A 56,769-nucleotide genomic window follows, 5' to 3' on the forward strand; every position below is an offset into this window, starting at 1 on the left:
ACCGGGTGCGGCTGCCAAGCGACCTCCGCGCCCAATCCACGGTCGACGCTCAGCCGGGCAAGCGCGTGGGTGCGTGCGAAGTCGAGGAGCCCGGACCGCGCCTCGGCATGGTCGCTGACGCCACCGCTGATCAGAACGTCCACGCCGCCATCCGTTGCCGTGAGCCGGACCGAGCAGGCGCCCCTTGGCGCCGTCCTGCGCAGGAGCGCGCGCAACGGATCGAGCAGGGCGAACAGGTCGGGGCGCAGCACGTGACACTCGCGCAGGTCGACGACCGCATGCGACCGGTTCTCCTTGAACCCGAGCAAGAGGTGCCGGCCACCTTGCGCATGCACGGTGGCCACACGCCGCGAGCGCGGCGGCGACAGATGGGTCGGCAGGAGCGGCGGAACCGCGAGGCTCGCTCTCTCCGCTGCACTCTTCACGCGATCGGTGACGAAGGCCGCCAGCGCGTCCTCGTCGCAGTGCTGAAGCTGACACGCGCCGCAACGGCCGAAATGCCTGCACGGTGGGACGGCGCGGTGCGGACCGGGCAGCACCGCACCGTCGGGAGCCACGCGGTCGCCAGGCGCGGCACCGGAGACATGGCGTCCGTCTGCCGTGATGCCGTCACCGCGCGAGGCGAGCCGGACGACCAGCACGGTGACCTCTCCGGTCACGTGAACGCGCGCCAGGCGGCCGAGATGCCGTGGGCGAGTTGCGAGGCGGTGAACGCGAGACCGCACAGCCGTGCGGCCTCCCCGTGCAGCCACACCGCTTCGACAGCCGCCTCCGGCAGCGACCCGCCAGCCGCAGCCCGCCCGGCCACGATGCCGGCCAGCACGTCCCCGCTGCCGGCTGTCGCCAGCCAACTCGGCGCGGGGGGAAAGAACCGCACGCCGTCCGGTGCCGCGACGAGCGTATCCGGCCCCTTCGCCACGACGCAGCACCCCAAGGTGCCGGCAAGAGCGCGCACCCGGCACAGGCGCTCGCCGGCGGGGACGCCGAACACGTCGCACAGCGCCGCGAGCTCACCCGCATGGGGGGTCAGGACCGCACGCACGCCGAGCCGGTCGCGGTCGTCCACCCGCAGCAGCAGCAGCGCATCCGCGTCGAGCACCAGCCGGACGGTGGAAGCAAGAACGCGGTCCAGAAGCTCGCGCGCGCCGCTGTCGCGGCCCAGACCCGGCCCGGCCACGACCACCTGCGTTCGGGGGTCAAGGCCATCCTCCGCGTCCGCAATCGCGGCGGTGACGATGTGCGGCGGCACACCTTCCGGACGACTCCGCGTGAGCAGCTTGACGTAACCGGCCCCGGCACGGGCGGCGCTCTCGCAGGCGAGGATGGCCGCACCCGGCATGGCGCCACCCAGCACGGCCACCAGCCCGCGCGTGTATTTGTGCGCCTCGGCGGGTGGTGCGGCGAGCCGCGGCCGCGGCGCCACCCGATCAGGTGATGCGGCCTGGAGCCCGATCGGGATCAACCGCGTCATGCCCATCCGCGCCCGCGCCGGCATCAGCCAGTGCGCGGGCTTCCACGCGCCGAGCGCCAGCGTGTGCGTGGCACCCGGCAGGCCGTCGAGCAGCACGGCACCGGTGTCGGCGGCGATCATGCTCGGCACGTCTATCGCCACCCGCAGCGGGTGACGGGCATAAAGCGTCATCAGCTCGGCTCTGGCCTCGCCCTCCGGCGGTCGGGCAAGTCCCGTTCCGAAAAGCGCGTCGATCAGCAGCGGAGCGGTCGCTTCGGCCGCGCCGACGACCGAACCGTTGAAGAGATGCCGCGCCCGCACGGCCAGCGCGTCCCGCGGCGGGATCGGACTGACGACCTCCACCGCAACACCGCGCCGGCGCAGCCTTTCGGCGACGAGATAGCCATCGCCTCCGTTGCGACCAGGGCCGCACAGCACCGTCACCCCCCGTCCTGCCGCGAGGCGCCAGATCCACTCGGTGCAGCCTTCCGCCGCCCTCTGCATCAGCGACCATTCATCGATCCCCGACGAGACCAGCGCCGCTTCGGCCGCGCGGACCGCATCGGCCGTGAGTACGGCTGCTTCCGTTTGGTCTGCATCGGACAGGGGGGCTGTCACCGGAGCTGTCCTGCAAGCTGCCACCAGCCGGGGTGCAGGCGCGTCAGACGCTCGTGCGCGGCGTCGCGGGCGGCAGGGCTGCGATAGAGCGCAAAGCAGGTCGCTCCCGAGCCGCTCATCCGCACCAGCCACGGGTCCGTGCCCTCCAGCGCTGCACGCACGTCGGCAATGGCGGGACACAGACCCGTGGCCGGATTTTCCAGATCATTGCGTCCGCCCCGCGCGACCGTCTCCATGTCGCCAGCCGGCAACGGCCCCCGGTCCTGCCCGTCCCAGGCGGCAAAAACGCTGGCCGTTGGCAGTGGCAGCCGCGGATTGACCAGCAGCACGGGCGTGCCGGCCATCGTGTTCCTCACGGGCTGAAGGACGTCGCCGATCCCTGTGGCCAGACAGGGCTCGCTTCGCACGCATGCCGGCACGTCCGCGCCAAGTCCGACCGCGCGGCGATGCCAGTCGCCGGGCAATCCGCCCGCGTCCTCCACGGCGCGGAAGACGGCTCCCGCATCTGCCGAGCCGCCGCCAAGGCCGGCCGCGACCGGGAGCCGCTTGTCGAGCAAGACCGAAAACCGGCCAGCCCGCGGCAAGACGCTCAGCGCGCGCGACACGATGTTGCCCGGATGCCCCGTCAGGGCACTGGCGAACTCGCCGCCGATGCGCAGCGTGTCCTCCTCCGCCGGGGTGAAGACAAGCTCGTCACCCTGATCGACGAAGGCGAACAGCGTCTCGATCTCGTGATACCCGTCGGCGCGCCGCCGCCGGATGTGCAGGGCAAGGTTTATCTTCGCGTAGGCGGTCTGCCGCATGGCCGGCGGCGCGTGGTCACATGTTGGGGTAGTTTGGACCGCCGCCGCCCTCGGGCGTGGTCCACTCGATGTTCTGGTTGGGATCCTTGATGTCGCAGGTCTTGCAATGCACGCAGTTCTGCGCGTTGATGACGAAGCGCGGATCCCCCTCTTCAACACCGACCCACTCGTACACGGCGGCGGGGCAATAACGCGTGGATGGTCCGGCATAGACCTCAAGCTCGCTCGTGCGCTGAAGCTCCGGGTCGCGCAGCTTCAGGTGACACGGCTGATCCTCCTCGTGATTGGTGTTGGACAGGAACACGGAGGACAGCCGGTCGAAGCTGATGACGTTGTCGGGCTTGGGATAGTTGATCGGGCGATGAAGGTCGGCCCGCTGGAGATGGGTATGGTCCGGCCGGTGCTTCATCGCATAGGGCACGCCGATGCGCAGGGTGCGCATCCACATGTCGGCGCCGGCGATGATGGTCCCCAGATCCGCGCCGAACTTCGACACCGCCGGCTGCGCGTTCTGCACCGCCTTCAGCTCGCGGGCGATCCAGCTCGAACGGACCGCCTCGTCGTACTCGTCCAGCTGGGCATGCGCCCGCCCTTTGGCGATGGCCGCGGCGACGCTTTCCGCAGCGAGCATGCCGCTCTTCATCGCGGTGTGGCTGCCCTTAATGCGCGGCACGTTGACGAAGCCGGCCGCGCACCCGATCAGCGCGCCGCCCGGAAAGGCCAGCTTGGGCACCGACTGCCATCCGCCTTCGTTGATCGCCCGCGCGCCATAGGCGACCCGCTTGCCGCCCTCGAGGTAGGCCGCGATTGCGGGATGATGCTTGAAGCGCTGGAACTCCTGGAACGGGGACAGGTACGGGTTCTTGTAGTCGAGCGCGGTGACGAAGCCGATGGCGATCTGGTTGTTGGCCTGATGGTATAGGAAGCCGCCGCCCCAGCTCTCACTTTCCGACAACGGCCAGCCCTGCGTGTGGATGACACGGCCCGGAACATGCTTTGCCGGATCGATGTCCCAGATTTCCTTGATGCCCAATCCGTAGATCTGCGGCTGGCAGTTGGCCTCCAGATCGAACCGCTTCTTCAGCGTCTTGGTCAGATTGCCGCGCACACCTTCGGCGAACAGGGTGTATTTGGCGCGGATTTCCATGCCGGGCTGATAGTCCGGCTTGTGCGAACCGTCCGCCGCGACGCCCATGTCCTGCGTGACGACTCCGCCCACCGAACCGTCATCGTTGAACAGGATCTCGGCGGCGGGGAAGCCGGGGAACACCATCACCCCTGCTTCTTCCGCCCGCTCGCCGAGCCAGCGGGCAAGGTTGGCGAGCGAGCCGGTGTAATTGCCCTTGTTCGACATGAATGGTGGCATGAGCAGATGCGGAAGGCTGTACTGCTTGCGGCGCGTGAGCACCCAATGCCAGTTGTCGGTGACGGGTGTTTGCGCCATGGGACAGTCCATGTCGCGCCAGTCGGGAAACAGCTCGTCGAGCGCCTTGGGATCGACAACCGCCCCGGACAGCACATGCGCGCCGATCTCGGAACCCTTCTCAAGGACCACCACTTCCAGCGCGTCGTTGATCTGCTTGAGCTTGATCGCCGCGGCGAGGCCAGCCACACTGCCGCCGACGATGACGACGTCGCAGTCCATGGATTCCCGTTCAGCCATTCGTCTTGCGCTTTCCTGCCATCACCGTCCGCCCTCTGCATTGGTCACTGCCCGATGACAGGTCAAGGGGTGCGCGCGTGAGCGGCACGGAACCGCAGCGAGGCGCTCCGAGCCGGATTGCCGAGGGCATCCATGACTGGTGGCGCCTTGCCGGAGTCGATCAACTCTACGCCGACGAACCGGCGCCGCTCGCCGCCCCTCCCCGCGACCCGGCGGAAGACGGGTCTGGCGGCGCGAGCGCCACGTCCGCAGCTCACGCGGAGAACCATCAGCCTGTGTCGGCGAGCGGCCCTGCTGCACGCTTCGGCGGCGAGGAAGCCAGCTGGCCGCGGAACCTTGCGGCGTTTCGCCAGTGGTGGCTCGACGAACCGCTGCTCGGGGAGCGCGGCGCCTATCCGCGCATTCCGCCGGCAGGAGAACGCGGCGCGCAGCTCATGATCGTTGTTCCCGAGCCGGAGGCGGAGGATCGCGACGCCCTGCTGTCCGGCCCGCTGGGCCAGACGTGCCGCCACATGCTTCGCGCGATGCAGATTGATCCCGCCTCGGCCTATCTGGCCAGCGCCCTGCCGCGGCACACCCCGCTGGCCGACTTCGCCGCTCTTGCCAAGGAGGGACTGGGCGATATCCTGCGCCTGCACATCACGCTGGCAAGCCCCCGGCAGGTGCTTGTCCTTGGCCGGTCGCTTCATCCGCTGCTGGTGGACGATCCGGCGGTGTTTTGCGGGCCCGGCCTCGAGGAGCTGCGCCGTTCCGCGCTGCGCCGGCGCCGCTTCTGGGCGAGGTGGCTTGAAGAGACGGAGGGATAGGATGCGGGTCGAACGGTTGCTGGGGGCGGTCCTGTGCGCCTGCTCCATGTCCGTCCTGCCGGTCGCAGCCGTGGCGCAGGAGGTCGATCTGTCGCAGCTGCGTCCGCCGCCGGCCGCTCCGGTCCTGAGCGAGCGGGAGGCAATCGACGCGGCCCTGCGCGCCTTCGACCGCGCCGATTGGCCGGCCGTGTCGGCGGCCCTTGCCGGTCAAGCCGACACCGCGCTGAAGGGCTTCATCATGGCGGAGATGCACCTTGCGGCGGGCAGTCCCCGCACCGAGGCGCACGAGATCGCCGCGTGGCTGCAACGCTATCCCGACCTGCCGCAGGCGGAGCAGATGCTGCGGCTGGGACAGCGACGCGGGCTGACCATGCCGGTCACCCTGCCGGGCGCCAACCCGACGAGCCGCGGCGCGCCGATCAGCAAGCGCGTGCGGCCGCGCACCACGGGCGACGGAACCATGCCGCAGGCGGTGGCCGATGCCATTCAGGAGCGCATCCGCACCGACGATCCGGATGGCGCGCGGCTGCTGCTCGACGGGGTGGATGCAACGCTGAGTCCCGAGGCGCGTGCCGAGTGGCGGCAGCGGGTCGCGTGGTCCTACTACATCGAAAACCGCGACAGCGCCGCACTGACCATGGCGCAGACGGTCCGCGACGGGCGAGGCCCTTGGCTCGCGGAAGGAGAATGGACCGTCGGGCTTGCGGCGTGGCGGCTTGGCGACTGTGCCACCGCGTTCGACGGCTTTGCCCGCGCGGCAGGCCTGACCGGTGACACGGAACTTGCCGATGCGGCGCACTTCTGGGCTGCACGAGCGGCCGCGCGCTGCCGGCAGCCTGAACGTGCCCAGCACCATCTGCGTCTCGCCGCGCGAAACGACGAAACGCTCTACGGCATGCTGGCGCGCGAACGGCTCGGGCAGCCTCTGCCTGCGCATACCGTTCACCCGCTCAGCGCGGAGGACCGGCGGATCATCGCCCGCTCGCGCAATGCGCAGCTCGCGACCCAGCTGGCGGAACGTGGCAGGGACGCGTGGGCAAGCCGGGCGTTGCAGCACGAGGTGCTGACCGGCGAACCGCGCCATTTCGGCACCTACGCGCGCCTCGCCCGCGAACTCAATCTCCCCCGCACACAGGTGTGGATGAGCATGAACGTTCCGCGCGGAGCCGTCTCGGACCCGGCGCTGCGTTATCCCACCGTGACCTGGCAACCCACGGAAGGTTGGCGGGTCGATCCGGCGCTTGCCTTCGCCCACGCCCTGCAGGAATCCGATTTCGTCGCCGGCGCGGTCAGTTCGGCCAACGCCATCGGATTGATGCAGGTGCGGCCGATTGCCGCCCGCGATGTCGCAGGCCGCACCAATCTCGACGCGCGTCATGCCGATCTCCGGGATCCCGCCACCAACCTGACTTTCGGTCAGCGGAACCTCGAAAAGCTGAGCGAGGCAAGCGCCACGCAGGGCACGCTGCTCAAGGTGATGGCGGCTTACAATGCCGGGCTCAGCCCGGTGACGCGCTGGAACGCGGAGATCATGGCCGGCGGCGATCCGCTGCTGTGGATGGAGTCGATCCCGTTCTGGGAAACGCGCGGCTATGTCGCCGTCGTTTTGCGCAATTACTGGATGTATCTGCGGCAACGCGACCAGAGCGCGCCGAGCCGCCTGGCCCTTGCCCAGAACGAATGGCCCATGTTCCCGCGTTAGCGCATCGCGTGCGCCTCGTTGCCGATTGCAACGGCGGATCCAGCCCACTGGACGCCTTCCATGTTCCTGCTATGTTCCGTGCATGGAACGATCCGTTCACCGCATCAAGGGACGCGGCGCGCAATCGGGGGGCCTCTCGACCCGGTTCGCCGAGCTCCAGCGCGTCGCGGACGAGGTCTGCGAGGGGTCCCATGCCTCGCCGGCAGAACAGGACCGGCGCACCCAGGTCGAGGTCGAACATGCGCGCGCGGTCCTGACCCGCAACGCCTCGCCCGACATCGGCTTCGACCGCTCGGTCAATCCGTATCGCGGCTGCGAGCACGGGTGCATCTACTGCTACGCCCGCCCGACCCACGCCTATCTGGGGCTGTCTCCCGGCCTCGACTTCGAGCGGCGGATTACCGTCAAGAGCAATGCCGCCACTGTCCTGCGGCAGACCTTTGCCAGCCCGTCCTACCGTCCGGCGCCGCTCGCCTTGGGGACGAGCACCGACGGCTACCAGCCGGTCGAAGCGACATGGCGCGTGACCCGCGCAATCCTGGAGCTGTGTCTCGAATGCCGTCATCCGGTGACCGTCACGACGAAGTCCGACCGGGTGCTGAAAGATCTTGACCTGCTTGCCCGGCTGGCGGCGCAGCGGCTGGTCAGCGTCGCCGTCTCGGTCACCTCGCTTGATCCGGCCTTGTCGCGGAGGCTGGAGCCGCGCGCTGCGTCGCCGGCAAGGCGCATCGCCGCGATGCGGGAACTCGCCGCTGCCGGCATTCCGGTCCACTGCGCCGTCTCGCCGGTCATCCCCGCTCTGACGGACATGCACCTCGAGGCCATTGTCGCGGAGGCCGCACGGGCAGGCGTGGTGTCGGCAGGGTGGATCCCGCTGCGATTGCCGCTGGAGGTCGCCCCCTTGTTCAAGGAGTGGCTCGACACTTTCTATCCCGACCGGGCCAGCAAGGTCATGGGGATCGTCCGCTCGATGCGGAACGGACAGGAGAATGATCCGCGCTTCTTCGAACGCTTCAGGGGCTCGGGACCGTGGGCCGAACTCCTGCAGGCGCGGTTCGCCGTCGCCTGCCGTCGCGCCAATCTTGGCAGGCAGCGCATCACTCTCGACACGAACGCATTCCGCCGCCCGCCGGACACGGATCAGCTTCAACTGCTCTGAACAGGCTCGGTGTTAATCTGATCGAAAGCATGGCGTGCGCAGATCCTGCCTGCGTGACGGGGAAGAACAACGGATGCGGGTGAAGCTTGCGCTGGTGCTCGTTGCGATCGCCGCGGCGGGTTGCGCTCCCGAGGCACGAACACGCGCGCTTGCGGATCTTAATCTGTCCGATCCGCGCGTCGTCGAGGATGTGCTCAGTGACCTCCCCGCCGATGACCGTGGCGCGTTCTCGACCTTTGTCGTGCATCACCTCGCCACCTCCAAAGCGTTCTGCGGCGAGGTGCTCCTCGATGAGCAGGGACGCCAGCCGACCACGGTGGGCGAAGCGATCCGGCTGACCCGTCTGCGGGAGGAACGGCTCAATGCCGTGCCCGAGGTGGTGAATCCGGACCGCCTCGATCCTGACGCCCGGCATCAGTACGAGCTGGCCGCGCTGCTCGAGGCGCATCGCCGCCTTGTCGACAGCCGCGAAACGCTGATGATGGTGAGCGGCGAGAAAGCCCGCGATCGGGTGGCGCAGCTCGACCGCGAGATTGCCGTCGCCGCCGAACGGCTTGAACAGGCCCGCGCGGCCGGCCCTGCCGCCCGTCAGGAGACGTGACCCCGCGGCCTGCGAATTAGCGGCGCCCGAACTGGCGTCCGCAGGATTCCTGCGCCCCGCGGTTCAGGCGAAATCCCTGGAAGAAGCGTGCCAGCTCCACGGACTCTGTTCCGAAGACGTGCTCGATCCGGATCACCGGGCGCGGTGCCGCGCTCGGCATCGTTCCTTCGATCACCGCCCATGATCCCGCTCCCGAGCCGACCTCCATCACGTGGAAATCGGGTCCGGTGAACGCCACCCGCCCCGTCTCTCCAAGCGGAGCGAAACTGGCGCTCTCGGTGACTTCGAAGGCGTGCGGCCCGATCATGCCCGTCAGATTGACGCCCAGACGCCCCTGATCGGCGTCGACAATCATGCCTTGCGACGGGAGAACGAAGGAGCTGCGATCGAGGCAGATTGTGGTTTCACCCTGAACCACCTCGGTCAGACCCGAGCGTGGCACGGTGGCGCAGGCGGACAGCACGGCGAGCGCAGCAATGGCAGACAGCGACCTCATGCGGGCAACCTGTAGTCAGCGTAACGCGCCCGCAGATCCTTCTTGCTGATCTTGCCGGTGGCGGTGTGCGGGATGTCGTCGACCATCTCGATCGCATCGGGAAGCCACCATTTGGCGACCTTGCCATCGAGATAGGCCAGGATCTCGTCCGGCTGAACGGTTTCGCCATCCTTTGGCACGACGAACAGGACCGGCCGCTCGTCCCATTTGGGATGCGGCACGCCGATGGCCGCCGCCTCCGCCACCTTCGGATGGCCGACCGCGGCATTCTCCAGCTCGACCGAGCTGATCCATTCCCCGCCGGACTTGATCACGTCCTTGGTCCTGTCGGTGAGCTGAAGCGTGCCATCCGGATGAAGGATGCCGACATCGCCGGTGTCGAACCATCCATCGGGCGTCAACGCGTCCTCCTCTGCCTTGAAGTAACGCCTGATCACCCACGGACCGCGGATCTGCAGCGCACCGGCGGTCTGGCCGTCGCGCGGCAGCACCGTCCGCATGTCGCCAAGATCCACCGTGCGCAGTTCGACGCCGAAGGGCGCGCGCCCCTGCATCTGCTTGATGCCGACCTGCTGATCAAAGGTCAGCGAGTCCCAGTCCGGCGTCTTCGCTCCGGTGGTGCCGATCGGGCTCGTTTCCGTCATGCCCCAAGCATGGGCAACGTTGACACCCTGCCGCATCAGCCGCTCGATCATGAACCGCGGCGCGGCGGAACCGCCGATGATCGCGTGACGTAAATCCGGCAGCGTGGCGCCGGTTGCATCCATGTGCTGGAACATGCCGAGCCACACGGTCGGTACGCCGGCGGAGTGCGTGACCCTTTCCTCCCGCATCAGGTCGCACAGCACCTTGGGCTCATTGACGGCCGAGAACACGAACTTGATCCCCGCCGCCGCACCGGCCCAGGGTAGGCCCCAGCTCGCCGCGTGGAACATCGGCACCACCGGAAGCATCACCGACTGCGGGTCGGCGTCGAAGATCGCCGGCTGAAGCGCGACAAGAGCATGGATGACCGTCGAGCGGTGCTCGTACAGAACGCCTTTGGGGTGTCCGGTCGTGCCGCTGGTGTAGCACAGCATGCACGGGTCGCGCTCGTCGACCGGCACCCATGCGCCTTCCTCCTCGTCCGCAATCCATTGGTCGAACTCGCCGTCGTCGAGGCAGATGTAGCGCTCGATGCTGGTCCAGCGCGGCTTCATCTTTTCCACCAGAGGCGCGAAGGCGGCATCGTACAGGAGGATACGATCCTCCGCGTGGTTGGCGATGTATTCGAGCTGATCCTCGAACAGCCGCGGATTGATGGTGTGGAGGATGGCGCCAACCCCCGTGACCCCATACCAGCACACAAGGTGGTTGGCGTGGTTCATGGCCAGCGTGGCGACGCGGTCTCCCCTTGCAACTCCCGCACGCTTCAAGGCCCGCACCATCTTGCGCGCATCGGTCCTGGTGGATTGCCAGTCCGTGCGGGTGATCCGCCCGTCGGCCCAGCGGGTGACGATCTCCCGGTTGCCGTGCTCGCGTGCCGCATGGTCGATCAGGTGGGTAACGGAAAAGGTCCAGTCCTGCATGCCGCCAAGCATTCAACTCTCCTCATGTTTTCCGTCGCAGTCTGGCGCGCCGATCGGGACCGGGCAAGCCTCAGCGTTCTTCAAGCGACTAGACGCAGCTTCGCACCGCCGCGGCGCGGGGCAAGCCGCACGTCTTTCACATCCTGCAACCCGCGCACCTGGTCGAGGACATCGCTGTCGAGCGCGAAGCCGGAGCCGAGCCGCACGGTGACGCACCGCCCCGAGGCGGTCTGCAACTCGGCAAGCACCTCACCCTGCCCCGCACTCTCCTGCCGGAGAATGGCGGCAAGGCCGTGCAGGGCCGCCTCGGACGCGACCGACAGGGTGAGACGCATGGGGGTGCGGCCGGAAACCTCGGCCAGCGGGCGCGCGCCCCTGATGGTGCAGCGGGGCGGCTCGTCCGGTCCGGCGCTGTCCAGTTCCACGGTCAGCAGGAGACAGGTCCCGTCAGCGCTCCACTGCGTGAGCGGATCGACAAGCGTCTCTTCGAAACACGCTGCGCTGAACTGGCCGCTGGCATCCGAAAGGTCGCAGCGGACGAACTCGGCCCCGCGCTTGGTGCGACCGCGCCGCACTCCCTCGATCATCGCTGCCATCAGCACCGTGCCCGACTGGCCGCCGCTCAGGACCGCCGCGCTCGACTGCGCACCCTGCGCACGGGCGACGTCGCGGAATGCGTCCACGGGATGGCCCGAGAAGAAGAAGCCGAAGGTCTCCCGTTCGCGGTTCATCCGCTCGGTCCGGCTCCAGCCATCGCTGCCCTGCAGGCGCAGCTGCGCGGCCTGATGCGGCTCGGCCGCGAACAGCCCGGCCTGCCCGCTCTCGCGCTCGCGGAAGGCCGCGTCGGCATAGGAGAGCAGCTGATCGGCGTTGCGCAGCAGCAGCGCCCGGTCACCCTCGATGCTGTCGAAGGCTCCGGCGCAGATCAGCGCCTCGAGCTGACGCGCGTTCAGACTGCCGCGGGGCAGGCGGCGGAAGAAGTCGGCAAGATCACGGAACGGCCCCGCTGCGGTGCGCTCCGCCACGATGGCGTCCATCGCCTTCTCGCCGACATTCCTCAGTCCTGCCAGCGCATAACGGACGGCGAACCCTTCCTCGGTGCCTTCCACCGTGAATTCGGCTTCCGAACGGTTGATGTCCGGTCCGTGGAGCCGGATGCCCAGACGCCGCGCATCGTCGACGAACACGGCGAGCTTCTCGCTCTGGTGCATGTCAAAGCACATGGAGGCGGCAAAGAACTCCTCGGGATAATGCGCCTTCAGCCAGGCCGTCTGATAGGCAAGCAGCGCATAGGCGGCGGCATGGCTCTTGTTGAAGCCGTAGCCGGCGAACTTGTCGATGAGGTCGAACAGGCGGTTGGCCTCGGCCATCTCGATGCCGGAAACCGCGCGGCACCCGTCGACGAAGCGCTGTCGCTGCGCATCCATCTCCGCCTGGATCTTCTTGCCCATCGCGCGTCGCAGCAGGTCCGCGTCACCCAGTGAGTACCCGGCGAGCAACTGGGCGGCCTGCATCACCTGTTCCTGGTACACGAAGATGCCGTAGGTCTCGGACAGGATCGCCTCCAGCTTGGGATGCGGATACTCGATCGGCACCTCGCCGGCCTTGCGCCGGCCGAACAGGGGGATGTTGTCCATCGGACCGGGACGATAGAGCGACACGAGCGCGATGATGTCCTCGAACTTGGTCGGTTTCACCGCGGTCAGGGTCCGCCGCATGCCTTCCGATTCAAGCTGGAAGACGCCCACCGTGTTGCCGCTCTTGAGCAGGTCGAACACCGCCGGATCGTCGAGCGGCAGCCCGTCGAGGCTGACGTCGATCCCCCGTCGTTGCAGCAGATCCTGCGCCTTGCGCAGCACGGACAGCGTCTTCAGCCCGAGGAAGTCGAACTTCACGAGCCCGCTGCTCTCGACATGCTTCATGTCGAACTGGGTCACCGGCATGTCCGAACGCGGATCGCGGTAGAGCGGGACGAGGCGAGCCAGCGGTCGGTCGCCGATCACCACGCCCGCCGCGTGAGTGGATGCGTTTCGCGGGAAGCCTTCGAGCTGAAGCGCGAGATCCACCAGCCGCCTGACATCGTTGTCATTGTCATAGGCGCGGCGGAAGTCGGCCACGCCATTCAGCGTCCGCTTCAGTGTCCACGGGTCGGTGGGATGGTTGGGCACCAGCTTGCACAGCCGGTCCACCTGTCCGTAGCTCATCTGCAGGATCCGGCCGCAGTCGCGCAGCACCGCGCGCGCCTTGAGCTTGCCAAAGGTGATGATCTGCGCCACGTGGTCGTGGCCGTAGCGCTCCTGCACGTAACGGATCACCTCGCCGCGCCGGGTTTCGCAGAAGTCGATGTCGAAGTCGGGCATCGACACGCGTTCGGGGTTGAGAAACCTCTCGAACAGCAGGCCGAGGCGGATCGGGTCGAGGTCCGTGATCGTCAGCGCCCAGGCAACCAGACTGCCCGCGCCCGAGCCGCGTCCGGGTCCAACGGGGATGGACTGGTCCTTGGCCCACTTGATGAAGTCGGCCACGATGAGGAAGTAGCCGGCGAACCCCATCCGCACGATCACGTCGATCTCGAAGTCGAGCCTGTCGTGATACGTCTGCCGCTCCTGCGCGTCGCTGATCCCGGCGTCGGCGAGCCGCCGCTCCAGCCCGGCGCGGGCATCCCGGGCGAGCATCTGCGCTTCGCCCTGCTGATCGCCGGCAAGGCTTGGCAGAATGGGAGCGCGGCTGGGCGGGACGAAGGCGCAACGCTGGGCCACGACGAGCGTGTTGCCGAGCGCCTCGGGAATGTCGGCAAACAAATCCTGCATCATCGGCGCCGACTTGAGCCACGCCTCGCGGTTGGACTGCCGCCGGTCCTCGACGTCGAGATGGGTCGAGGCGGCGATGCAGAGCATGGCATCGTGCGCGCCGTGAAGATGCGGCTCGGCGAAGCTGGCCGGGTTGGTCGCCACCAGCGGGAGCGCGTGACGGTCCGCCAATGTCAGCAGCATGTCCTCCGCCGCCGCATCGACAGGATCGTTCATGCGGCACAGCTCGACATACAGGCGCCCCGGGAACAGGGCGGCAAGCTCGAGCAGAACGCGCTCCGCCTCCGCATCCTGACCTTCGGCGAGGAGGCGGCTGACAGCTCCCTCGTGCGCGCCGGTCAGCGCGATCAACCCCGCGCTGCGCCCTTCCAGATCCGCGTGGGTGACATGCGGCTCATGCTCGAGCGGCCGCTCGAGATGGGCCCGGCTCACGAGTTCGCTGAGGTTCAGATACCCCTGCTCATCCTGCACCAGCAGGGGCAGGTAGTCGATCACCGGGCCGCTGCGTGCTGCATCGCCCCGCCGCGCCACGCCCAGCAACGCACCCACGAGCGGCTGCACACCCTCGGCCATGCAGGCCTTGGCGAACGGGATGGCGGCGTACAGGCCGTTGCGGTCGCACACAGCGGCCGCCGGGAACCCCCTTTCGCGCGCCGTGCGGGCGATCTGCTTTGGCTCGATGGCACTTTCGAGCATCGAGTAGGACGACTGGATCCGCAGGGGAACGAACGGCGCGTAAGGCATCGAGACGTTATGCGCGCCGCGGCCTCACCTGCCAAGAACCGTCGCCACGCAGCGCCTGCGGCCGGCTGGACAGCGGCCGTCGACCGCCGTCGCGTCTGCCCGACCCGACGCCCCAGCTACAGCCGGGAGGGGAAGTCCGGCCGACGCGAGACCGCCGCGATCTGCTCCGCATCGAACCGCTGATCCCCGGATTTCAGGATCGCGTAGCGTTTCTGCTCCTCCGGCGGGAGCACCATGACCTGCGCGACGAGTTCGGCAAACGTGCCGCGACGCACCGCCGTCAGGTCAGTGAGAAGGCCTTTCGACCCTTCCGCAAGATGCAGCGACGCACGGTCATCCCATTCGATCTGGTCGGCATGCAACGCGTCGTGGCTCGGGGGCTTGGTGTCTGGCATGAGAGTCTCCGGTTGTCCCAACGCGCTGTGTGCGCAGTTTATCCCTGCTCGAGCAGCCCGTTGTGCAGTCGCACGACCCTGTCCATGCGCAGGGCCAGTCGCTCGTTGTGCGTGGCGACCAGAGCGGCGCTCCCCTCGCCGCGCACCAGTTGCAGGAACTGGGCAAGCACGCGGTCGGCGGTGGCCTCATCGAGATTGCCGGTCGGCTCGTCGGCCAGCACCAGCGCCGGCCGGTTTGCAAGGCCGCGCGCGACCGCCACCCGCTGCTGCTCCCCACCCGACAGCTGGCTCGGCCGGTGACCAAGCCGCTGCTCCAGCCCGAGCGACGTCAGCAGCTCGCGGCCCCGGACCTCGGCCTCGCTGCGGGACCGGCCGGCGATCAGCTGCGGCAGGATGACGTTTTCCAGCGCCGTGAAATCCGGAAGAAGGTGATGGAACTGGTACACGAAGCCGAGATGATCGCGACGCAGCTGCGTACGGGCATCACCGCTCATGGCCGAGGCATCGCTGCCGGCAATGATGATCTGGCCGCCAAAACCGCCCTCGAGCAGACCGACCGCCTGCAGCAAGGTCGACTTGCCCGACCCGGACGGTCCGAGCAGGGCGACAATCTCCCCGGCCGGAATCGCAAGGTCGACGCCGCGGAGCACATCGAGGCGCTGCCCGCCCTGCTCGAAGCTCCGCGTCAGCGCCCTGAGTTCGACGACGGCTTCGCCGCGCGCCCTATTCATAGCGCAGCACCTGCACCGGGTCCGTCGAGGCCGCCTTGAAGGAGGGATAAAGCGTCGCAAGGAAGCTGAGCCCAAGAGCCAGCAGGACGATCAGCGCAATTTCCACGGGGTCCGTGCGCGACGGCAGGGTGGACAGGAAGCGCACCTGCGGATCCCAGAGGTTCTGCCCCGTCACCGCGCCGATGACGGAGACGATCGACTGGCGGAAGTACAGGACGACGAAGCCCAGGACGAGCCCCGCGACCGTCCCGATGGCCCCCACGGTGAAGCCGGTCGTGACGAAGATCTTGAGCAGGCTCCGGCGGGAGGCGCCCATGGTGCGCATGATGGCGATGTCCCGCGTCTTCGCCCGGACAAGCATCACGAGGCTCGAAAGGATGTTGAAGGCGGCCACCAGGACCATGAACGACAGGGCAAATCCCATGGCCACCCGTTCGACCTGGAGAGCCTCGAACAGGCTGGAATTGATGGTCTGCCAGTCCGACACGATGGCGCGGCCTGCCAGCTCGTTCTGCAAGGGCGCCAGAATGCGGTCGACCTGGTCGGGATTGTCGACCGACAACTCGATCATCGTCACCGCATCGCCGATCAGGAGCAGCGTCTGCGCATCGGAGAGCGGCATGACCACGTAACGCTGGTCATAGTCGTAGATGCCCACCTCGAAGATGGCGGTGATCTGGTAGCCGATCTGCCGCGGCACGGTGCCGAACGGCGACGAGCGTCCCTGCGGATTGATGATGGTGATCGTGTCTCCCACCCTGGCGCCGAGATTCTGCGCCAGCCGCGAGCCGATCGCGACGTTGCCCGATCCGGGCTGGACCGTGGCCAGATTGCCGGCAATGACCTGCTCGCGCAGCCGCGCCAGATCCTCCGCGGTGTTGCCGCGCGCGAAGATCGCCTCGGCGCGCCCGTTGAACGTCGCCAGCAGCGGCTGTTCGATGAGCGGGCTGGCGCGGGTCACGCCCGGCGTCGCGCGCACTCTGGCGAGGATGTCCTCCCAGTCATCCATGCGGCCGCCGAAGGCCTGCACAATGGCATGGCCGTTCAGCCCCGTGATCTTCTCGAGCAGTTCGGCGCGGAAGCCGTTCATGACGCTCATGACGATCACCAGCATGGCGACAGACAGCATCACCACGCCCACGCTGATGCCCGCCACCAGCGCGATGAACGCCTCGTTTCGTCCGGGCAGCAGGTAACGCCGCGCGATGGTGCGTTCAAAGGTGGAGAGGATCACGAAGGAAACGGCCCGATCAGCATACGGCGGTGCCGCTTCCTTAGGGTGGGGGCACTGCGGACGCAAGCCGGTCGGCCCGGAGCCACTTGTAATCGCGGCCCGTTGACGCCATTGCCGGTGCAGGAAACGGAACCGCGGCGCGGCGGTGTCCGCCAAGGCGAGCCCGCATGATCTCGACGCACCCCTTCTGCGATCTGTCCGGCGACACGCTGCGCGAGGAATGCGGCGTGTTCGGCGTCATCGGCACCCCCGATGCGGCGGCCGTGACGGCGCTCGGTCTGCATGCGCTCCAGCATCGCGGGCAGGAAGCCGCAGGCATTGTCAGCTTTGACGGCGCGGAATTCTACGCCCACCGGGGGCTTGGCCACGTCGCCGAGAACTTCTCCTCGCGGGAGACGCTTGCCGGCCTGCCCGGCTTCATGGCCAACGGCCATGTGCGCTACTCGACCACGGGCGGCGCAGGACTGCGCAACGTCCAGCCGCTGTTTGCCGATCTCGCCAGCGGCGGCTTTTCCGTCGCGCACAACGGCAACATTTCGAACGCGGCCGCGCTGAGAGCGGAACTTGTCGCGCGCGGATCCATCTTCCAGTCGACCTCGGACACCGAAGTCATCATCCACCTCGTCGCCACCAGCCGCTACCCCACGCCCGTCGACCGGCTGATCGACGCGCTGCGCATGATCGAGGGGGCGTTCTCGCTCGTGGTGATGACCAAGGACCACATGATCGCCTGCCGCGATCCGCTCGGCATCCGCCCCCTCGTCATGGGCCGGCTGGGCGAGGCGACGGTGTTTGCCAGCGAGAGCGTCGCCTTCGACGTCGTGGGGGGCAGCTTCGAGCGCGAGGTCGAGCCGGGTGAGCTGATCGTCGTCGACGCGAACGGGGAACGTCAGTCGCTGCGCCCGTTCCAGCGCCAGCGCCCCCGCCCCTGCATCTTCGAGCATGTCTATTTCAGCCGCCCCGACTCCGTCTTTGCCGGCCGCAGCGTCTACGAAGCACGCCGCGCCATCGGCGCGCAGCTGGCGCTGGAGGCGCCGGTGGACGCGGATCTCGTCGTGCCGGTGCCCGACAGCGGCGTGCCCGCCGCGATCGGCTATGCACAGTCCTCCGGCATTCCTTTCGAACTCGGCATCGTCCGCTCGCACTATGTCGGCCGGACCTTCATCCAGCCGTCGGAAAGCGCCCGCCATTCGGGCGTCCGCCGCAAGCACAACGCCAACCGCGCCCTTGTCGCGGGCAAGCGGATCGTGCTGATCGATGACAGCATCGTGCGCGGCACCACGAGCCTCAAGATCGTGGAGATGATGCGCGACGCGGGCGCCACGGAGATCCACTTCCGGGTGGCCAGCCCGCCGACCGCGCACAGCTGCTACTACGGTGTCGACACGCCGGAACGCTCCAAACTGCTGGCGGCGCAGATGCAGCTCGAACCGATGCGCGCCTTCATCAAGGCCGACAGTCTCGCCTTTGTCTCGCTCGACGGGCTGTACCGCGCGGTGAGCGGGTTACCCCGGGAGCCCGGCGCACCGCGCTTCTGCGACGCGTGTTTCAGCGGCGACTACCCCACCACGCTGACCGATCTGGCCCGCCAGACGCAGGGCGACGCCCAGCTGTCGCTGCCGGTCGGACAGGCGGCCTGAGCATGCCGGCGCAGCAGGACCGGACCGGGACGGTCGCGCTCGTGACCGGCGCCAGCCGCGGGATCGGCGCAGCGATCGCGCAGGCACTCGCCGCGCGCGGAACGCACGTCATCCTGACGGCGCGCGACAGCGCCGCGCTCGAGGCGGTCGAGGACAGCATCCATGAGAGCGGCGGCACGGCGACCATCGCGCCCCTCGATTTGGCGCAGGCCGACGCCGTGCCGCGCCTCGCCGCCGCGGTGGCGGAGCGTTGGCGGCGCCTCGACACGCTGGTGATCAATGCGGCCTATCTGCCTCTGCTCACCGCCGTCGCCGACCTCGACCAGAAGGAATTCACCAAGGCGCTGACCACCAATGTCGTGGCGAGCCAGGCACTGCTGGCGTCCTTCCATCCCCTGCTCAGGCAGGCGGCCGCCGGGCGGGTCGTCGGCCTGACCAGCAGCGTCGGGAGCGTGCCGCGGGCCTTCTGGGGCGGGTATGGGGCAAGCAAGGCGGCGTTCGAAATGCTTCTCGACTGCTATGCGCTCGAGACGGAGAGGCTCAGCGCGATCAAGGTGGCGATCGTCGATCCCGGTGCCACCGCCACGGCCATGCGCACGCGCGCCTTTCCCGGTGAAGATCCCGCAACCCTGAAGAGGCCGGAGGTGGTGGGTGCGGCCGTTGCCGATCTGCTTGACGACGACTTCGAGAACCGGCTGCGCATCCGCGTCGACGGATCGCGCTGAGCCGGGCGTTTACCACTTCTTAACCTTTCCCGCTAATCATTCGCTAGGCAGCTTCCGTCACAAGAACGAAGCCATCGTGGTCGTGAGTACAGCCGAGGTGGAGCAGCGGCGACCGGGAACCACTCTCTTCCCCTGCATGCGCCTGCTTGTCGCCACCCTGTTCGGGGAAGTGCCATGTCGTTGTTGAACCAGAGCCGGTATGACATCGCCGCCCAGGAGGACCGCTGCGCCCCGCGCACGCGCCTCACGATCCCCGCGCAGTTGCGGGCTTCGGGCGGCCGCGCGTTCCAGACCGTCGTGCAGGACCTTTCGATTTCCGGCTTCTCCGCCGCGGCGATCAACCGGATGCACGAGGGGCAGATCTGCTGGCTCACCCTGCCCGGACTCGAATCGCTCCAGGCACAGGTCGTGTGGTGGGAAAACTGCGTGGCAGGCTGCGCGTTCGCGAAGCTGCTCAGCCCGATCGTCCACGACAATCTGCTGCAACGCTACAGCGCGGGCACCCCTTACCGCTCAACCCTCTGAAAGCCGATCAGCGACGCGGCGCGGCGGCCAGCTGCGCGGTCAGCCGCTGCCACGCCGCCCGCTCCGGCCCGCCCGACGCCTGCGGCTGATTGCTCACCATGGCGATGACCAGCCCGGCTTCCGGCACGATGGTGATGCCCTGCCCGAAGATGCCCTGGGCGCCGAAACCCTCCGGATAGGTCCACCACTGGAGACCATAGCCGAAGCCGGGCCGCTGCTCGAACCGGGTCGCCGGCGCGGTGCTGCGCGCGATCCAGTCGGCCGAAACCGTCCCGCGGCCACCTTCGAGCACCCATTGGCCGAAGCGGGCATAGTCCGCCAAACGCAGCGACAGGCAGCATCCGCCGATGTTGCGGCCGGTGAGGTCGGTCATCCAGAACAGCGGTCCGGCGAAGCCGGCGGGCACGACGATCTTCTCCCGCGCGTAATCCGCCAGCCGGCGCCCGGTCGCGGCCTCGACGATGTCGCCGAGCAGGTTCGTCTCCAGGGTGTTGTAGCGCCAGCGCCCCTGACCCAGCGGCTCCGCGCGCCGCAGCGAGCGGGCATAGGTCACGGACTGCGGCTCGCCGGCCTGCGGCTCCACCAGCAGCATGCGGGCGACATCGCTGGCCGGATCGGCATAGTTCTCGTTCCAGGCCACGCCGGAGGTCATGGCGGCGATCTGGCCGACGGTCACCCCGTCATAGGCCGTTCCGCGCAGCGCCGGAAGGTAACGGGTGGCCGGATCATCGAGGCTGGCGATTGCGCCATCCTTGAGCGCGGCACCAAGCAGCGCGGAGGTGAAGCTCTTGGCGACCGAGAAGCTGGTCCACCGGCGCTCTGCCGAGAAGCCGTTGGCATAGCGCGCATACCGCACGCGGCCATCCTGAAGCACCATCAGGCCGACCGCATGGTTGGCGTCGAACGCCTCATCGAGCGCGCGGCGCAGATCGGGCGCGAAGGGACGGCCCGCCGAAAGATGGCGCGGCGTCGGTGCAGGCGCGGCTTCCAGCCCGGCGAAGTAGTCCTCCATCCGGGCAAAGCGGTCGCGCTGAGTCGCCTGATCCCAGAAAAGGACCTGGAGTTCGGCCGGCGGGCGTTGCTCGCCGGGAACGCTCGCCCGCACAGGCGACGGCGCCGTGGCCACGGACGCCGGCGCGCTTGCGCAGGAGGCGAGCAGCAGACCCGACAGGGCGATCGACACCATCCGTTTCATGCTTCTCTCCTCTTGATCAGCGTCACTTGGCACACGTCAATGCCGCCGCCCCGGAACCCGCCTTCGCAATACATCAGGTAATAGCGCCACAGGTCGCGGAACTGCGCGTCGAACCCTTCGGGCAGCCGACCGGCAGAACACGCGCTGTCGAACCGCTCCCGCCAGCGACGCAAGGTTTCGGCGTAGTCCGCGCCGAACCGTTCCTCGTCCGTCCACTGCAACCCCCGCGTCTCGGCCAGCGCGCGGAACTCGCTCTGACGGACAAGGAGGCCGCCGGGAAAGATGTAGGCCTGGATGAAATCCACACCCCGCGCATAGGCGTCGAACAGCTCGTCGCGCAGGGTGATGAACTGCAACGCCGCGCGCCCGCCGGGCTTGAGCGCGCGGGCGAGGCGGTCGAGGAACACCGGCCAGTATTCCCGCCCGAGCGCCTCGACCATCTCCACGCTGACGATCGCGTCGTACTGGCCCTCGATGTCGCGATAATCGCGATGGTCGAACGCGATCGACGGCAGCCTGTGCGCGCGGGCATGGTCGAGTTGCGCGCGCGAAAGGCTGATCGCGGTCACGGCTGCACCCGAGCGGGCGAAGCGGTCCGCGAGCGCGCCCCAGCCGCAGCCGATCTCCAGCAGCGTTGCCGGCGCGCCGAGACGTTCCGCCAGCCGGGCCACCTTGCGCTCCTGCCCCTCCTCCAGCGACATCGCTGGCGTGAGGCCATAGGCGCTCGAGTAGCTCATCGTGCGGTCGAGCCAGGCGGCGTAGAAGTCGTTGCCGAGATCGTAATGGGCCGCAATGTTGCGGCCGGCGCCGGCGGGTGTGTTGCGGTTGCGCGCGTGCACCAGCCTGAGCGCGCGGCGCAGCAGCCCCTTGGGCCGCGCCGTGTCGCCCAACGCCTCGGCATGCTGCATGAACAGGGCGAACAGCGGCACCGGATCGGGACTCGACCACTCGCCCGCCGCCCATGCTTCGTACCAGCCCACCGAACCGCTGGCGGCGAGGCGTGTCAGTGCCCGCCAGCTCCGCAAGGAGACGTGGCATTCGAAACCCGGCCGTCTTCCCCCGAGGGTGCAGCGGGTGCCATCGGGAAGTTCGGCGTGAATGGCCCCGGTGCCGAGCGCCGCATCGATGCGGCTGAGGAGCCGGTCCCGGCTGCGCGCCAGCAGCCGCGTGGCCGGAGCGGCGAGGAAACCCGGAGCGCGCGAGAAGCGTGCGCCCGCCGCCTGCAGCAGATGTCCGCGCTCGCCGGTCGCCACGTCCATGGCACCGGCCTATGCGTCGGCGCCAGCCGGTAGGCAAGCCGGCTCGGCGGGTTACGCGTCCGCCTTCATCCGCCGGTAGGCGGCCAGCGCCCGCTCCCGCGCCTCGCCGTGCTCCACCCGTCGCGGCGGATAGGTGCGCGGCCGCACCGCGTCACCGGGGTCGTGAATCGCCGCATCGTCCAGATCGGCCAGTTCCGGCACCCAGCGGCGGATGTACTGCGCGGCGTCGAACTTCTCCGACTGGGCCAGCGGCGCCATGATCCGCGTGAACTGCTGCGCGTCGACGCCCGTGCCGGCCACCCACTGCCAATTGTGCGTGTTGTTGGCGTAATCCGCGTCGACCAGCGTGTCCCAGAACCACCGCTCGCCGTGCCGCCAGTCGATCAGGAGATGCTTCACGAGAAAGCTCGCCGTCAGCATGCGGACCCGGTTGTGCATCCAGCCGATGGTCCACAGCTGGCGCATTCCGGCATCGACGATCGGGTAGCCCGTCCGCCCCTGCTGCCAGGCGGCAAGGCCTGCCGCGGCCTCGTCATCGGCAGTGGGGTCGCGCCACGGAAAACGGTCGAAATCGCGGCGGATGTTCGCCTCGCCGTAACGGGGAAACTGCACGATCAGGTTCTGAGTGAAGTCCCGCCACAGCAGCTCGCCGCGGAACTTGTCCCACCCCGCGCTGCCTTGCTCGGCGAGAGCGTGCCACACCCGGGCCGGACTGATTTCGCCCCAGTGCAGGTGCGGGGAAAGCCGGGAACTGCCGTCGGCAGCGGGCTGGTTGCGTGCCTCGGCATAGGCGGCGAGCCTTGCCGAGAACCGTTCCAGCGCGCGAACAGCCGCAGCCTCGCCGACCGCGCCGTTCCAGCAGGCGCGAAGCCCGCCCGCCCAGTCCGGGCGGGTCGGGAGCAGGGTAAGATCGTCGAGATGCTCTCCCCGCGGCGGATCGGCGACGCTTTGCAGGGCCGGCGCCGGCAACGGCTCGGCCGGCGGGAGAACAGCCAGCGCCGCGCGCGCGAAGGGCGAATAGACCTTGTATAGCCCGCCACCGCCCGTCCTGAGGCAGCCGGGCGGCAGCAGGTAGTTGCCGTCGTGAAGGTGCAGCGTCACTCCGGCCGGAAGTCCGTCCTTCAGGTCGCCTTCCGCCTTGCGCCACCACGGCTCGTAGTGGCGGATGGCGTGGATGCCGCCGGCACCGCTCGCGCGGGAGATGTCGAGCAGCTGCGCCACGCTGTCCCCCTGGCGCAGGACCAGCGGCACGCCGCGTGCCCGCAGATCGTCCGCCAGCGCCGCAAGCGAATGATGCAGCCACCAGCGGTGCGCCCCGCCCGGCCGGCGGTCGCCCGGCCGCACGTCGTCGAGGACGAACACCGGCAGGACCGGGCCGCGCGCGGCCGCATGGTGGAAGGCGGCTTGGTCGGCAAGCCGCAGATCGCGCCGCAGCCAGACAATCTGGGGTGCCGTCATGGCGCATGGAACACAAGCGCCCTGCCTCGGGTTCCTTGGCGATGCTCCGCCATACCCTTCCCGACCGCCGCGCGGTTCTTCTGGCCGCGTGCGCCTGCTGGCTCGGCTTTGCCCTGCTCGTGGCGCTCGTTCTTTCCGGCGGGGCGGAGGCGTTCGACGCCGCCGGGCTGGTGCTCTGGCGAACCGCGGACGGCATGCCGCGCGGACCCGGCTGGCTGGAAGAGGGCGTGCGCGACCTGACCGGCCTTGGCGGCGTCACCCTGCGCAACGCCGCCGCGCTCGTCGCCGCGGCCGTTCTCCTTCACCTGCGCCGCGGGCGGGCGGCCGCCTTCGTCGTGCTGACCGTGGGTGGCGGATGGGCCTTCAACACCGGGCTGAAGCTGCTCTTCGGCCGCGACAGGCCGGATCTGGTCACGCCTTTGATGGAGGCCGGCGGCCCCGGCTTCCCGAGCGGCCACGCCTTCAACGGCACGGTCGTCTGGCTGGCGATCGCGCTCGCCTTCGTTCCGCTGGCCGCGACCCGCTTGGGGCGGGTGTCGCTGGTCTGGGGTGCCATGCTCCTCACTCCGGCGATTGCGTGGAGCCGGGTGTGGCTCGGCGTGCACTACCCCTCGGACGTGCTCGCCGGCTGGCTTGGCGGTGCCGGCTGGACGCTGCTCGCCTGGGCGGTGCTCCTCACGGCAAGGCAGGCGCGCAGCGAACCTCCGGCAGCCTGACCGAGAAACGGTCGCGCGCGCGGGGATCGGTAAAGCGCGCGTCGCGAAGGATCACCGACCCATCCGCCGCCGCGTCGGCGAACGGGGCGCGCGACCAGAACAGGAACGCGTCGAGGTCCGCGTTCGGGCGGGCGGCGGCCGCCAGCGCCTCGCTCAGGTCGCACCGGCCGTAAAGGTCGCTGTTCACGCGCCACAGGTTCTCGTTCTCCCGCGCGATCACCTCCCTCTGCCAGCTTGCCAGCGGAACGGGGCTGGCGAACGCCGCCGGGCGGGTCGAGGCCATGAACCACGAGATCGCGGCCTGCGCGCCGACATAGAGCGCACCCACGGCGAGCACGGCGCGCGCCACCTGCCGCCAGTTCCCGCTCCGCTTCTCCCGCCTGAGCGACAGCCAGGTGCCGAAGCCGAGCAGCGCCCACAACCACACATCGATGATGAACAGCGTGTCGCCATAGAACCAGCGGCTGGAGAACGGCTCGAGCAGGCGGATGCCATAGACGTTCAGCCAGTCGAGCGCCGGGTGGCTCAGCGTGCCGAGCAGGCTGAGCCCGTACAGCCAGCCGAAACGGACCGGGAGCCGTCCCTCCGGCTGCCTGCCCCGCCGCGCCTGCCAGCAGTCGAAGGCGTAGAGCAAGCCGGCCAGGATCAGCGGCAGCAGCACCCAGGCGACCGGCCCGTGCGTGATCCCCCGGCGGAAGGCGAGATGCCCCGTCCCCTCCAGCCAGAAGAAGCAGGCCGCATCGAAGTCGGGGATATTCGCCCCGACGACCAGGGCCGGCATGGCAAGCCCCGTGCGGCGTTTCAGGCCCGCCTGCCCGATCAGGGCGCCGACGAGGGAGTGGGTCAGATTGTCCACGGGGCCGCTCGGTTCGCCGCTGGTGAGGAACACCTGGACCGCATGTGACACGGTCCAGAGCGATTGATCTCAACCCGCGGACGGAAACGGGTCAGGCGGTGAGACAGTCCAGGTTGGGCGCTGTTCATGAGGTCGGCATAGGGCAGCCCGCGCGCGTAGGACAACGCATCCCCCTGCCCCGTGGCTCCAGCCCGCGCGGGAGTGACGATCCGCCTACAGGTCCGGTCCGCCCTGCCCGGCGACGCTCGACCCGACGGGGTCCGCCGCGCTGCCCGGCACGGTCCATGTCTGCCCCTTGGCGAGCAGGCGGGCCAGATCCGCGGTCTTGCCTTCGCTGGCCTTCGTCCGCTCCGCCACGACGGCGCTCTCGAAGGTGGGCCGCGGATCGTCGTAGATCACGCCGAGCGCCATCGGAAACGGCCCGAACGGCATCTCCACCAGCAGGTGCGCCAGCATCCGGTTGCGGGGGATGTGGACCAGGACGCCCGCCGCCTGCCAGTCGCCGCCGCTCACCTCGACAACGCGCAGCGACAGCGTGTCGGTGTCCAGCGCCAGCCCGCGCGTGCCGCCGGCAAACAGCATTGGTTCCCCATCGGTCAGCCACAACTGCCGGTCTTCCGCGCCCTTGGGCTGGGCAAAGTCGTTGAACACGTCCTTGTTGTAGACGACGCAGTTCTGGAAGATTTCCACGAACGCCGCGCCCTGATGCGCGTGGGCCGCCATCAGCACGTCGGGCAGATGCCTGCTGACGTCGAACCCGCGGGCGACGAAACGCGCCCCCGCCCCCAGCGCGAAGGCGCAGGGATTGGCAGGGTGATCGACCGAGCCGATGGGCGAGGACGGCGAACGCGTGCCTTCGCGGCTGGTGGGCGAGTACTGCCCCTTGGTGAGACCATAGATCTCGTTGTTGAACAGCAGGATCTGCATGTTCACGTTGCGCCTGAGGACATGCAGCATGTGGTTGCCGCCGATCGACAGTCCGTCCCCGTCGCCCGTGATGAGCCAGACGTCGAGATCCGGGTTGGCGAGCTTCACCCCCGTCGCCACCGCCGGCGCGCGGCCGTGAATGGTGTGGAAGCCGTAGCTTTCGATGTAATAGGGAAACCGGCTGGAGCAGCCGATGCCGCTGATGAAGACGGTGTTGGCCGGGTCGCTGCCGAGCTGCGGCAGGGTGCGCTGCACCGCCTTGAGGATCGCGTAATCCCCGCACCCCGGACACCAGCGGACCTCCTGGTCGGTCTCCCAGTCCTTGAGCGTCGTTTCGATCCTGGCGGGTGCGTTCATGGCCGGTCCTGCGTTGCGGGTGTTCCAGGCTGCGCGGCAGCCGCGTCCTTCAGCGTCCCGTCGTCATGCCCCTGCGCGAACGAGGGCAGCTGCTGGGGGTTCGGCGGCACCTCGCCCCCTTCGTTGCCGGGAATGCCGTCGAAGAACTTGGCGATGGCCGCCTCCAGCTCGGCGATCTGGAACGGCTGGCCGCTGGTCTTGGTGAGGCTCTGCGCGTCCACCAGATACCGGTCGCGCAGCACCGTCTTGAACTGGCCGGTGTTCATTTCCGGAACCAGCACCGCGTCGAAGCCGCGCAGCAGCTCGCCGAGATTGGCGGGGAGCGGCCAGATGTGGCGGACGTGAATGTGGCTGACGTCCAGCCCCTTCGCGCGGGATCGCCGCACCGCCTGATGGATCGGGCCGTAGGTCGAGCCCCAGCCGACGACGGCGAGCGCACCGCCCGCCGCGCCGAGGCAGACCTCCTGATCGGGCACCGCCACCCCGTCCACCTTGGCCTTGCGGGCATCGGTCATCCGCTGGTGGTTGGCGGGCGAATAGTCGATGTTGCCGGTCAGCTCGTGCTTCTCGATGCCGCCGATGCGGTGCATGAGCCCCGGCGTGCCCGGTTTGATCCACGGCCGCGCGCCCTTGTCGTCGCGCTGGTAGGGGAGCAGCGTTGCGGCACCTTGCGCGTCCCGGCCGTTCTTCTCCCGCAGATGCCGCGCGGGGAACGGAGTGAACGCCGACGGGTCGGGCACGCGCCACGGCTCGGCGGCGTTGGCGATGTAGCCGTCGGTCAGCAGCATGACCGGCGTCATGTACTCAACCGCGATGCGGCACGCCTCGATGGCGCAGGCAAAGGCGTCGGACGGACTGCGGGCGGCGATCACGGGCATGGCGGCATCGCCGTTGCGGCCGTAGACAGCCTGGTAGAGGTCGCTCTGTTCGGTCTTGGTCGGCAGACCCGTCGACGGCCCGCCGCGCTGGCTGTTGACGATCACCAGCGGCAGTTCCGTCATGATCGCCAGCCCCATCGCCTCGCCCTTGAGGGCGATGCCCGGTCCGCTCGACGAGGTGACGCCCAGAGACCCGGCGTAGCTCGCGCCCAGCGCGGCGCAGATGGCGGCGATCTCGTCCTCCGCCTGGAAGGTGGTGACGCCGAATTCCTTCAGCCGGGCAAGGTGGTGCAGGATCGCGCTGGCCGGCGTGATTGGATAGCCGCCAAAGAACATCGGCAGGCCGGCAAGCTGCGCGCCCGCCACCAGGCCCAGCGACACCGCCTCTGCCCCGGTCACGGTGCGGTACAGCCCCGGCTCGGCCGGCACCGGCGGCAGATGAAGCTGACGCAGCGGGCCGGACAGTTCGGCCGTTTCGCCATAGGCGTGACCGGCATCGAGCGCGGCGATGTTGGCCGCCGCGATGTCGGGCTTGGTGCGGAACTTCTCCCGCAGCCATTCCTGCAGCGGTTCGCGCGGGCGATCGAACATCCACAGCGCCAGGCCCAGCGTCCACATGTTCTTGCAGCGCAGCGCGTCCTTGTTGCCAAGGCCGAAGGGCTTCACCGCCTCGACCGTTTGCGCCGAGATGTCGAACGCCAGCACGTCGAACGCGGCGAGCGACCCGTCCTCGAGCGGGTTGGCGGCGTATTTCGCCTTGTCGAGATTGCGGCGGGTGAACTCGCCGGTGTCGATGATGACGAGACCGCCGGGCTTCAGTGCCGGAAGGTTCACCTTCAACGCCGCCGGGTTCATCGCCACCAGCACGTCGGGAGCATCCCCGGCCGTGTTGATCTGGCGGCTGCCGAAATTGATCTGGAACGCGGAGACACCGAACAGCGTGCCCTGCGGCGCGCGGATCTCTGCCGGGAAGTCGGGAAACGTGGCCAGGTCGTTCCCGGCCAGCGCGGTCGACAGGGTGAACTGGCCGCCGGTCAGCTGCATGCCGTCGCCGCTGTCGCCGGCGAACCGCACCACGACGGCATCCGGCACCATGTCGGGCGCGGCGGGTTCGACCTCAGGCTGGTGAGTGGGTGCGGCGTGAGTGGCCATGACCATCCTTGTAACCTGTCGCCGGGCGCAGCGCCACGGCTTCGCAGCGCACCTATGCCCTGCCCCGCGGCTCGGCAATGCCCTTCTTGGTCCGCCTCCGCGCAGGCGATTGTCACCGGCCGGACATGCCCTTACCACCTGTGCCGGCGAACCGGGAGGAGAGGGCAGACGATGGCCGACACCGAACACTATGTCCGCGACGACGTGCGCGGGTTTCTGGCGATGCTGGAGCAGCTTGGCCGCCCCGGCGTGGAGGAGCTGCCGGTCGCCGAAGGGCGGCAGGGGATGGCGGTTCTGGGCCAGATGGCCGAGGCCGATCCCAAGGAGCTGGCGGTGGTGCGCGACCTGACCTGCCCCGGTCCGGCGGGCGACATTCCGCTGCGGCTCTACGACAGGCGCGACAGCCGCGACGCGGGACCGGTGATCCTGTTCTTCCATGGCGGCGGGTTCGTCATCGGCGACCTCGACATCTACCACAGCCTGTGCACGGAGATCGCCTGGCAGATGGACCTGCCGCTGGTGTCGGTGGATTACCGCCTGGCGCCCGAAGCGCCCTTCCCCGCGGCGCCCGACGACTGCGAGGCGGCCGCGCGGTGGGTCGCGTCGAACCCGGCGCCGCTTGAGCGGCCCTGCACCGGCCTCATCCCGATGGGCGACAGCGCGGGGGGCAACCTCACCATCGTCACCACCAACCAGCTGTGCGCCCGCCCGGCCGAGGTGCCGGTGCTGTTCCAGGTGCCGATCTATCCGGTCGCGGACGACGTGACCCGGCACCGCAGCTTCCACGACTTCGCCGAAGGGTTTCTCCTTACCCGCAAGGCGATGGCCTGGTTCACGGAGCAGTATGCCGGCGACCCTGAGGACGCACGGCACACCCCGATGATCGCCGACTGTGCGAACACGCCGCCCACGGTGCTGTGCACGGCAGGTCTCGACCCGCTGCGGGATTCGGGCCGCAACTACGCCGCGCATCTGATCCAGCAGGGGACGGACGTCGTGTATCTCGAATTCGCCGGGACCATCCACGGCTTCGCCACCCTGCGCAAGGCCCTGCCCAGCGCGCAGGACGATCTCGACGCGCTGATCGCGGCGATGAAGCTGATGGCCGGGCGTCACAAGCGATGACCGGCATGGAGACGCTTGGCTACCGCCCCTGTGTCGGGGTCATGCTGGTCAACGCGCACGGTCACGTGTTCGTCGGCCGCCGCATCGACAACAAGGAAGGCGACTGGTGGCAGATGCCGCAGGGAGGCGTTGACGCGGGCGAGGATCTTCGCCGCGCGGCGCTGCGCGAGCTGGCGGAGGAGACGGGCGTCGCGGCGCGGCTGGTCGAGATCATCGACCGGGCCGCGGAGCCGCTGCGCTATGACCTGCCGGCCGAGCTGATGGGGCGGCTGTGGGGCGGGCGCTTTCGCGGGCAGGAGCAATGGTGGTTCCTCGCGCGCTTCGGCGGCAGCGACGCGGACATCGATCTCAACGCTCACGAACCGCCGGAGTTCTGCGACTGGAAGTGGGTCGAGCCGGCGCTGCTTCCCGAGCTGATCGTGCCGTTCAAGAAGCCGGTCTACACCCGGCTGGTGGACCAGTTCGGAGCGCGGATCGACGCCATGCGGAACGGCGCCTAGCCAGGCTGCTCCGCACCCGGGCGTCTCAGTTGGGCACGATCCCGTTGGCCTTGGTCTCGGCCGCGAGGGCAGGACGCACGGGGCCGCGTTCGATCGCCCCCTGCAGGCTGCCGACCTGCGGGCAGTCGTTGCCGCACAGCGAGCGCAGGCGTGACAGGTTGCCCCGCGCGCGTTCCACCGCGCCCTGCTCCGCGAACGCCGCACCCTCCCCCGCGATCGCATCGAGATTGGCCGGATCGCGCGCCAGCGCCTGCCGGTAGAGGCCGACGGCCTTGCCGGTCATGCCCGCCTGACGGGCCGCGGCGGCCATTTCGACGAACAGGGGCGTGTAGGCCGGATCGATCACCAGCGCCGCTTCGAACGCGTCGATGGCCTCCTGCGTCTGTCCGGCCGCAAGCGCGGCGCGGCCCGTATCGATGAGCGCGGACGCCGCCGGATGCGGGACCGGCTGCTGCGCCACCAGAACGCTGCCGGTCATGGCCAGAACGAGGGAGAGAGCCGCGGCGGCAGGGGCAAAACGCATGATCTGTTCCCAAACGGAAGAGCGGACAACGTGGTTCCGGACCGACATCACTCTCAGGCTATCACGGCTTTTCGAAACCAGCGATGAAAAATCCGTCGGTGCCGTCGCGCAGAGGCGACAGTCGCACCCCGCGTCCACGGGCGTGGCCAAAGGGCAGCGCAAGAGCGGCCGGGTGCAGCGGAAGGCGATCGGCGGCTTTCGCCGCCTGATCCGCGCCCTCCTCGTCGAACAGCGAGCAAGTGACGAACACGAGCCGCCCGCCCGGCCGCAGCAACTCGGCGCCAAGCCCGATCAGCCGCGTCTGCAAGGCCGCCAGCCGCGACAGCTCCGCCGGGGTGAGCCGCCAACGCAGTTCGGGATTGCGGCGCCACGTTCCGGTGCCCGAGCACGGTGCATCGACCAGCACCAGATCGGCGCGGCCGCGCCAGGGCGCGAGCGCCTCGTCCTCGCGGCCGGGGTCGAGCAGCACCGGCGCGACGCAGCTCACCCCCGCCCGTTCCGCCCGCGCGCGCAGCTCGCCCAGACGGCGCCGGTCCGTGTCGCTGGCGACAAGCGATCCCGTGTTCTCCATCGCCGCGGCGAGCGCCAGCGTCTTGCCTCCGGCGCCCGCGCACAGGTCGATCACGGTCATGCCGGGCCGCGCGGCGGCCGCGAGACAGGCAATCTGGCTGCCAAGATCCTGCACCTCGATCAGCCCGTCGCGGTAGGCGGCCCATTGCGTCACGTTGATCCCGCTCTCCACCCGCAGCGCCTGGGGCAGAGGCAGCAGCTCGACCGGCACCGGCAGAAGCGGCAGCAGCGCGTCGCGGTCCGACTTCAGCGTGTTCACCCGGAGGTCGAGCGGCGCACGGCCGAGCAGGGCCTCCTGCTCCGCCTCCCCCACCCCGGATCGCGCCAGCCGTTCGACCAGCCAGGGCGGCGCAGTTCCACCGGCGGCGACCGGCTCGTCCGGCATCCGCGGGGCAGGCGCGTGCGGAGACCCGTCGAACAGGGCGAGCAAATCGGGGCGCAGTTGCGCCAAGCGAAGCATCGCGGCCCGCCCGCTTTCCGGCCGTGGACCGCAGGCGCGGATGGCGGCGAACACGAGCTCGCGCACGGCGCGCCGGTCCCCGCCGCCGGCGTAGCGCCGCTCGCGGAAGTAGCCGGCGATCAGCCGGTCGGCCGGGGCGCCGCGCGTCGATGCGGCGTCGACGATCCGGTCGAGCAGATCGATGGCGGCCTGGACACGCGCCGCGGGCGTCATGGTTCAGCGCGAGGGATAGTTCGGCGCCTCGCGGGTGATCGCCACATCGTGCACATGGCTCTCGGACAATCCTGCATTGGTGATGCGCACGAACTGCGCGCGTTCCTGCAAGGCGCGCACGGTGTCCGCACCCAGATAGCCCATGGCCGCCTTGATGCCGCCGACGAGCTGATGCACCACGTCCGCCGCCGGACCCTTGAACGGTACCTGCCCCTCGACCCCCTCGGGCACGAGCTTCATCGGGGACACGTCCTGCTGGAAATAGCGGTCGGCGCTGCCCCGCGCCATGGCGCCGACCGAGCCCATCCCGCGGTAGCTCTTGTAGCGCCGCCCCTGATAGAGGAATGTTTCGCCGGGCGCTTCGGCCGTGCCGGCCAGCATGGAGCCGACCATCACCGCCGACGCGCCGGCGGCCAGCGCCTTCGCCGCGTCGCCGCTGGTCCGCAGGCCGCCGTCGCCGATGACCGGCACGCCCGCTTCGGCGGCCGCGGCGGCGCATTCGAGGATCGCGGTGAACTGCGGCACGCCGACGCCGGCCACCACCCGCGTCGTGCAGATGGAGCCAGGCCCGATCCCGACCTTCACCGCGTCCGCCCCCGCATCGATCAGCGCGCGGGTCGCTTCCGGCGTGGCAACGTTGCCGGCGATGACCTCGACCGAATTCGACAGGCTCTTGACCGCTTCCACGGCGCGGGCAACCTCGCTGTTGTGTCCGTGCGCGGTGTCGATGACCACGACGTCGACCTCGGCCTCGATCAGCGCTTCGCTCCGCGCCAGTCCCTTGTCACCCACGGTCGTCGCCGCCGCGACGCGCAGCCTGCCCGCGGCATCCTTCGTGGCGTCGGGATAGGTGACGGCCTTCTCGATGTCCTTCACCGTGATCAGCCCGATGCAGCGGTAGTCGTCGTCAACAACCAGCAGTTTCTCGATCCGCCGCTGATGCAGCAGGCGGCGCGCCTCCTCCTGGCCGGTGCCGAGCGGCACCACGGCGAGATCCTGCGTCGTCATCAGCTCGCGCACCGGCTGTTCGGGATGCTCGGCAAAGCGCACGTCGCGGTTGGTGAGGATGCCCGCCAGCCGCCCGCTCTCGTCGGTGACGGGGATGCCGCTGATCCGGTGCTGCGCCATCAGCGCCCGCGCCTCGCCCAGCGTGCCGTCGGGCCGCATGGTGATCGGGTTGACGACCATGCCCGACTCGAAACGCTTGACGGCGCGGACGGCCGCGCACTGTTCCTCGATGGACAGGTTGCGGTGCAGGACGCCGATGCCGCCAAGCTGCGCCATGGCGATGGCCATGTCCGCCTCCGTCACCGTGTCCATCGCCGCGGAGATGACCGGAATGTTGAGTTCGATGCCGCGCGTCAGCCGGGTGCGGGTGTCGGCCATGCTCGGCAGGATGTCGCTGTGCGCGGGGCGCAGCAGCACGTCGTCGAAGGTCAGTCCCAGCGGAATGTCGGATGAAGCCACGTTGGCGCCTGCGCGGTTGGAGGAGGGTGGCTGCCGCCTGTAACGCGGAGCGCCGTCCCCTGCTAGTGGCAAGTCCGGCCACGCGGACGGCCGCCGCAGCGGAACCGGGTTCACGGGCGAAGGTTCTTGTGCACAGAACAGGACGCGGCCGGCGAAGCGCCGTGGAGGCAAGGGGGACCAGCGACGATGCGGCTCAATCCGTTCAATCCGGGCAACATCAATGTCGGCACCACCGGCGGCGGCGGCGGCATGGGCCGCGCCGGCGGGCTGGGATGCGGGACGATCATCCTCGCCGCGCTCGGCTACTTCGTCTTCGGACTGGATCCGATGCAGACCGCCGCCACGATCGAGGGGGTGCAGGGCAGCCGGCAGGTTGCGTCGGCGCCGGCGAACGAGGACGTGCAGGCGATCTGCACCAGCAACCCGTACGCGACCGAGACCTGCAACGCCCTGTCCTCGCTGAATGACACATGGGCGCCCATCTTCGCGCAGCAGAACGCCGCCTTCCGCCCGCCCACCCTGCGCTTCGCCACGGCACAGCAGTTCAACACCGCCTGCGGGCCGGCCTCGACCGGCATGGGGCCGTTCTACTGCCCCGGCGACGAGACGATCTACATCGACACCGCCTTCTATGACGAGCTGGCGCGCATGGCGGGCAATGCGGGGGATTTCGCCCGCTACTATGTCATCGCGCACGAATACGGGCACCACATCCAGACCATCACCGGCATCGCGCAGCAGATCCGCAGCGCGCAGCAGGCCTATCCCCGGCGCGCCAACGAGCTTCAGGTGCTGATGGAGCTGCAGGCGGACTGCTATGCCGGGGTCTGGGCCGGCCGCAACCGCAACCTGCTGGAGCCGGGCGACATCGAGGAAGGACTGATGGCCGCGAGCGCGATCGGCGACGACACGCTCCAGCGCCAGGCCGGACGCCGCGTCAATCCCGAAACCTTCACTCACGGCACCAGCCAGCAGCGGATGCAGGCACTGCGGCTGGGCCTTGGCGGCGATGACCGGCAGTGCGACCGGATCACCGCGCTCGGCTAGGAGCGCGGGCGAGGCGCCGCGCCTCGCCCGTGCGCCCCCTCGGCCTCAGTACACGCGCTTCTTCGGCTTGATGTAGGCGATGTCGTCGGTCAGCGTGTATTCGTGCACCGGCCGGTAGTCGATGCGGACATCGCCCTTGCCGGCGCCCTTCGCTCCTCCGCCCCAGCCGTCGAACCACGCCAGGGTGTGCTTCATCCAGTTCGCGTCGTCGCGTTCCGGGTAGTCCTCGTGGGCGTGGGCGCCGCGGCTTTCCTTGCGGTTCTCGGCCGACGCCATGGTGACGCTGGCCTGCGCCATCATGTTGTCGAGCTCGAGCGTCTCGACGAGATCGGTGTTCCAGATCAGCGACCGGTCGGACACGTGGATGTCCTGCATCCGCGCGTTCTGTTCCGCCATCCGCGCCAATCCCTCGCTCAGCGTCTCGCTGTTGCGGAACACCGCGGCGTGCCGCTGCATCACCTTCTGCATGTCGGCGCGAATGCCCGCCGTGGGCGAGCCGCCCTTGGCATGGCGGAAGTGATCGAGGCGGGTGAGCGCCAGATCCGCGCTGTCCCGGGGCAGCTCGGCATGGGCGGTGCCCGGCTTGATCACCTCGCGCAGACGGAACCCCGTCGCCCGGCCGAACACCACCAGATCGATCAGCGAGTTGGAGCCCAGCCGGTTGGCGCCGTGGACCGACACGCAGGCCGCCTCCCCGACCGCGAACAGGCCCGGCACCACGTGGTCCGGGTTGCCGTCCTTCAGCGTCACCACCTCGCCGTGATAATTGCAGGGGATGCCGCCCATGTTGTAGTGCACCGTCGGCGTCACCGGCAGCGGCTCACGGGTCAGGTCGACGCCGGCGAAGATCTTGCCGGATTCGGTGATGCCGGGAAGCCGTTCCGCCAGCACCCGCGGATCGATGTGATCGAGGTGAAGGTGGATGTGGTCCTTCTCCGGTCCGACGCCCCGACCCTCGCGCATCTCCAGCGCCATGGAGCGGGACACGACGTCGCGGCTCGCCAGATCCTTCGCGGACGGGGCGTAACGCTCCATGAACCGCTCCCCCTCGGAATTGGTGAGGTAGCCACCTTCGCCCCGCGCCCCCTCGGTGATGAGCACGCCGGCGCCGTAGATGCCGGTGGGATGGAACTGCACGAACTCCATGTCCTGCAGCGGCAGCCCCGCGCGCAGCACCATGGCGTTGCCGTCGCCGGTGCAGGTGTGGGCGCTCGTCGCGGTGAAGTAGCAGCGGCCATACCCGCCTGTCGCCAGCACGACCGCGTGGGCGCGGAAGCGGTGGATGGACCCGTCGTCGAGGCACAGGGCGATGACCCCGCGGCAGGCCCCGTTCTCCATGATGAGGTCGATGGCGAAGTATTCGATGAAGAAGTCGGCGTCGTATTTGAGGCTCTGCTGATAAAGCGCGTGCAGCATCGCATGGCCTGTCCGGTCGGCCGCCGCCGCCGTCCGCTGCACCGGCGGGCCTTCGCCCATGTTCTGCATGTGTCCGCCGAACGGGCGCTGGTAGATGGTGCCGTCGGGATTGCGGCTGAACGGCACCCCGGCGTGTTCCAGCTCGTACACGGCGTGCGGCGCCTCGCGCACCATGTACTCGATGGCGTCCTGGTCGCCGAGCCAGTCGGATCCCTTGACCGTGTCGTACATGTGCCACGACCAGTGGTCGGGAGAGTTGTTGCCGAGCGACGCCGCAATCCCGCCCTGGGCGGCGACGGTGTGGCTGCGGGTCGGAAAGACCTTGGTGATGCAGGCGGTGCGCAGGCCGCCTTCGGCCGCCCCCATGGTGGCGCGAAGCCCGGAGCCGCCCGCCCCGACGACGACCACGTCGTAGGTGTGGTCGGTGATCGGATACGCCGCGCCCGGCCCGCCGGCGCTCTTGGGCGCCGTGGTGTCCGGCGTGTTGGGCGCAGGATTGGACATCAGGAAGCTCCTCCAAGCGCGAGCCGCGCGATACAGAACAGTCCGAACGCCGCCCCGGCCACGGCGGCGAGGTTGAGGATGGCCAGCGCCGCGAACTTGTTGCCGGGCGCATCGACATAGTCTTCGATCATCACCTGCATGCCGAGCCGCGCATGCCAGAACGTGCTGATCACCAGCAGCGCCATCGCCGTCGCCGGCACGGGCGAGCCGAGCCAGCCGCTCACGGTCGCGTGGCTGAAATCAGGAAGCAGCACGAGGCTGATCAGCAGGAAGCCCACCAGCACGAGATTGCCGATGGAGGTCAGCCGCTGCTGGATCCAGTGGTGCACGCCCTCGTGCGCCGAGCCCAGGCCGCGCACCTGGCCGATCGCCGTTCCCTTCGAGCCGTAACGCCCGAGCGTCGTTCGCTTGTCCATGCCAAATCCTACAGGAGAAGGAGAGCGCCCCAGAACAGCGCGGTCAGCACGATGCCGGCCACCACCACGCCGCGGGCGGAGTTCTTGTTGCTGCGCAGTTCGTAGTTCGCACCGATGTCCATGAACCAGTGGCGGATGCCGCTCGCCATGTGGTTGAAAAACGCCCAGGTCAGCCCGACGAGCACGACATAGCCAAGCGGGCTCGTCATGGCCGCCGAGAAGCTGTCATAGGCGGCCGGCCCGCTGGCCAGCGCGCCCAGCCACCACAGCAGCACGCCCAGCCCCACCACCGCCATGCCGTTGCCGGTGATGCGGTGGAGGATGGAGACGAGCATGTGCGGCCCCCACCGCCAGATCGTCAGATGCGGGGAAAGCGGACGTTGAACCATGCGGTGCCTTTCCAGTGTCGCGGGCGATCTGCCTTACCGCAGATGGCGCCGGAGGCAAGCTGGTCAAGGCTCGACAGTGCCATGTGGCGCGGCGATAAGCGCAGCGATGCAGAAAATCCTCCTGACAGGCGCCAGTCGCGGCATCGGGGCCGCCACCCTCTCCCTGCTGCACGACGCTGGCGCCCGCGTCGTCGGCCAGTCGACCGCCGGCAACGGGGACACCTGCCTCGCCGCCGACTTCGCGCGGCCCGGAGCGGCCGACGCGCTGTGGCACGCGGCGCTCGACCGGCTTGGCGGTCAGGTGGATGTGGTCATCGCCAATGCCGGCGTGTTCGAAAGCAATCCGCTGGACCGCGGCGGCGCCGACTGGGCGGCGCAGTGGGAGCGGCAGATGACCATCAACCTCTCGTCCGCGGCCCAGCTGGCGCGGCTGGCCATCGCCCACTGGCTTGGTCAGGGCGCCGGAGGACGGCTGGTGTTCGTCGCGAGCCGCGCCGGGCACCGCGGCGACTCGCCCGACCACTGGCATTACGCGGCGGCCAAGGGCGGGATGCTCGCGCTGCACAAGACCATCGCGCGCGGCTATGCCCGCCACGGCATCCTCAGCTTCGCCGTCGCCCCCGGCTTCGTCGACACCGCCATGGCCGGCGACTACCTCGCCAGCCGCGGCGGCGAGGGCATCCTTCAGGACATCCCGCTCGGCCGGGTAGCGGAGCCGGAGGAGATCGCCCGCATCATCGCGTTCTGCGCGCTCGAAGCACCCGCCTCGATGACCGGCGCGACGCTCGATGCGAACGGGGCCAGCTATGTCCGCTGACACCTGGAAGATCACCGCGGTGGCCCTGCGTGGCGACGTCGAAGCCGCCCTCGCCGCGCTGGACGGGGACGGCCGCATGGTGCTGTCGGGCCGAGAGGTCGCCGAGGACAGCGAGGAGTGGGTGCTCGAAGCGTGGCTCTCCGACGCGCCGGACGAGGACGATCTGGCCCGCTTCGCCGCGCTGCTGCCCGTCGGACCGGACGCATTCCGGGTGGAACGGCTGACGGAACAGGACTGGATCACCCTGAGCCAGCAGGGAATGGAGCCGGTGGTCGCCGGCCGGTTCCATGTCCGCACCCCCGATCATCCCACCGCGCAGGACGGCGCGCGCATCGACCTCGTCATTCCCGCCAGCCAGGCGTTCGGCACCGGGCAGCACGAGACCACCGCCGGATGCCTCGCCATGCTCGACCGGCTGGAGCGGTGCGGCGAACGTCCGGGCCGGATCGTCGATGTCGGCACCGGCACGGGCGTGCTCGCCTTTGCTGCCGCGCGGCTGTGGCCCGGCGCCACCATCTTCGCCAGCGACGTCGATCCGGTGTGCGCAGGCGTCGTGCGCGACAATGCGGCACGCAACGGCGTGGCGCTCGGCACGGGCGCGGGCGAGGTGGCGATCGTCACCGCAGCCGGCCTTGACCATCCCGACCTGCGGCGGGACGGCGCGTTCGACCTCGTGATCGCGAACATCCTCGCCGGCCCGCTGATCGAGATAGCCGGGCAGCTGACCAGAGCCTTGGCTCCGGCAGGCCACCTCATCCTTGCGGGTCTCCTCACCCGGCAGCAGGACGAGGTGCTGCAGCCCTACGCCGACGCCGGGATGACCTTGCGCGAGAGGCTCATGAACGGCGACTGGTCGATCCTTTGGCTGGAACGCACGCGATCCTGACCCGCCGCGGGGTGTGGCGGGCGGTGACGCGCGCCGCCGCCGCGCTTGTCCTTGTCGCCGCCGCCTACTTCCTCGCCGCCTGGGCCGGATCGTCCCTGCCCCGGAACCGCGACTGGGTTGAGCCTGATGCCGGTGTCGATCTGCTTGTCGGCACCAACGGACTGCACACGGTCGTGATCATGCCGATCGCCGCCGAGGGGGTCGACTGGCGCGCGGTGTTTCCCTCGACCGCACGGCCGACGCCCGCAGGAAACTTGCCCACCCATGTCGCAATCGACTGGGGCGAGCGCGAGGTCCTGCTCACCGTGCCGGAGTGGAGCGATCTGCGCCCCGGCACCGCCTTGCGGATCCTTGTCGCAGGCGGACAGCCCGTCATTCGCATCAACGCCTACGCCCATCCGCAGCCGGACGATGATTACCGCATCCTGCGCCTCCGGCCGGCCGAATACCGCGCCCTGGCGGCCAGCATCATGGCGCAGCTTCCGCCGCTGCCTGCGGGAGAAACACGCCCCGTCCTTCCCGGCTTCGACACCCGCGCGGTGCATCACGCGAGTCTCGGCCGCTACACCATCTTCAACACCTGCAACACGTGGATCGGCAACCGTCTCGCTGACGCTGGCGTGCGTACGGGATGGTGGACACCGCTGGCGGGGGGCGTGATGAAATGGGTGCCGCGAGCCGAACCGTCCGTCGGGGTCAGCCCGCGCTCCGGGCGAGCTGTGCCCACTGCGCCTCGTCGATGACCCTGATGCCGAGTTCGGCCGCCTTCTTCAGCTTGCTCCCGGCGCCGGGTCCGGCCACCACCAGATCGGTCCGGGCGCTGACGGAGCCGGCGACCCTTGCGCCAAGCCGTTCCGCCTGCGCCTTGGCTTCCTCGCGGCTCAGCGTCTCGAGCTTGCCGGTGAACACCACCGTCTGACCGGCGACCGGACTGGCGAGCGTTTCCACAACATAGGCCGGCGGCGTCACCTCGGCCAGCAAGGCGTCCCAGACTTCGACATTGTGCGGTTCGTGGAAGAACGTGCCCAGCGCGCCGATGACGACATCGCCCACCCCGTCGATCGCGCGCAGCGTCTCTGCCGCCTCCGCATCGCCCGCGTGCGCCCGCTCGGCGACCTGACGCAAGGTCTGGAGGTCTCCGAAGCGTCGCAACAGGTCGCGCGCCGTCACGGCGCCGACATGCCGGATGCCGAGGCCGAACAGCAGGCGGGCCGCATCCGGCGCCCGCTTGGCCTCGATCGCGGCGAGCAGCTTGTCGACCGACCGCTCCTGCCAGCCTTCCAGCGCCAGCAGCGCGTCGCGCTTCTCGTGCAGACGGAAGATGTCGGCCGGACTGTGGATCCAGTCCCGCTCGAAGAACTGGGCGATCGTCCGCTCGCCCAGCCCCTCGATGTCCAGCGCCGGGCGCGAGACGAAATGGCGCAGGCGTTCCTTGCGCTGTGCCGGACAGATCAGCCCGCCGGTGCAGCGGATGTCGACCTCACCGGGAGCGGCTGTCGCCTCGCTCCCGCAGGCGGGACACCTGTCCGGAAAGACGAACGGCGGCCGCTCGATCCCGCGGTCCAGATTGTCCACCACCTGCGGAATGACATCGCCCGCGCGCTGGATCAGCACCCGATCTCCGGGCCTGAGGTGGAGGCGCTCGATCTCGTCGCAATTGTGCAGCGTCACGTTGGTGACGGTCACCCCTCCAACCAGCACCGGAGCCAGCCGTCCGACGGGCGTCAGCTTGCCGGTGCGTCCGACCTGGATGTCGATCGCCTCCAGCACCGTCTCCGCCCGCTCCGCCGGAAACTTGCGCGCCAGTGCCCAGCGCGGCGCCCGGGCCACGAAGCCGAGCCGCTGCTGCAGCGCAAGCGAGTCCACCTTGAAGACGACGCCGTCGATCTGATACAGCATCCGCGCGCGATCGGCCGCGATGCGGGCATAGGCCGCCAGCATGTCCGCCAGCGTGCCGCACCGGGCAAGATGCGGCGACACGCGGAACTGCCACTCCCGAAGCAGCAGCATCATATCATACTGGCTGTCGCGTGGCACCACCGAGGCAGCACCCCAGCCATGCGCGAGGAAGCGCAGCGGCCGGGTGGCCGTCACCCCGGCATCTTTCTGCCGCAGCGATCCGGCCGCGGCATTGCGCGGATTGGCGAAGAGCTTGCCGCCCTTTGCGGCCTGCGCCTCGTTGAGAGCGGTGAAGGCCGCTGTTTCCATGTACACTTCGCCGCGCACCTCGAACACCTCCGGCAGCGGACCGGACGCGCGCTCAAGCTCTTGCGGAATGTCGGCGATGGTGGCGACGTTGGCGGTCACGTCCTCGCCCACCAGCCCGTCGCCCCGCGTCGCGGCGCGCACCAACCGGCCGTGCTCGTAGCGCAGGGCGCATGACAGTCCGTCGATCTTGTCTTCGGCCGTGAAGGCCAGCGGCTCCGTCCCGTCCAGCGACAGGTAGCGCCGCACCCGGGCGACGAAGTCCGCCACCTCCTCGTCGCTGAACGCGTTGTCGAGGCTGAGCATGGGGACCTCGTGCGGCACCTTCGCCAGCGGCGACGCAGCTGCGTCATGGCCGACCGCGCGCAGCGGCGAGTGCGGGCTGGCCAGCTCGGGATGGCGCGCTTCCAGCTCGGCGAGACGCCGCACCAGCGCATCAAAGGCCTCATCGCTGATTTCCGGCGCGTCCTCCAGATGGTAGAGCCGGTTGTGGCGGGCGATGGCCGAGGCGAGCGCCGCCATCTCAGCTGCAGGATCGCCGTCGTCCGGCGCCGGAGCGCTTCTGCCGCCGTGGTCAGCCATCGGTCAGCAGCTCGCGCGCCTGCGCGATGGCGGCCTCGGTGATGGTCGCGCCCGACAGCATCCGGGCGATCTCGCGCTGCCGCTGCACCTCGTCGAGCCGCGTCACCGACGTGCGCGTGATCGTGCCCTCGCTCGACTTGGCGATGAGGTAATGGTGACTGCCGCGCGCCGCGACCTGCGGACTGTGCGTGACGGCCAGCAGCTGCCCTGCCTCTTCCCGGCCTCTGGCCAGACGGGCCAGACGTTCGCCGATCGCGCTGGCGACGGCGCCGCCGACACCCCGGTCGATCTCGTCGAAGATCACCGTGGCCGCGCCCCCCTCCTCCGCCAGCGCCACCTTCAGTGCCAGGATGAAGCGCGACAGCTCGCCGCCGCTGGCGATCCGGGCCAGCGGGCCGAACGGCGCCCCGGGATTGGTCGAGATCAGGAACTCCACCTGGTCCATTCCCGCCGGACCCCACCGCTCAGGCGGCTGCCGCGCGACGCTGGTCTCGAAGCGCGCGGCGTCGAGCCGCAGGGGAACCAGCTCCGCCGCCACGGCCGCGTCCAGCCGGCGGGCGGCGGCGAGGCGCTGCTCGTGCAAATGGCCGGCGAGCGTCTCGAACCGCCGGCGCGCGCCCGCCGCCTCGATGGCGAGCGCGTCGAGGCGCGCTTCGCTGCTCTCGATGGCGTCGAGCTGGGCACGCAGCGACCGCATCCGCTCAGGCAGGGCATCCACTTCGCAGCGGTGCTTGCGGGCAAGCGCGCGCAGGGCGAACAAGCGGGCTTCGGCATCCTCCAACGCTTTCGGATCGAACAGCAGCGCTTCGCCGGCGGCGCGCAGCTTGTCCTCGGCTTCGCCGGCGTCGATGATGGCGCGGTCGAGCGCCTCCAGCGCCTCGGCGAGCAGCCTGTGCTCTCCGGCCAGCCGGTCGAGCCGCCGCCCCGCCACGCGCAGCGCCGCCAAGGGCGAGTCGGAACCGTCCCACAGCCGGCGCAGCTCCTCCAGCTCTCCGGCCAGCCGTTCCCCTTTCTGCATGGCGGCGCGGGTCTCCGCCAGCCGCGCCTCTTCGCCGGCCACCGGCTGAAGCTCCGCGAGTTCGGCAAGATGCGCCAGCAGCAGATCCTGATCCGCTGCGGCCTGTTCCGCCTCTTCCCTGACGCGCGTGAGGCTCGCTTCGGCGGACTGCCACTCGCGATAGGCACGCGCCACTTCGCCCGTGTCATGCCCGCCGTAGCGGTCGAGCAGGTGCATGTGGCCGCGCGGATTGACCAACCCGCGATCATCATGCTGACCGTGCAGTTCGACCAGCAGCGGCGCGAGCGTCCGCAGCAGGGCGACACTGGCAGGCTGGTCGTTGACGAAGGCCTTGCTGCCGCCATCCGCTTTGAGCTGCCGGCGCAGGAGCAGCGGCTCCCCCGGCTCGACCTCGATGGCCGCGTCTTCCAGGAGCGCGTGCAGCGCGGGCGGCGGAGCCGCGAACTGAAAGGTCGCGCTCACCACCGCCCGTTCGGCTCCGGCGCGCACCAGCCCCGTCTCGGCGCGGTTGCCGAGCACCAGCCCGAGGGCATCGAGAAGAATGGACTTGCCGGCCCCGGTTTCGCCGGTCAGCACACCAAGGCCCGGGCCAAACTCCAGCTCAAGCGCTTCGATCAACACGACGTTGCGGATGGAGAGGCGGGTCAGCATCGCTGCCGCTGCCTATCCCATTCACCCGTCGGCGTCACCCGGTGAAGCGCCGCGCCGGGTGATATTCAGCTCGCCGTGACGCCGGGCGCGTGGTTCTGCACCAGCCGGTGCGCCTTGCGGTACCAGTCCGAACCGGGATAGTTCGCGCCGAGCACGGCCGCGAACTTCACCGCCTCTTCCGGCAGACCCAGCGCCAGACTGCTTTCCGTCAGTCGGAACAGCGCCTCCGGTGCGTGGCTGGTCGTCTGATACTGCTCCACCACGTTGCGGAAGCGGATGTTGGCGGCAAGCCAGCGGCCCGAACGCTGGTATCCGCGGCCGATTTCCATCTCCTTTCCGGCCAGATGGTCGGCGACGAGATCAAGCTTGAGCCGCGCGTCGGCCGCGTATTCGGACGTGGGAAAGCGGCGCACGACTTCGTTGAGCGCCGTGCGGGCGAGTTCGGTGTTCTTCTGATCCCGCTGCACGTCGCTGATCTGCTCGTAGTAGCTCAGCGCGATGAGGTAATAGGCGTAGGGCGCATCCTTGTTGCCGGGATGGATGGTCAGGAAGCGCTGCGCCGACTGGATGGCCTTGGCGTAGTCGGCGGCGGCGTAATAGCTGAACGCGCTCATCAGCTGCGCCCGGCGCGCCCACGGGCTGTAGGGATGCTGCCGCTCCACCTCGTCGAACAGCCCGGCCGCGAGGACGTAATTGCCGCGATCGAGGCGGTTCTTGGCCTCGGCGTAGAGCGTCTCGACATCGCGCGCGACATAGGCGGTGTCGGCAGGACGGTTCTGTCCGCCGCCGCAGGCGGTGACACTCAGGGCGGCCAGCGCCAGGACGCCGGCCTTCGGCAGCGTGCGAATGATCGGTTGCATCCGCGCGGTATAGGGGGTTCGTCACTGAACGCCAAGTGAAGCCGCGCGGGAACGCCGCAACCGCGGCCAGCTTTCACCCGTCCTTAACCTTAGGCAAGTAAGGCGCGCTCCGGGGAACTGGAGGGGGCCAAGTGTGGATGCACACGTTCTCGTCGTCGAGAGCGACGAACTGCTGCGGGATCTGCTGACCGTCAGGCTGCATGTCGCGGGTTTCCGCAGCCATCCGGCCGCGGACGGAGCCGAGGCGCTGCGCTGGCTCGAGACGCATTCGACGGATCTCGTGCTGCTGGCCAGCATGATGCCGATGATGTCAGGCGCGGAAACGCTCGCCCGCCTGCGGGCCTCACCCAGCCTGTCGCACATCCCGGTCATCATGATGACCCCGCCTCTCGCGGGCGAGGATGCGCGCCGGCTGAAGTCGCTCGGCGCAACGGACATCCTGAGGAAACCGGTTTGCGGCGCGCGCCTTGTCCGCGCCATCTCCGAGGCCGTGCAGGCACGCCGGTCCGCCGCCACGCCGCTCCGCCGGCTCAAGATAACGGTGATGACACCCGCCGTTCTCGCGGCCACGGCAGCAGCCGGCACGGCGGCGGCGGCCACGATCCCCGCGCCCGCGGCAGCGCCTGCTGCGGTTTCAGCCACCGGGTCGGCGAAGCACACGGCGTCGGCGGCGGAGGCGCGCGCGCAGACGGACGAGCCGGCGCGATCCCGACCCGCTCCTCCGCCGGTCCCGCCCCAGCCTGAACCCGCATCCGGGGCCGAGCCATGGTCGCCTCGCACCAGCATCGCGCTCGTTCATGGGCGCAGCTGGGCCGAGGACGTGGCGCATTCGGCGTGGAGCGACACCACTCTCACGCTCGCCTACCGGCCCACCCGCCGGAGCGGATACAGCCTCGAGGCCGGCCACGCGCGCCGCTTCGGCCTGTCCGACACGCAGCTTCAGGTGAGGGGCGACTGGGCTGTGGGCACGCGCAGTTCGGTGTTTCTCGCCGGCGTGGCGACGCCGCAGGCCGAATTGCGCGAGCGGGTCGGCCTGCGCGCCGGCTTCGCCCACACGCCGCGGCCGCATCTGGAGATCGGCGCCAGCACCCGCCTCGGCGAGTTCCGCGACGGCACGAAGCTCGTGGCGACGCCCTACGTCGCGGTCAGCACGACCGGCGAGCGGGTGACGGTGATCGCCGAAGCCATCAACCTGTGGAACCTGTCGGGTCCGGCCGATCACCGGCTCGGGTTCGGCTTGCGTGTCCGGGCGGCGCCGGACGAGCGGTGGCGGCTGCTTGGCGGTTATGCGCGCTATCCGGAAGTCGAGGCGGGAACCGCACGCACCGTCCGCTCCCTCTATGCCGGCGCGTCCGTCCGGGTGGCGGAAACCGTCACGCTGTCGGCAAGTGTCGCCAACGACCGCTACGAAGGACTGTTCACCCGCAACGGCGTCACGCTGGGCATGGTGCATGAGTGGCGAGGACGCAGGTGAGCGCATCCGCGCAAGCCCTGCTGATCATCCTGTTTCAGGGCCTGTGCGTCCTTCTTGGCGGTGCGCTGATCATCGTGACGAGGCGCTGGTTCGTGGCGCAGCGCGCTGCCCGTGACCGTCTGCGGCAGCGGATCCTGCGCGCCGAGCTCATCCAGGCCGTCATCCGCGACAATGACGGCTTCGTGTGCAGAAGCTGGTCGGCACGCGATCGCCGCGCCGCCTTCGCCGTCGCTGCCCAGCTTCTCGCGCTCCTGCCCGACAGGGAACGCGGCCGGCTGGAACGGATCGTCGAGGGCCATGGTGTTCTGGCGGAAGCGATGCGGCAGCTGCGTCACAGGAGCCCCCACCGGCGCATCGCGGCCGCACGCCGGCTGGCCCCGTTCGGAACGCCCGCGGTGCAGGATGCGCTCCATGGCTCGCTTCGCCGCGATCCGTCCGTCCGTGTGCGGCTCGAAGCGGCCATCGCCATCTCGGTGCGGGGGACACTGCCGCCCCTGTGGCGGCTTGTGCGCGATGTTCTCCCGGAAGGACAGCCGCTGACGCCCAACCACCGGCTGCTGTTCCGCAGCCTGGCGCCGCGCTGTCCGGACGCCCTCGTCGCGCTTGCGACCTGTCAGGACGAGGCGCGGCTGCGCGTCCTTGCGGTGGACGGCCTGCTCCATGGCGCGCCGTCCCGCCTTGACCATGTGGCAGACCTGCTGGGCGATGATCCGGATCCTGAGGTCGCACGGCTGGCCCGGATTGCCGCGCAGGAGGCCCGCGCCCCGCGGCCAAGATCTGCGCCTCAGCCCGCGCCCGCGCCCCCGGTCACGCCGCCGCTGCTCCCACGGCCGCGGCTGGCCGCCTGAGGCGCGGACAATGACAGCCAGCCTCGCACTCACTGTCCTGCTGATCCCGGTCGCCGCGGTGCTGGCGATCCAGAACCTCGTCTATGTGGCGCAGCTCGTCGCCACCGTGCGCCAGCGGATGACGGAGCCACTCGGCGTCGGCACCCTGCGCGACCTGTGGGCGCTGCAATCGCGGCAGTCGCCGCCGGTGTCCATCGTCGCCCCCGCCTTCAACGAGGAGCTTTCGATCGTCGACAGCGTGCGCGCGCTGCTGTCGCTGAACTATCCCGACTTCGAGGTGATCATCGTCAATGACGGCTCCAGGGACAGGACGCTGGAGGTGCTCATCCAGACCTTCGACATGGTGCCGCGCCGCCGCCCGGTTCAGGCGCTCCTGGCACATCAGCCGATCACGCGCGTCTACCGCTCCGTCAGCCATCCGGCGCTGGTGGTGGTCGACAAGGTGAACGGGCGCAAGGCGGACGCCGCCAACGCCGGCATCGCCGTGGCCGTCAATCCTCTGGTCTGCATCATCGATGCCGATTCCCTCATCGACGAGGATGCGCTGCTGCGCGCGTCGCAGCCGTTCCTGTCGGACGGCGGCGCCGTGGTCGCCGTGGGCGGCACGGTCCGCCTCACCAATGGCTGCGGCATCGTCGCGGGGCAGCTCCAGACGGTGAACATGCCGCGCGGCTGGATCCCGCGCTTTCAGGTGCTGGAATATCTGCGCGCCTTCATGGTGGCGCGCGTCTCCGCGTCGCGCTGGGGCATGCTGATGCTGATCTCCGGCGCGTTCGGGCTGTTCCGGAGAGACGCGCTGCTCGCAGCCGGCGGCTTCGATCACGACAGCCGCGGAGAGGATCTCGAACTGTGCGTCCGGCTGCACCGGATCGGCCGCGAGCGCGGGCAGAGGCCCAAGGTCGTCTTCGTGCCCGATGCGGTGTGCTGGACGGAAGCACCGTTCAACCGCGCCGGACTGCGCAACCAGCGCACGCGCTGGAGCCAGGGTGGGCTTGAGGTGCTGGCCAAGCATCGGAGCATGCTGTTCAACCCGCGCTACGGACGGATCGGCCTGGTCGGTCTGCCCCTGGTGCTGCTGGAGACGGCGCTGGTGCCGGCCGCCGAACTGCTGGGCTATCTGCTGGCGCCGCTGCTCTATCTGACGGGAACGGATGAAGGCGCCTTGCTGGTGGGCATGCTGTTCCTGCACCTGCTGTTCGGCACGAGCGTCAGCCTCGCCGCCGTGGCGCTCGAGGAGTTGCAGATGCGCCAGCACGAGCGGATCGGCCATGTCGCGGTGCTGATCGCCTGCTGCTTTCTCGAGAACTTCGGCTACCGGCAGCTCAACGCCTGGTACCGTCTGAAGGGCGTGCGGGCATGGTGGAAGGGCGAAACCGGCTGGCTCGCGGTGGAGCGACAGGGGTTTGCCGCCGCGCGGAGCTGAAAAGGTCCGAGAGGCACGCCCGCCAAGGCTACGGCTCCCCCATCCTCAGCGCGGCGATGAAGGCCTCCTGCGGGATCGAGACGTTGCCGTATTCGCGCATCCGCGCTTTGCCCTTCTTCTGCTTCTCCAGCAGCTTCTTCTTGCGGGTAATGTCGCCGCCATAGCATTTGGCGGTCACGTCCTTGCGCAACGCGGCGATGGTTTCGCGGGCGATGACCTTGCCGCCGATCGCGGCCTGGATCGGGATCTTGAACAGGTGGCGGGGAATGAGGTCCTTCAGCCGCTCGCACATGCCGCGCCCGCGTTCCTCCGCGACCGAGCGGTGGACGATCAGGGACAGGGCGTCGACCGGCTCATTGTTGACGAGGATGTTCATCTTGACGAGATCGCCTTCCCTCAGGCCGATCTGCTCGTAGTCGAAGGAGGCGTAGCCGCGACTGATCGACTTGAGCCGGTCGTAGAAGTCGAACACCACCTCGTTCAGCGGCAACTCGTAGCTGACCTGCGCCCGCCCGCCGACATAGGTAAGGCCCGTCTGGATGCCGCGGCGGTCCTGGCACAGCTTGAGGATCGAGCCGAGATATTCGTCGGGCGTGTAGATCGTCGCCTTGATCCACGGCTCCTCGATGGAGAGGATGCGGTTGACGTCGGGATAGTCGGCGGGATTGTGCAGATACAGTTCGCGCGCGTCCTCCGTCCGGCTGGCCGCGAGCTGGATGCGGTAGACGACCGATGGCGCCGTGGTGATGAGGTCGAGATCGTATTCGCGGCTGAGCCGCTCCTGGATGATCTCGAGATGCAGCAGGCCAAGGAAGCCGCAGCGAAAGCCGAAGCCGAGCGCCGCCGACGACTCCATCTCGTAGGAGAAGGAGGCATCGTTCAGGCGCAGCTTGGCGATGCTCTCGCGCAGCTTCTCGAAATCGGCGGCGTCGACCGGGAACAGGCCGCAGAAGACGACCGGCTGCACCTCCTTGTAGCCGGGCAGGGCCTGCGCCGCGCCGTTCTTGACGGTGGTGATGGTGTCCCCGACCCGGGCCTGTTCCACCTCCTTGATCTGGGCGGTGATGAAGCCGATCTCGCCCGGCCCGATTTCCGGCAGGTCGACGCGCTTGGGCGTGAAGGCGCCCACCCTGTCGACGAGATGCTCGGTGCCACCCTGCATGAAGCGGATGTTCAGCCCCTTGCGGATCACCCCGTCGATGACGCGCACCAGAATGACGACGCCGAGATACGGGTCGTACCAGCTGTCGACCAGCATGCCGCGCAGCGGCGCGTCGCGGTCGCCCTTGGGCGGCGGGATGCGGGCGACCACCGCTTCCAGCACCTCCTCGATGCCGATGCCCGACTTGGCCGAGGTCAGCACCGCGTCCGAGGCGTCGATGCCGATGATGTCCTCGATTTCCGCCTTGACCTTTTCCGGCTCGGCGGCGGGCAGGTCGATCTTGTTGATGACGGGCACGATTTCGTGGTCGTGCTCGATCGACTGGTAGACATTGGCGAGGGTCTGGGCCTCGACCCCCTGCGCGGCGTCGACCACCAGCAGCGCGCCCTCGCAGGCGGCGAGGCTGCGGCTGACCTCGTAGGCGAAGTCCACATGACCGGGCGTGTCCATGAGGTTCAGGGCATAGGTCTTGCCGTCGCGCGCGGTGTAGTTCAGCCGCACGGTCTGGGCCTTGATGGTGATCCCGCGCTCGCGCTCGATGTCCATGTTGTCGAGCACCTGCTCGCTCATCTCGCGATCGGTGAGGCCCCCGCACGCCTGGATGAGCCGGTCGGCGAGCGTGGACTTGCCGTGGTCGATGTGGGCGATGATGGAGAAGTTGCGGATCAGCGAAAGCTCGGTCATGACCCGCCCGGCCTTAGCGGTGCGGCGGGTCAGCGACAATCGGCTTCGGCGTCGGACGGACGGGTGGTCAGCTCTGCGCGTCGCCGGCACGCGGGGCACGCGCCGACAGGGTGAAGCAGGCGGGCGAGCCACCGCCTTTCTCTCCCCCGGCGATCAGCGACGGGCCGGCGCCGAGCGCGGCGACGGGTGCTCCGGCCACGGCGAGCGCATAGGGGGAAACCCGGTGACGCGTGCACAGACCGCCGGCACCGTCATCGACCAGCGCGCTCTCGAATTCGAGGCCCTGCGTGTCTCCGTCGGTCCGCACCACGGTCGCCACGGCCAGTTGACCACCTCCGAAGTCGAGGACGAACTGCGTGCCGACCGGAACATCCTCCAGCCCCTCGATCATGGCGCCTGTCCGGGACAGGTTGCGCAGCGTGACCTCGTAGTAATGGTCCTGATGGATGAGGCCCACGCGGCGGAACACCGTGCGGCGCCCGGCCCGCTGCGCGCCGTCGCGCACCGGTTCGAGCTGCCAGTCGTCCGCGGCAAGCTGCGCGGCGACCTCTTCGGCGGCCAGCGCTTCCGAAAAGACGAAGCCCTGCGCGTGGGTGATGCCACGACCCCGCAGCGCCTCGAGAAGCGCCATCGAACCGACGCCGGCCGCGACCGTCTCCAGCCGGAGCACCTTGGCAAGCTCCACGATCGCCTGCACCATTTCAAGGTCGCCGAGCGTGTCGGTGATCGTGCTTTCGAAGAACGACTGCCCCAGCTTGATGGTGCAGAACGGGGCGCGGCGCAGATAGCTCAGCGAGACATAGCCCGACCCGAACTGGTCGAGCGAGAGCCTGACGCCGCGGCGGAACAGGGCGGAGACGATCCGTTCGACCTCGTCGTGGTCGTTGCGGTAAAGGTCTTCGCCGACCTCGATCTGCAGCCGCTGCGGATCAAGACCGCTCTCGTCGAGCGCGGCTTCGACGTCGTCGAGAAACTGCCGGTCGGTGAACTGGACCGGCGAGACCGGCACGACAAGCCGCAGCCCCGCCGGCCACTGCGCGGCGTCGCGACATGCCTGTCGCAGCCCGTCGCGTCCGATGCGGGTGACGAGGCGGCTTGCCTCCGCAACGGGCATGAAGGTGTCGGCGGAAACCCGGCCTCTCTCAGGATCGTGCCAGACATACTGGAGCTGCAGGGCGCAGACGCGGTTGTCCGCCAGCGCCACCACCGGCTGATACTCGACCCTGATGTGGCCTGCCTCGATGGCTGCGGCGAGATCCTCTTCCATCTGCCGGCGCAGGCGGTCCTCCGCCTCGAGATCGACGGCATAGAAGCGGAACTGACCCCGGCCGTTGTGCTTGGCGGCATACAGCGCCAGATCGGCGGCCCGCGTCAGCTCGTCCCGCCCCACGCCGTCATAGGGCGCGATGGCAATCCCGACCGAGGTGCCGATGCTGCACCGACCCTCTTCGAGGGCAAAGGGCTGCGAGAGCATGGTGATGATCTTGCGCGCGAGGTCGCCAAGCTGGCCGCGATCGTCCAGATCGGGCAGCAGCACCTGGAACTCGTCACCCCCCAGACGGCCGATCTCGCCGCGGGAGCCAACGACGCTCTCGATCCGGCGTGCCACCTCCACCAGCAGCTTGTCGCCGGCCGCATGGCCGAGCGTGTCGTTGACGTGCTTGAAACGGTCGAGGTCGAGCATCATCAGCGCACAGGCCCGGCGCGAGGCTCCGAAGGCCAGCAGCGTGGCGTCGATGACCTGTTCCATGCGGTAGCGGTTGGCGAGGCCGGTGAGTGCGTCCGACCGCGCCTGGCGGGCGGCTTCCTGTTCGCCGAGGAACGCGTCGGTCACGTTGATCCCGCTCCCGCGGAAGCCGAGGAACGCGCCCGCCGCGTCGCTGACCGGTCGCCCGGACAGCCGCAGCACGAGCGTCCGGCCGCCCTCCCCGACCTGAACCGTGAAGCCGGCGAAGGACTTGCGCGCGGCAAGCTTCAGCGCGAGCGACGGCGCCTCCCCGCCCTGCCCCACGGGCGTCAGCACGGCGGTCAGCGGGCGTCCGATGAGGTCGTCCACCGCCACACCGGCACTCGCGGCGATGCGCGGGCTGAGATAAGTCACGTGCCCCTGTGCGTCCGTGGCCCAGAACCAGGCGAGTCCCCGCTCCTCGAGATCCTCGATGATCGCCAGCTTGTCCTCGCGCGACAGCGGAGCGGCGTTCGCGGAAGGGGGCGGAGACGCAGGATCGGACAGGCCGGAGCGACGGCCGCGCATGCGCGTTAGGAACGGCATCTCACCCATTATTCCGCACCCGCCGACTGCCCGATCCAACCGTTCCGCACGCCGCGCACTCTGGTCGATGCGTGGTTAGCATGAGGTAAAGGCGCGCTTCGCGATCCACCCCTGAGGTGCAGGTACTCCTCGGAACCTCGCCCCCGCAGGCTCCGTTCGGTCTGCAGATCAGGAGGCTTGCATGAAAACTCTTCTCGTAACCGCCGCGGCCGCGCTCCTCGCGGTGCCGGTGGCAGCGCAAAGCGATTCGCCGCCCAGCCAGCCGCTGCCGGAACGCAGCACGGTCCGGACGGAGGCCGGAACCTTGCAGATGCAGGTCATCGCACGGGGGCTGGAGCATCCGTGGGCCGTGGCCCTGCTGCCCGACCGGCAGGCGCTGGTGACGGAGCGCAATTCCGGGCGCCTGCTCGTCGTCAACACCGCCGACGGCAGCCGACGCGCCGTCTCTGGCGTGCCGCAGATCTTCCGCTTCAAGGGTGAAACGGGTCGCAGCCAGGCGGGATTGTTCGACGTCAAGCTGCATCCCGGCTTTGCGCAGAACCGGCTCGTCTATCTCAGCCTGTCGGCGCCCACCGAACGGGGTGCGACGCTCAAGATCGTCCGCGGGCGGCTCGTCGACGAGAGGGGCAGCGCCCGGCTGGAGGACGTGACCGACATCTTTTCGCTGCAGGAGGACGATCAGGACTCGAGCGGCCTGCACTTCGGTGGGCGGATGGCGATCCATGCGCCCACCAACGCGCTGTTCCTGACCGTGGGCGACCGCCGCAACATCTCGCGCGCGCAGGACGGCGAGGATCAGGCCGGCTCCATCCTGCGCATGACGCTGGATGGCGACGTCCACCCCGACAATCCGCACCGCGGCGAAGGCGACATCAACGACTACATCTTCGCCATGGGCAGCCGCAACAGCCAGGCGCTCACCCTCGACTCGCGGGGACGGCTGTGGTCCGTCGAGCATGGACCTCAGCGCGGCGACCGCGTCGACCTCGTGCGCAGTGGCGCCAACCTTGGCTGGCCGTTCATCACCGGCGGCAGGGACTATTCCGATGCGCCGATCGGCGTCGGGCTCAGCCACCCCGGCATGACTTCGCCACTGCACGTGTTCGCAGAGACGATCGCGCCGTCCGGCGCGGCCTTCTACGACGCGGCGGCGCTGCCCGCGTGGCGTGGGAACATGCTCGTCGGCGGGCTCTACAATCAGGCGCTGGTGCGGGTGGTCGTCGACGGAGAGCGGGTCGCCGCGGTGCACACGGTTCCGGTCGGCCGCCGCATCCGCGACGTGCAGGTCGCCCCGGATGGCAGCATCTGGATGGTGACGGAACATGCGGACGGGGAACTGGTGCGGCTCTCGGCACGCTGAACCGCCTGCCCGCTCCCCGCGGCCGCTTGCCAAGACCCGGACCGGCGTGCACCCTGCGTCCCGGGCGGAACGCCGCGTTCCGCCGGAAAAAGGGGGGCGCCATGCACCACCTTGCGATCGTCGGGGCAGGTCCGGCCGGCTTTTACACCGCGGAAGCGGCGGCGAGGCGCTGGAACGATGCCGTTCAGATCGACATCATCGACGCGCTTCCCGCCCCTTTCGGCCTCATCCGCAGCGGCGTTGCGCCCGATCACCAGTCGATCAAAGCGGTGGCCCGCCGCTATGCCCAGACCGCCGCGTCACCCCCCGTCCGCTTCGTCGGGAATGTCCGCGTCGGTCTGGACGTGACGCTTGCCGAACTGCTGGAGCTTTACGACGCGGTCGTCCTTGCGACCGGCGCGCCGGAGGACCGGCCGCTCGGGCTCCCGGGCGAGGACCTGCCGAACGTGTTCGGCAGTGCCGCGTTCGTCGGGTGGTACAACGGGCATCCGGCCCACGCCGCCCTGAAGCCCGACCTCTCCGGCCGGCATGCGGTTGTGGTCGGCATGGGCAATGTCGCCCTCGACGTCGCCCGCGTCCTCGCCAAGACCCCCGAGGAGTTCGCCGGAGCCGACATCGTCGCCCACGCCCTCGACACCCTCTCCGCGAGCGCCATCTCGCGCATCACCATTCTGGGTCGGCGGGGACCGCACCAGATCGCCATGACGCCCAAGGAGCTGGGCGAACTGCTTCACCTTGCCCGCGCCTCGCCGCACGTCGATGCCGCCGACCTGCCGCCGGCAGAGGACGACGCCGCGCTGGAGCCGGGTCGGCGCAAGTCGGTCGCCCTGTTGCGGCAGTTCGCGCGGGAGGATGGCCCGGGCAAGCCGGTCCGCATCGCCTTCGACCTGTTCGCCGCGCCGGTCGCCTTCAGGGGCGACACGCGGGTGCGGCAGGTGGAGGTGGAACGCACCCGGCTGGAGGGCGACCGGGCCGTGGGCACGGGCGCGCGCTACCGTGTCCCCGCCGATCTCGTCGTCACCTGCACCGGCTATCGCAGCACGGCTCTGGAAGGAGCGCCTTTCGACCATCAGGCAGGCCGCTTCGTCAACGAGGGCGGACGCGTGGCTCCGGGACTCTATTGCGTGGGCTGGGCGCGGCGCGGCCCGACCGGGACCATCGGCACCAACCGGCCCGACGGGGAGGAGGTGGTGGAACGGCTCGAGACCGACGGCTGGCGCGCCGGCGGTGCGCGCCGCGGCCGCGAAGGACTGGACGCCCTTGTCGACGCGCGGGGTATCGACGCGGTGACCTTCGACGACTGGCTGAGGATTGATGCCGCGGAGGTCGCAGCCGCACGGCCCGGCGCACCGCGCGAGAAGTTCGTCAGCGTCGCCGCCATGCTGCAGGCGCGCACGCTGCTTAAGGAAAAAACTCCTCGTCCACCGCCTTGATCGCGATGCGCTCCTCGACCCGGCAGCCGACCGAGTGACGAACCATCAGCCGCCCCAGCGTCTCGCCATCGACCAGCACGATGCGCTTGCTCAATCCGTCGGCGGTCTGGCGTGCCTGATGCGAGAAACGGGCGGTCGTCACGAACAGGCCCTTGCGCGCCTTGCGCTGGTCAAGGGCGCCGAAGAACCCGCGGATCGCCTCCGCACCGACGGCGGTTCCGGGTGCGTAACGCTTCGCCTGCACATAGACCTGTTCCAGCCCGAGTTCATCCTGATTGATGACGCCATCAACCCCGCCATCGCCGCTGCCGCCCAGAACCTCGCCCATCTCGTCGGGTGACCCGCCATAGCCCATGGCAATCAGCAGCCTGACGACGGCTTGCTCGAAGAAGGCCGGGGGCGCGGCGACGAGCCGGGCGAGCAGGTCCGCCGCAAGGGCGCTTTCCAGCTCCTCGCGTGCGCGCAGCATGCGTTCGTTCGGGGGCAACTCCTGCTCGGCTTCGGGGGGTGACGTGGCATCCGCTTCCCGTTTCGTCGACGATGTGACGAACGCTTCGAAAGCCGCATAGCGCCTGAGAGAGGCGGTGGTGATGCGCCCGGGAGCTTCCCTGAGCGCGGCTTCGCCCTCGCGCGTGATCGCGAAGACGCCGCGGCTCATGGGCGCGAGCAGTCCCGCCTTGCAGAGGTAGGTCTTGGCCCAGTGCACGCGGTTTGCAAACGTCGTCTGGCGCCCGGAGGGGAGCCGCTGCGCCTGCTGCTCCTGCGTCAGCGCGAAGCGGAGGGCCAGCCGGTCCACCATGTCACGCACCCGCGTCGTTCCGCCGGCAGCCTCCTCGAGGAGCGGGAGCATGAGCGTCTGGAAGTCGGGCACCTCGGGCCGCATCGGCATCGGCGGCAACCTCCCCTTGCGAGCGGTTAGCGGGCGTCGCCCTCCTCGAGAGCGGCAATCTGCCGGCCGAAGGCCTGGATTCGCTGGCCAATCACGCGCGCGGCGGCTTCGCACCGCGGAGCGAGCGCAGCGGCGCCCGCGATCGTCTGCTGCAGCGCCTCCCGGGTGCCCCAGGCCTCGAGCGTTCCGCCACTCCGCGCTTCGTAGCGCCCCATCCAGTATGTCGCGACAGCCGCCAGTCCCGACTTCTGCTGTGCATCCTCAACCTGCCCGGAGGCTGCTAAAGCCATCAGCGCGCACCGCATCTCCTCGTCAGGGCTGAGCGCATCCTGCGCCGATAGCGGCTGGGCAAGGCACAGGAGCGCCGCGGCGACAGGAAACAAGCGCATGGATCAGACCCTCATCGGCATGAGAACATACAGGGCGGATGCCTGGTCATTCTTGCGGATCAGTGTCGGCGCTCCGGCATCGGCAAGGTGCACCTCGACCACGTCGGAGTCCATCTGGCTCAGGATGTCCTTGAGATAATTGGCGTTGAATCCGATCTCTAGCCCGTCCGCCGCATATTCGGCGGCGAGTTCCTCGGCGGCGGTGCCGTTGTCGGGCGATGTGACGGACAAGGTCACTCGGTCATTGTCGAGTCCCATCTTGACGGCCCGCGTCTTTTCCGTCGCGATCGTCGCCACCCGGTCGACGGCCTGGTAGAACAGGCGCGGATCGAGGCGGAGCAGCTTGTCGTTCGCGGTCGGAATGACCCGGCTGTAATCGGGAAAGGTTCCGTCGATCAGCTTGGAGGTGAGCACCACCCCGTTCTCGCCGCCCAGGGTGAAGCGCACCTTCGACGGGGACAGATCGACCCGCACCTCGGCGTCGAGCGCCTCCTCCAGCAGCTTGCGCAGTTCGGCCACCGTTTTGCGCGGAATGATGACGTCCGGCATCCCCTCTGCGCCTTCCGGTCGCGAAAGCGTGAACCGCGCCAGCCGGTGTCCGTCCGTCGCGGCCGCGCGCATCACCGGACCTGACCCGTTCTCCCCGTCCGACACATGCAGGAAGATGCCGTTCAGGTAATAGCGGGTCTCCTCGGTGGAGATGGCAAAGCGCGTGCGG

General features: G+C 69.2%; 49 protein-coding genes (2 of these 49 cut by a window edge). 19 read left to right on the plus strand and 30 right to left on the minus strand.

What is annotated here, in order from left to right:
* The 4 genes in view from ETO60_RS07530 to ETO60_RS07545 are tightly spaced (at most 16 nt apart) and all read right to left on the minus strand, a layout consistent with a single transcriptional unit that may run on beyond the window.
* Positions 1-659: the 5' portion of a class I SAM-dependent RNA methyltransferase gene (locus ETO60_RS07530; protein ID WP_199798846.1), read on the minus strand. It extends 544 nt beyond the left edge of the window; 659 of the gene's 1,203 nt are visible here — the first part of the coding sequence; its start codon is at positions 657-659; the stop codon falls past the left edge of the window.
* Complete coding sequence (locus ETO60_RS07535; RefSeq protein ID WP_130004260.1) at positions 656-2,068, minus strand: NAD(P)H-hydrate dehydratase; 1,413 nt, start codon at positions 2,066-2,068, stop codon at positions 656-658. Before ETO60_RS07535 ends, ETO60_RS07530 begins: the two co-directional genes overlap by 4 nt.
* On the minus strand, positions 2,065-2,871 hold the full coding sequence (locus ETO60_RS07540; RefSeq protein ID WP_130004262.1) for a 4-(cytidine 5'-diphospho)-2-C-methyl-D-erythritol kinase: 807 nt from the start codon (positions 2,869-2,871) through the stop codon (positions 2,065-2,067). Before ETO60_RS07540 ends, ETO60_RS07535 begins: the two co-directional genes overlap by 4 nt.
* A gap of 16 nt (positions 2,872-2,887) precedes the next feature.
* Positions 2,888-4,534 (minus strand): electron transfer flavoprotein-ubiquinone oxidoreductase, encoded by a 1,647-nt coding sequence (locus tag ETO60_RS07545; RefSeq protein WP_130004264.1) that lies wholly within the window; start codon positions 4,532-4,534, stop codon positions 2,888-2,890.
* A 77-nt stretch (positions 4,535-4,611) separates the two neighbouring features.
* On the opposite strand from ETO60_RS07545, the gene ETO60_RS07550 reads away from it, so the two are divergent.
* The 4 genes from ETO60_RS07550 to ETO60_RS07565 all read left to right on the plus strand — a co-directional run bounded on the left by ETO60_RS07550 (position 4,612) and on the right by ETO60_RS07565 (position 8,802).
* Positions 4,612-5,340 carry a hypothetical protein gene (locus ETO60_RS07550; RefSeq protein ID WP_130004266.1) on the plus strand — a complete coding sequence of 243 codons (729 nt, stop codon included), beginning with the start codon at positions 4,612-4,614 and terminating at the stop codon, positions 5,338-5,340.
* 1 nt (position 5,341) lies between these two features.
* A complete protein-coding gene (locus ETO60_RS07555) occupies positions 5,342-7,042 on the plus strand; it encodes a lytic transglycosylase domain-containing protein (protein ID WP_130004268.1) in 1,701 nt (566 codons plus the stop codon).
* Positions 7,043-7,124: 82 nt separating this feature from the next.
* Entirely contained in the window at positions 7,125-8,201 is a 1,077-nt protein-coding gene (locus ETO60_RS07560) for a PA0069 family radical SAM protein (protein ID WP_130004270.1), read from the plus strand.
* A 73-nt stretch (positions 8,202-8,274) separates the two neighbouring features.
* On the plus strand, positions 8,275-8,802 hold the full coding sequence (locus tag ETO60_RS07565; protein WP_130004272.1) for a hypothetical protein: 528 nt from the start codon (positions 8,275-8,277) through the stop codon (positions 8,800-8,802).
* Positions 8,803-8,818: 16 nt separating this feature from the next.
* Here ETO60_RS07565 and ETO60_RS07570 read toward each other — a convergent pair whose 3' ends face one another.
* From ETO60_RS07570 to ETO60_RS07595, 6 genes are all read right to left on the minus strand, one after another.
* Complete coding sequence (locus ETO60_RS07570; protein WP_130004274.1) at positions 8,819-9,298, minus strand: hypothetical protein; 480 nt, start codon at positions 9,296-9,298, stop codon at positions 8,819-8,821.
* Entirely contained in the window at positions 9,295-10,878 is a 1,584-nt protein-coding gene (locus ETO60_RS07575; protein ID WP_130004276.1) for a long-chain fatty acid--CoA ligase, read from the minus strand. The genes ETO60_RS07570 and ETO60_RS07575 overlap by 4 nt, the downstream gene beginning before the upstream one ends.
* Positions 10,879-10,946: 68 nt before the next feature.
* Positions 10,947-14,420, minus strand: a complete 3,474-nt coding sequence (dnaE, locus tag ETO60_RS07580; RefSeq protein ID WP_130004278.1) for a DNA polymerase III subunit alpha — start codon at positions 14,418-14,420, stop codon at positions 10,947-10,949.
* 116 nt (positions 14,421-14,536) lie between these two features.
* Positions 14,537-14,815 carry a hypothetical protein gene (locus ETO60_RS07585; RefSeq protein ID WP_130004280.1) on the minus strand — a complete coding sequence of 93 codons (279 nt, stop codon included), beginning with the start codon at positions 14,813-14,815 and terminating at the stop codon, positions 14,537-14,539.
* 38 nt (positions 14,816-14,853) lie between these two features.
* Positions 14,854-15,546, minus strand: coding sequence for an ABC transporter ATP-binding protein (locus ETO60_RS07590; protein WP_130004282.1), 693 nt, complete (start codon positions 15,544-15,546; stop codon positions 14,854-14,856).
* Positions 15,539-16,780, minus strand: a complete 1,242-nt coding sequence (locus ETO60_RS07595; protein ID WP_130004284.1) for a lipoprotein-releasing ABC transporter permease subunit — start codon at positions 16,778-16,780, stop codon at positions 15,539-15,541. The genes ETO60_RS07590 and ETO60_RS07595 overlap by 8 nt, the downstream gene beginning before the upstream one ends.
* A gap of 167 nt (positions 16,781-16,947) precedes the next feature.
* Between ETO60_RS07595 and purF the strand changes: the two genes are divergently transcribed.
* From purF to ETO60_RS07610, 3 genes are all read left to right on the plus strand, one after another.
* Entirely contained in the window at positions 16,948-18,420 is a 1,473-nt protein-coding gene (gene purF, locus ETO60_RS07600) for an amidophosphoribosyltransferase (RefSeq protein WP_130004286.1), read from the plus strand.
* A 2-nt stretch (positions 18,421-18,422) separates the two neighbouring features.
* Entirely contained in the window at positions 18,423-19,145 is a 723-nt protein-coding gene (locus ETO60_RS07605) for an SDR family NAD(P)-dependent oxidoreductase (protein ID WP_130004288.1), read from the plus strand.
* Between the two features lie 174 nt (positions 19,146-19,319).
* Positions 19,320-19,670 carry a PilZ domain-containing protein gene (locus ETO60_RS07610; protein WP_130004290.1) on the plus strand — a complete coding sequence of 117 codons (351 nt, stop codon included), beginning with the start codon at positions 19,320-19,322 and terminating at the stop codon, positions 19,668-19,670.
* Between the two features lie 7 nt (positions 19,671-19,677).
* Here ETO60_RS07610 and ETO60_RS07615 read toward each other — a convergent pair whose 3' ends face one another.
* Genes ETO60_RS07615 through ETO60_RS07625 form a run of 3 tightly spaced genes read right to left on the minus strand, consistent with a single transcriptional unit; the run spans position 19,678 to position 23,582 of the window.
* Positions 19,678-20,865 (minus strand): serine hydrolase domain-containing protein, encoded by a 1,188-nt coding sequence (locus tag ETO60_RS07615; RefSeq protein ID WP_130004292.1) that lies wholly within the window; start codon positions 20,863-20,865, stop codon positions 19,678-19,680.
* Entirely contained in the window at positions 20,862-22,124 is a 1,263-nt protein-coding gene (locus ETO60_RS07620) for an SAM-dependent methyltransferase (protein WP_130004294.1), read from the minus strand. The genes ETO60_RS07615 and ETO60_RS07620 overlap by 4 nt, the downstream gene beginning before the upstream one ends.
* Positions 22,125-22,175: 51 nt before the next feature.
* Positions 22,176-23,582, minus strand: coding sequence for a cryptochrome/photolyase family protein (locus ETO60_RS07625; protein ID WP_130004296.1), 1,407 nt, complete (start codon positions 23,580-23,582; stop codon positions 22,176-22,178).
* Positions 23,583-23,623: 41 nt separating this feature from the next.
* Between ETO60_RS07625 and ETO60_RS07630 the strand changes: the two genes are divergently transcribed.
* Positions 23,624-24,298: a phosphatase PAP2 family protein gene (locus tag ETO60_RS07630; RefSeq protein WP_234026386.1), complete on the plus strand. Its 675-nt coding sequence runs from the start codon at positions 23,624-23,626 to the stop codon at positions 24,296-24,298.
* On the opposite strand, the gene ETO60_RS07635 is transcribed toward ETO60_RS07630, so the two are convergent.
* From ETO60_RS07635 to ETO60_RS07645, 3 genes are all read right to left on the minus strand, one after another.
* Positions 24,258-25,205: a metal-dependent hydrolase gene (locus tag ETO60_RS07635; protein WP_234026387.1), complete on the minus strand. Its 948-nt coding sequence runs from the start codon at positions 25,203-25,205 to the stop codon at positions 24,258-24,260. The genes ETO60_RS07630 and ETO60_RS07635 overlap by 41 nt on opposite strands.
* A 162-nt stretch (positions 25,206-25,367) precedes the next feature.
* Positions 25,368-26,438 carry a 2-oxoacid:ferredoxin oxidoreductase subunit beta gene (locus ETO60_RS07640; protein ID WP_130004300.1) on the minus strand — a complete coding sequence of 357 codons (1,071 nt, stop codon included), beginning with the start codon at positions 26,436-26,438 and terminating at the stop codon, positions 25,368-25,370.
* The gene (locus tag ETO60_RS07645) at positions 26,435-28,411 is read right to left on the minus strand and encodes a 2-oxoacid:acceptor oxidoreductase subunit alpha (RefSeq protein ID WP_234026404.1); all 1,977 of its coding nucleotides are present in this window, start codon (positions 28,409-28,411) and stop codon (positions 26,435-26,437) included. The genes ETO60_RS07640 and ETO60_RS07645 overlap by 4 nt, the downstream gene beginning before the upstream one ends.
* Before the next feature lie 228 nt (positions 28,412-28,639).
* Here ETO60_RS07645 and ETO60_RS07650 point away from each other — a divergent pair, with 228 nt between their 5' ends.
* A complete protein-coding gene (locus ETO60_RS07650; protein WP_130004302.1) occupies positions 28,640-29,593 on the plus strand; it encodes an alpha/beta hydrolase in 954 nt (317 codons plus the stop codon).
* The gene (locus ETO60_RS07655) at positions 29,590-30,093 is read left to right on the plus strand and encodes an RNA pyrophosphohydrolase (RefSeq protein ID WP_165362138.1); all 504 of its coding nucleotides are present in this window, start codon (positions 29,590-29,592) and stop codon (positions 30,091-30,093) included. The genes ETO60_RS07650 and ETO60_RS07655 overlap by 4 nt, the downstream gene beginning before the upstream one ends.
* A 25-nt stretch (positions 30,094-30,118) precedes the next feature.
* Here the strand turns inward: ETO60_RS07655 and ETO60_RS07660 are convergent, their stop codons facing one another.
* The 3 genes from ETO60_RS07660 to guaB all read right to left on the minus strand — a co-directional run bounded on the left by ETO60_RS07660 (position 30,119) and on the right by guaB (position 33,326).
* Positions 30,119-30,616 (minus strand): tetratricopeptide repeat protein, encoded by a 498-nt coding sequence (locus ETO60_RS07660; protein WP_199798847.1) that lies wholly within the window; start codon positions 30,614-30,616, stop codon positions 30,119-30,121.
* A gap of 61 nt (positions 30,617-30,677) precedes the next feature.
* On the minus strand, positions 30,678-31,859 hold the full coding sequence (locus ETO60_RS07665) for an RsmB/NOP family class I SAM-dependent RNA methyltransferase (protein WP_130004304.1): 1,182 nt from the start codon (positions 31,857-31,859) through the stop codon (positions 30,678-30,680).
* Between the two features lie 3 nt (positions 31,860-31,862).
* The gene (gene guaB, locus ETO60_RS07670) at positions 31,863-33,326 is read right to left on the minus strand and encodes an IMP dehydrogenase (RefSeq protein WP_130004305.1); all 1,464 of its coding nucleotides are present in this window, start codon (positions 33,324-33,326) and stop codon (positions 31,863-31,865) included.
* 186 nt (positions 33,327-33,512) lie between these two features.
* Between guaB and ypfJ the strand changes: the two genes are divergently transcribed.
* The gene (gene ypfJ, locus ETO60_RS07675) at positions 33,513-34,373 is read left to right on the plus strand and encodes a KPN_02809 family neutral zinc metallopeptidase (RefSeq protein WP_130004306.1); all 861 of its coding nucleotides are present in this window, start codon (positions 33,513-33,515) and stop codon (positions 34,371-34,373) included.
* Positions 34,374-34,418: 45 nt separating this feature from the next.
* On the opposite strand, the gene sdhA is transcribed toward ypfJ, so the two are convergent.
* The 3 genes from sdhA to sdhC are packed head-to-tail and all read right to left on the minus strand — an operon-like array spanning position 34,419 to position 37,098.
* On the minus strand, positions 34,419-36,293 hold the full coding sequence (gene sdhA / locus ETO60_RS07680) for a succinate dehydrogenase flavoprotein subunit (protein WP_130004307.1): 1,875 nt from the start codon (positions 36,291-36,293) through the stop codon (positions 34,419-34,421).
* Positions 36,293-36,709 carry a succinate dehydrogenase, hydrophobic membrane anchor protein gene (gene sdhD / locus ETO60_RS07685; RefSeq protein WP_130004308.1) on the minus strand — a complete coding sequence of 139 codons (417 nt, stop codon included), beginning with the start codon at positions 36,707-36,709 and terminating at the stop codon, positions 36,293-36,295. Before sdhD ends, sdhA begins: the two co-directional genes overlap by 1 nt.
* Positions 36,710-36,717: 8 nt before the next feature.
* Positions 36,718-37,098 (minus strand): succinate dehydrogenase, cytochrome b556 subunit, encoded by a 381-nt coding sequence (sdhC, locus tag ETO60_RS07690; RefSeq protein WP_130004310.1) that lies wholly within the window; start codon positions 37,096-37,098, stop codon positions 36,718-36,720.
* A gap of 106 nt (positions 37,099-37,204) precedes the next feature.
* Here sdhC and ETO60_RS07695 point away from each other — a divergent pair, with 106 nt between their 5' ends.
* Genes ETO60_RS07695 through ETO60_RS07705 form a run of 3 tightly spaced genes read left to right on the plus strand, consistent with a single transcriptional unit; the run spans position 37,205 to position 39,544 of the window.
* Positions 37,205-37,915 carry an SDR family NAD(P)-dependent oxidoreductase gene (locus ETO60_RS07695; protein ID WP_130004312.1) on the plus strand — a complete coding sequence of 237 codons (711 nt, stop codon included), beginning with the start codon at positions 37,205-37,207 and terminating at the stop codon, positions 37,913-37,915.
* Complete coding sequence (locus ETO60_RS07700; RefSeq protein WP_130004314.1) at positions 37,905-38,801, plus strand: 50S ribosomal protein L11 methyltransferase; 897 nt, start codon at positions 37,905-37,907, stop codon at positions 38,799-38,801. The genes ETO60_RS07695 and ETO60_RS07700 overlap by 11 nt, the downstream gene beginning before the upstream one ends.
* Positions 38,777-39,544: a DUF2459 domain-containing protein gene (locus ETO60_RS07705; protein WP_130004316.1), complete on the plus strand. Its 768-nt coding sequence runs from the start codon at positions 38,777-38,779 to the stop codon at positions 39,542-39,544. The genes ETO60_RS07700 and ETO60_RS07705 overlap by 25 nt, the downstream gene beginning before the upstream one ends.
* On the opposite strand, the gene ligA is transcribed toward ETO60_RS07705, so the two are convergent.
* The 3 genes from ligA to ETO60_RS07720 form a co-directional block, all read right to left on the minus strand.
* Positions 39,498-41,588: an NAD-dependent DNA ligase LigA gene (ligA, locus tag ETO60_RS07710; protein ID WP_130004318.1), complete on the minus strand. Its 2,091-nt coding sequence runs from the start codon at positions 41,586-41,588 to the stop codon at positions 39,498-39,500. The genes ETO60_RS07705 and ligA overlap by 47 nt on opposite strands.
* Entirely contained in the window at positions 41,581-43,257 is a 1,677-nt protein-coding gene (recN, locus tag ETO60_RS07715; RefSeq protein ID WP_130004320.1) for a DNA repair protein RecN, read from the minus strand. The genes ligA and recN overlap by 8 nt, the downstream gene beginning before the upstream one ends.
* Before the next feature lie 65 nt (positions 43,258-43,322).
* Positions 43,323-44,117 carry an outer membrane protein assembly factor BamD gene (locus tag ETO60_RS07720; protein ID WP_130004322.1) on the minus strand — a complete coding sequence of 265 codons (795 nt, stop codon included), beginning with the start codon at positions 44,115-44,117 and terminating at the stop codon, positions 43,323-43,325.
* A gap of 133 nt (positions 44,118-44,250) precedes the next feature.
* Between ETO60_RS07720 and ETO60_RS07725 the strand changes: the two genes are divergently transcribed.
* Genes ETO60_RS07725 through ETO60_RS07730 form a run of 3 tightly spaced genes read left to right on the plus strand, consistent with a single transcriptional unit; the run spans position 44,251 to position 47,862 of the window.
* Positions 44,251-45,591: a response regulator gene (locus tag ETO60_RS07725; RefSeq protein WP_130004324.1), complete on the plus strand. Its 1,341-nt coding sequence runs from the start codon at positions 44,251-44,253 to the stop codon at positions 45,589-45,591.
* A complete protein-coding gene (locus ETO60_RS11250; protein ID WP_165362139.1) occupies positions 45,588-46,439 on the plus strand; it encodes a hypothetical protein in 852 nt (283 codons plus the stop codon). Before ETO60_RS07725 ends, ETO60_RS11250 begins: the two co-directional genes overlap by 4 nt.
* A 10-nt stretch (positions 46,440-46,449) precedes the next feature.
* Positions 46,450-47,862, plus strand: coding sequence for a glycosyltransferase family 2 protein (locus tag ETO60_RS07730; protein ID WP_165362140.1), 1,413 nt, complete (start codon positions 46,450-46,452; stop codon positions 47,860-47,862).
* Between the two features lie 28 nt (positions 47,863-47,890).
* On the opposite strand, the gene lepA is transcribed toward ETO60_RS07730, so the two are convergent.
* Positions 47,891-49,708, minus strand: a complete 1,818-nt coding sequence (lepA, locus tag ETO60_RS07735) for a translation elongation factor 4 (RefSeq protein WP_130004328.1) — start codon at positions 49,706-49,708, stop codon at positions 47,891-47,893.
* Between the two features lie 67 nt (positions 49,709-49,775).
* Positions 49,776-51,962: a putative bifunctional diguanylate cyclase/phosphodiesterase gene (locus tag ETO60_RS07740; protein ID WP_234026388.1), complete on the minus strand. Its 2,187-nt coding sequence runs from the start codon at positions 51,960-51,962 to the stop codon at positions 49,776-49,778.
* Positions 51,963-52,161: 199 nt separating this feature from the next.
* Between ETO60_RS07740 and ETO60_RS07745 the strand changes: the two genes are divergently transcribed.
* Both ETO60_RS07745 and ETO60_RS07750 read left to right on the plus strand, forming a co-directional pair.
* Positions 52,162-53,340: a PQQ-dependent sugar dehydrogenase gene (locus tag ETO60_RS07745; RefSeq protein WP_130004332.1), complete on the plus strand. Its 1,179-nt coding sequence runs from the start codon at positions 52,162-52,164 to the stop codon at positions 53,338-53,340.
* Between the two features lie 101 nt (positions 53,341-53,441).
* The gene (locus ETO60_RS07750; RefSeq protein WP_130004334.1) at positions 53,442-54,773 is read left to right on the plus strand and encodes an FAD-dependent oxidoreductase; all 1,332 of its coding nucleotides are present in this window, start codon (positions 53,442-53,444) and stop codon (positions 54,771-54,773) included.
* Here the strand turns inward: ETO60_RS07750 and ETO60_RS07755 are convergent.
* The 3 genes in view from ETO60_RS07755 to dnaN are tightly spaced (at most 26 nt apart) and all read right to left on the minus strand, a layout consistent with a single transcriptional unit that may run on beyond the window.
* Entirely contained in the window at positions 54,742-55,662 is a 921-nt protein-coding gene (locus ETO60_RS07755; RefSeq protein ID WP_130004336.1) for a restriction endonuclease, read from the minus strand. The two genes, ETO60_RS07750 and ETO60_RS07755, sit on opposite strands and share 32 nt — an antisense overlap.
* A 26-nt stretch (positions 55,663-55,688) precedes the next feature.
* Positions 55,689-56,051, minus strand: coding sequence for a hypothetical protein (locus ETO60_RS07760; RefSeq protein ID WP_130004338.1), 363 nt, complete (start codon positions 56,049-56,051; stop codon positions 55,689-55,691).
* 3 nt (positions 56,052-56,054) lie between these two features.
* A protein-coding gene (gene dnaN / locus ETO60_RS07765) for a DNA polymerase III subunit beta (RefSeq protein ID WP_130004339.1) crosses the window boundary here: on the minus strand, positions 56,055-56,769 show its 3' portion. 422 nt of this gene lie beyond the right edge of the window; the window shows 715 of its 1,137 coding nt (coding positions 423-1,137); its start codon lies off the right edge, out of view; the stop codon is at positions 56,055-56,057.

This window comes from Qipengyuania thermophila (assembly GCF_004153605.1).
Taxonomy (GTDB): domain Bacteria; phylum Pseudomonadota; class Alphaproteobacteria; order Sphingomonadales; family Sphingomonadaceae; genus Qipengyuania_B; species Qipengyuania_B thermophila.

Bases quoted from the DNA above. Each gene is read 5' to 3' on its own strand.
- dnaE (WP_130004278.1), bottom strand. From the start codon at position 14,420: ATGCCTTACGCGCCGTTCGTTCCCCTGCGGATCCAGTCGTCCTACTCG.
- ETO60_RS07695 (WP_130004312.1), top strand. From the start codon at position 37,205: ATGCAGAAAATCCTCCTGACAGGCGCCAGTCGCGGCATCGGGGCCGCC.
- ETO60_RS07565 (WP_130004272.1), top strand. From the start codon at position 8,275: ATGCGGGTGAAGCTTGCGCTGGTGCTCGTTGCGATCGCCGCGGCGGGT.
- ETO60_RS07560 (WP_130004270.1), top strand. From the start codon at position 7,125: ATGGAACGATCCGTTCACCGCATCAAGGGACGCGGCGCGCAATCGGGG.
- purF (WP_130004286.1), top strand. From the start codon at position 16,948: ATGATCTCGACGCACCCCTTCTGCGATCTGTCCGGCGACACGCTGCGC.
- ETO60_RS07665 (WP_130004304.1), bottom strand. From the start codon at position 31,859: ATGACGCCCGCGGCGCGTGTCCAGGCCGCCATCGATCTGCTCGACCGG.
- ETO60_RS07660 (WP_199798847.1), bottom strand. From the start codon at position 30,616: ATGCGTTTTGCCCCTGCCGCCGCGGCTCTCTCCCTCGTTCTGGCCATG.
- ETO60_RS07730 (WP_165362140.1), top strand. From the start codon at position 46,450: ATGACAGCCAGCCTCGCACTCACTGTCCTGCTGATCCCGGTCGCCGCG.
- ETO60_RS07630 (WP_234026386.1), top strand. From the start codon at position 23,624: ATGCTCCGCCATACCCTTCCCGACCGCCGCGCGGTTCTTCTGGCCGCG.
- ypfJ (WP_130004306.1), top strand. From the start codon at position 33,513: ATGCGGCTCAATCCGTTCAATCCGGGCAACATCAATGTCGGCACCACC.
- ETO60_RS07755 (WP_130004336.1), bottom strand. From the start codon at position 55,662: ATGCCGATGCGGCCCGAGGTGCCCGACTTCCAGACGCTCATGCTCCCG.
- ETO60_RS07700 (WP_130004314.1), top strand. From the start codon at position 37,905: ATGTCCGCTGACACCTGGAAGATCACCGCGGTGGCCCTGCGTGGCGAC.
- ETO60_RS07575 (WP_130004276.1), bottom strand. From the start codon at position 10,878: ATGCTTGGCGGCATGCAGGACTGGACCTTTTCCGTTACCCACCTGATC.
- ETO60_RS07625 (WP_130004296.1), bottom strand. From the start codon at position 23,582: ATGACGGCACCCCAGATTGTCTGGCTGCGGCGCGATCTGCGGCTTGCC.
- ETO60_RS07640 (WP_130004300.1), bottom strand. From the start codon at position 26,438: ATGAACGCACCCGCCAGGATCGAAACGACGCTCAAGGACTGGGAGACC.
- ETO60_RS07540 (WP_130004262.1), bottom strand. From the start codon at position 2,871: ATGCGGCAGACCGCCTACGCGAAGATAAACCTTGCCCTGCACATCCGG.
- ETO60_RS07585 (WP_130004280.1), bottom strand. From the start codon at position 14,815: ATGCCAGACACCAAGCCCCCGAGCCACGACGCGTTGCATGCCGACCAG.
- ETO60_RS07605 (WP_130004288.1), top strand. From the start codon at position 18,423: ATGCCGGCGCAGCAGGACCGGACCGGGACGGTCGCGCTCGTGACCGGC.
- sdhA (WP_130004307.1), bottom strand. From the start codon at position 36,293: ATGTCCAATCCTGCGCCCAACACGCCGGACACCACGGCGCCCAAGAGC.
- ETO60_RS07620 (WP_130004294.1), bottom strand. From the start codon at position 22,124: ATGGACGTGGCGACCGGCGAGCGCGGACATCTGCTGCAGGCGGCGGGC.
- ETO60_RS07555 (WP_130004268.1), top strand. From the start codon at position 5,342: ATGCGGGTCGAACGGTTGCTGGGGGCGGTCCTGTGCGCCTGCTCCATG.
- ETO60_RS07650 (WP_130004302.1), top strand. From the start codon at position 28,640: ATGGCCGACACCGAACACTATGTCCGCGACGACGTGCGCGGGTTTCTG.
- ETO60_RS07655 (WP_165362138.1), top strand. From the start codon at position 29,590: ATGACCGGCATGGAGACGCTTGGCTACCGCCCCTGTGTCGGGGTCATG.
- ETO60_RS07750 (WP_130004334.1), top strand. From the start codon at position 53,442: ATGCACCACCTTGCGATCGTCGGGGCAGGTCCGGCCGGCTTTTACACC.
- recN (WP_130004320.1), bottom strand. From the start codon at position 43,257: ATGCTGACCCGCCTCTCCATCCGCAACGTCGTGTTGATCGAAGCGCTT.
- ETO60_RS07720 (WP_130004322.1), bottom strand. From the start codon at position 44,117: ATGCAACCGATCATTCGCACGCTGCCGAAGGCCGGCGTCCTGGCGCTG.
- ligA (WP_130004318.1), bottom strand. From the start codon at position 41,588: ATGGCTGACCACGGCGGCAGAAGCGCTCCGGCGCCGGACGACGGCGAT.
- ETO60_RS07570 (WP_130004274.1), bottom strand. From the start codon at position 9,298: ATGAGGTCGCTGTCTGCCATTGCTGCGCTCGCCGTGCTGTCCGCCTGC.
- lepA (WP_130004328.1), bottom strand. From the start codon at position 49,708: ATGACCGAGCTTTCGCTGATCCGCAACTTCTCCATCATCGCCCACATC.
- ETO60_RS07645 (WP_234026404.1), bottom strand. From the start codon at position 28,411: ATGGTGCCGGATGCCGTCGTGGTGCGGTTCGCCGGCGACAGCGGCGAC.
- ETO60_RS07610 (WP_130004290.1), top strand. From the start codon at position 19,320: ATGTCGTTGTTGAACCAGAGCCGGTATGACATCGCCGCCCAGGAGGAC.
- ETO60_RS07590 (WP_130004282.1), bottom strand. From the start codon at position 15,546: ATGAATAGGGCGCGCGGCGAAGCCGTCGTCGAACTCAGGGCGCTGACG.
- ETO60_RS07545 (WP_130004264.1), bottom strand. From the start codon at position 4,534: ATGGCTGAACGGGAATCCATGGACTGCGACGTCGTCATCGTCGGCGGC.
- sdhD (WP_130004308.1), bottom strand. From the start codon at position 36,709: ATGGACAAGCGAACGACGCTCGGGCGTTACGGCTCGAAGGGAACGGCG.
- ETO60_RS07760 (WP_130004338.1), bottom strand. From the start codon at position 56,051: ATGCGCTTGTTTCCTGTCGCCGCGGCGCTCCTGTGCCTTGCCCAGCCG.
- ETO60_RS07740 (WP_234026388.1), bottom strand. From the start codon at position 51,962: ATGCGCGGCCGTCGCTCCGGCCTGTCCGATCCTGCGTCTCCGCCCCCT.
- ETO60_RS07615 (WP_130004292.1), bottom strand. From the start codon at position 20,865: ATGAAACGGATGGTGTCGATCGCCCTGTCGGGTCTGCTGCTCGCCTCC.
- sdhC (WP_130004310.1), bottom strand. From the start codon at position 37,098: ATGGTTCAACGTCCGCTTTCCCCGCATCTGACGATCTGGCGGTGGGGG.
- ETO60_RS07745 (WP_130004332.1), top strand. From the start codon at position 52,162: ATGAAAACTCTTCTCGTAACCGCCGCGGCCGCGCTCCTCGCGGTGCCG.